This window comes from Aeromonas sp. 55A (assembly GCF_051919665.1).
GTDB lineage: Bacteria > Pseudomonadota > Gammaproteobacteria > Enterobacterales > Aeromonadaceae > Aeromonas > Aeromonas veronii.
The window spans coordinates 287,200-344,870 of record NZ_JBQBEH010000001.1; the positions used below are offsets into that span (position 1 = coordinate 287,200).

The 57,671-nt window shown below is 59.0% G+C and carries 48 protein-coding genes and 1 pseudogene (2 of these 49 only partly in view); 18 read left to right on the forward strand and 31 right to left on the reverse strand.

Features of this window, described 5'->3' with window-relative positions:
• Both ACTG2G_RS01325 and phnW read right to left on the reverse strand, forming a co-directional pair.
• Positions 1-360: the 5' portion of an aspartate aminotransferase family protein gene (locus tag ACTG2G_RS01325; RefSeq protein WP_439985075.1), read on the reverse strand. Its footprint begins 1,062 nt before the window's first position; only the first 360 of its 1,422 coding nucleotides appear in the window; its start codon is at positions 358-360; its stop codon lies off the left edge, out of view.
• Positions 357-1,499 (reverse strand): 2-aminoethylphosphonate--pyruvate transaminase, encoded by a 1,143-nt coding sequence (gene phnW, locus ACTG2G_RS01330; protein WP_439985077.1) that lies wholly within the window; start codon positions 1,497-1,499, stop codon positions 357-359. The genes ACTG2G_RS01325 and phnW overlap by 4 nt, the downstream gene beginning before the upstream one ends.
• A 253-nt stretch (positions 1,500-1,752) precedes the next feature.
• On the opposite strand from phnW, the gene phnR reads away from it, so the two are divergent.
• The 5 genes from phnR (at position 1,753) to ACTG2G_RS01355 (ending at position 8,125) form a co-directional block, all read left to right on the forward strand.
• The gene (phnR, locus tag ACTG2G_RS01335; RefSeq protein WP_439985079.1) at positions 1,753-2,460 is read left to right on the forward strand and encodes a phosphonate utilization transcriptional regulator PhnR; all 708 of its coding nucleotides are present in this window, start codon (positions 1,753-1,755) and stop codon (positions 2,458-2,460) included.
• 120 nt (positions 2,461-2,580) lie between these two features.
• The gene (locus ACTG2G_RS01340; protein ID WP_439985080.1) at positions 2,581-3,600 is read left to right on the forward strand and encodes a putative 2-aminoethylphosphonate ABC transporter substrate-binding protein; all 1,020 of its coding nucleotides are present in this window, start codon (positions 2,581-2,583) and stop codon (positions 3,598-3,600) included.
• Between the two features lie 272 nt (positions 3,601-3,872).
• Positions 3,873-4,967: a putative 2-aminoethylphosphonate ABC transporter ATP-binding protein gene (locus ACTG2G_RS01345; protein WP_439985081.1), complete on the forward strand. Its 1,095-nt coding sequence runs from the start codon at positions 3,873-3,875 to the stop codon at positions 4,965-4,967.
• A complete protein-coding gene (locus tag ACTG2G_RS01350) occupies positions 4,964-6,700 on the forward strand; it encodes a putative 2-aminoethylphosphonate ABC transporter permease subunit (RefSeq protein WP_421311770.1) in 1,737 nt (578 codons plus the stop codon). Before ACTG2G_RS01345 ends, ACTG2G_RS01350 begins: the two co-directional genes overlap by 4 nt.
• 18 nt (positions 6,701-6,718) lie before the next feature.
• Positions 6,719-8,125, forward strand: a complete 1,407-nt coding sequence (locus tag ACTG2G_RS01355) for an FAD-dependent oxidoreductase (protein ID WP_439985082.1) — start codon at positions 6,719-6,721, stop codon at positions 8,123-8,125.
• Positions 8,126-8,696: 571 nt separating this feature from the next.
• Here the strand turns inward: ACTG2G_RS01355 and ACTG2G_RS01360 are convergent.
• The 9 genes from ACTG2G_RS01360 to sdhC form a co-directional block, all read right to left on the reverse strand.
• The gene (locus ACTG2G_RS01360; protein ID WP_139444176.1) at positions 8,697-9,164 is read right to left on the reverse strand and encodes a GNAT family N-acetyltransferase; all 468 of its coding nucleotides are present in this window, start codon (positions 9,162-9,164) and stop codon (positions 8,697-8,699) included.
• Positions 9,165-9,289: 125 nt separating this feature from the next.
• Complete coding sequence (gene sucD, locus ACTG2G_RS01365; protein ID WP_005346088.1) at positions 9,290-10,162, reverse strand: succinate--CoA ligase subunit alpha; 873 nt, start codon at positions 10,160-10,162, stop codon at positions 9,290-9,292.
• Positions 10,162-11,328 (reverse strand): ADP-forming succinate--CoA ligase subunit beta, encoded by a 1,167-nt coding sequence (gene sucC / locus ACTG2G_RS01370; RefSeq protein WP_005346090.1) that lies wholly within the window; start codon positions 11,326-11,328, stop codon positions 10,162-10,164. The genes sucD and sucC overlap by 1 nt, the downstream gene beginning before the upstream one ends.
• 171 nt (positions 11,329-11,499) lie before the next feature.
• Positions 11,500-12,690 carry a 2-oxoglutarate dehydrogenase complex dihydrolipoyllysine-residue succinyltransferase gene (gene odhB / locus ACTG2G_RS01375; RefSeq protein WP_005333546.1) on the reverse strand — a complete coding sequence of 397 codons (1,191 nt, stop codon included), beginning with the start codon at positions 12,688-12,690 and terminating at the stop codon, positions 11,500-11,502.
• A 35-nt stretch (positions 12,691-12,725) separates the two neighbouring features.
• A complete protein-coding gene (sucA, locus tag ACTG2G_RS01380) occupies positions 12,726-15,533 on the reverse strand; it encodes a 2-oxoglutarate dehydrogenase E1 component (protein WP_005333548.1) in 2,808 nt (935 codons plus the stop codon).
• A 115-nt stretch (positions 15,534-15,648) separates the two neighbouring features.
• Positions 15,649-16,365, reverse strand: coding sequence for a succinate dehydrogenase iron-sulfur subunit (locus tag ACTG2G_RS01385; RefSeq protein ID WP_005333549.1), 717 nt, complete (start codon positions 16,363-16,365; stop codon positions 15,649-15,651).
• Positions 16,366-16,381: 16 nt separating this feature from the next.
• Positions 16,382-18,148, reverse strand: a complete 1,767-nt coding sequence (sdhA, locus tag ACTG2G_RS01390) for a succinate dehydrogenase flavoprotein subunit (RefSeq protein ID WP_439985083.1) — start codon at positions 18,146-18,148, stop codon at positions 16,382-16,384.
• Position 18,149: 1 nt separating this feature from the next.
• Positions 18,150-18,494: a succinate dehydrogenase, hydrophobic membrane anchor protein gene (gene sdhD / locus ACTG2G_RS01395; RefSeq protein ID WP_005333558.1), complete on the reverse strand. Its 345-nt coding sequence runs from the start codon at positions 18,492-18,494 to the stop codon at positions 18,150-18,152.
• Positions 18,488-18,865, reverse strand: coding sequence for a succinate dehydrogenase cytochrome b556 subunit (gene sdhC / locus ACTG2G_RS01400; protein ID WP_005333571.1), 378 nt, complete (start codon positions 18,863-18,865; stop codon positions 18,488-18,490). The genes sdhD and sdhC overlap by 7 nt, the downstream gene beginning before the upstream one ends.
• Positions 18,866-18,929: 64 nt before the next feature.
• On the opposite strand from sdhC, the gene ACTG2G_RS01405 reads away from it, so the two are divergent.
• The 3 genes from ACTG2G_RS01405 to ACTG2G_RS01415 all read left to right on the forward strand — a co-directional run bounded on the left by ACTG2G_RS01405 (position 18,930) and on the right by ACTG2G_RS01415 (position 20,998).
• Positions 18,930-19,130 (forward strand): hypothetical protein, encoded by a 201-nt coding sequence (locus ACTG2G_RS01405; protein ID WP_124929313.1) that lies wholly within the window; start codon positions 18,930-18,932, stop codon positions 19,128-19,130.
• Positions 19,131-19,298: 168 nt separating this feature from the next.
• Positions 19,299-20,585, forward strand: coding sequence for a citrate synthase (locus ACTG2G_RS01410; RefSeq protein ID WP_040066320.1), 1,287 nt, complete (start codon positions 19,299-19,301; stop codon positions 20,583-20,585).
• 92 nt (positions 20,586-20,677) lie between these two features.
• On the forward strand, positions 20,678-20,998 hold the full coding sequence (locus ACTG2G_RS01415) for a DUF4377 domain-containing protein (protein ID WP_005352532.1): 321 nt from the start codon (positions 20,678-20,680) through the stop codon (positions 20,996-20,998).
• Positions 20,999-21,076: 78 nt separating this feature from the next.
• Here the strand turns inward: ACTG2G_RS01415 and ACTG2G_RS01420 are convergent, their stop codons facing one another.
• Together ACTG2G_RS01420 and ACTG2G_RS01425 are read right to left on the reverse strand one after the other, a co-directional pair.
• A complete protein-coding gene (locus ACTG2G_RS01420) occupies positions 21,077-21,517 on the reverse strand; it encodes an acetyltransferase (protein WP_139407810.1) in 441 nt (146 codons plus the stop codon).
• Positions 21,518-21,574: 57 nt separating this feature from the next.
• Positions 21,575-22,420: a DUF5718 family protein gene (locus ACTG2G_RS01425; protein WP_439985084.1), complete on the reverse strand. Its 846-nt coding sequence runs from the start codon at positions 22,418-22,420 to the stop codon at positions 21,575-21,577.
• Positions 22,421-22,758: 338 nt separating this feature from the next.
• On the opposite strand from ACTG2G_RS01425, the gene ACTG2G_RS01430 reads away from it, so the two are divergent.
• Positions 22,759-23,151: an NUDIX hydrolase gene (locus tag ACTG2G_RS01430; protein ID WP_236767968.1), complete on the forward strand. Its 393-nt coding sequence runs from the start codon at positions 22,759-22,761 to the stop codon at positions 23,149-23,151.
• A 77-nt stretch (positions 23,152-23,228) separates the two neighbouring features.
• Here the strand turns inward: ACTG2G_RS01430 and pdxY are convergent.
• From pdxY to ACTG2G_RS01445, 3 genes and pseudogenes are all read right to left on the reverse strand, one after another.
• A pseudogene (gene pdxY / locus ACTG2G_RS01435) lies at positions 23,229-24,091 on the reverse strand (pyridoxal kinase PdxY).
• A gap of 173 nt (positions 24,092-24,264) precedes the next feature.
• On the reverse strand, positions 24,265-25,041 hold the full coding sequence (locus tag ACTG2G_RS01440) for a DUF429 domain-containing protein (RefSeq protein ID WP_439985085.1): 777 nt from the start codon (positions 25,039-25,041) through the stop codon (positions 24,265-24,267).
• Positions 25,042-25,124: 83 nt separating this feature from the next.
• Positions 25,125-25,688 (reverse strand): VC2662 family protein, encoded by a 564-nt coding sequence (locus tag ACTG2G_RS01445; protein WP_337072884.1) that lies wholly within the window; start codon positions 25,686-25,688, stop codon positions 25,125-25,127.
• Between the two features lie 260 nt (positions 25,689-25,948).
• Between ACTG2G_RS01445 and ybcJ the strand changes: the two genes are divergently transcribed.
• Entirely contained in the window at positions 25,949-26,182 is a 234-nt protein-coding gene (gene ybcJ / locus ACTG2G_RS01450) for a ribosome-associated protein YbcJ (protein ID WP_005361116.1), read from the forward strand.
• A gap of 33 nt (positions 26,183-26,215) precedes the next feature.
• Here the strand turns inward: ybcJ and ACTG2G_RS01455 are convergent, their stop codons facing one another.
• From ACTG2G_RS01455 to ACTG2G_RS01470, 4 genes are all read right to left on the reverse strand, one after another.
• Complete coding sequence (locus ACTG2G_RS01455; RefSeq protein ID WP_019446113.1) at positions 26,216-26,689, reverse strand: DUF4442 domain-containing protein; 474 nt, start codon at positions 26,687-26,689, stop codon at positions 26,216-26,218.
• 167 nt (positions 26,690-26,856) lie between these two features.
• Positions 26,857-28,608, reverse strand: a complete 1,752-nt coding sequence (locus ACTG2G_RS01460; protein WP_439985086.1) for an ABC transporter transmembrane domain-containing protein — start codon at positions 28,606-28,608, stop codon at positions 26,857-26,859.
• Positions 28,605-30,341, reverse strand: coding sequence for an ABC transporter transmembrane domain-containing protein (locus ACTG2G_RS01465; RefSeq protein ID WP_439985087.1), 1,737 nt, complete (start codon positions 30,339-30,341; stop codon positions 28,605-28,607). Before ACTG2G_RS01465 ends, ACTG2G_RS01460 begins: the two co-directional genes overlap by 4 nt.
• Before the next feature lie 166 nt (positions 30,342-30,507).
• Positions 30,508-33,312 (reverse strand): response regulator, encoded by a 2,805-nt coding sequence (locus ACTG2G_RS01470; protein ID WP_439985088.1) that lies wholly within the window; start codon positions 33,310-33,312, stop codon positions 30,508-30,510.
• A 187-nt stretch (positions 33,313-33,499) separates the two neighbouring features.
• Between ACTG2G_RS01470 and trxC the strand changes: the two genes are divergently transcribed.
• On the forward strand, positions 33,500-33,934 hold the full coding sequence (gene trxC, locus ACTG2G_RS01475; RefSeq protein ID WP_064337780.1) for a thioredoxin TrxC: 435 nt from the start codon (positions 33,500-33,502) through the stop codon (positions 33,932-33,934).
• 161 nt (positions 33,935-34,095) lie between these two features.
• Entirely contained in the window at positions 34,096-35,478 is a 1,383-nt protein-coding gene (locus tag ACTG2G_RS01480; RefSeq protein ID WP_005333606.1) for an SLC13 family permease, read from the forward strand.
• 63 nt (positions 35,479-35,541) lie between these two features.
• Here ACTG2G_RS01480 and ACTG2G_RS01485 read toward each other — a convergent pair whose 3' ends face one another.
• On the reverse strand, positions 35,542-38,016 hold the full coding sequence (locus ACTG2G_RS01485) for a glycogen/starch/alpha-glucan phosphorylase (protein ID WP_042055774.1): 2,475 nt from the start codon (positions 38,014-38,016) through the stop codon (positions 35,542-35,544).
• A gap of 375 nt (positions 38,017-38,391) precedes the next feature.
• Positions 38,392-38,589, reverse strand: a complete 198-nt coding sequence (locus tag ACTG2G_RS01490; protein WP_005333612.1) for a DUF4250 domain-containing protein — start codon at positions 38,587-38,589, stop codon at positions 38,392-38,394.
• Positions 38,590-38,819: 230 nt separating this feature from the next.
• Between ACTG2G_RS01490 and ACTG2G_RS01495 the strand changes: the two genes are divergently transcribed.
• Positions 38,820-39,272 carry a cell division inhibitor gene (locus ACTG2G_RS01495; RefSeq protein ID WP_439985089.1) on the forward strand — a complete coding sequence of 151 codons (453 nt, stop codon included), beginning with the start codon at positions 38,820-38,822 and terminating at the stop codon, positions 39,270-39,272.
• Positions 39,273-39,331: 59 nt separating this feature from the next.
• Here the strand turns inward: ACTG2G_RS01495 and istB are convergent, their stop codons facing one another.
• On the reverse strand, positions 39,332-40,087 hold the full coding sequence (gene istB, locus ACTG2G_RS01500) for an IS21-like element ISAs29 family helper ATPase IstB (protein ID WP_059296348.1): 756 nt from the start codon (positions 40,085-40,087) through the stop codon (positions 39,332-39,334).
• A gap of 14 nt (positions 40,088-40,101) precedes the next feature.
• On the reverse strand, positions 40,102-41,643 hold the full coding sequence (gene istA, locus ACTG2G_RS01505; RefSeq protein ID WP_059296349.1) for an IS21 family transposase: 1,542 nt from the start codon (positions 41,641-41,643) through the stop codon (positions 40,102-40,104).
• A gap of 692 nt (positions 41,644-42,335) precedes the next feature.
• Between istA and ACTG2G_RS01510 the strand changes: the two genes are divergently transcribed.
• A complete protein-coding gene (locus ACTG2G_RS01510; protein ID WP_421387632.1) occupies positions 42,336-42,770 on the forward strand; it encodes a YcgN family cysteine cluster protein in 435 nt (144 codons plus the stop codon).
• A gap of 127 nt (positions 42,771-42,897) precedes the next feature.
• Positions 42,898-43,317, forward strand: a complete 420-nt coding sequence (locus ACTG2G_RS01515; protein WP_439985090.1) for a hypothetical protein — start codon at positions 42,898-42,900, stop codon at positions 43,315-43,317.
• Positions 43,318-43,483: 166 nt separating this feature from the next.
• Here ACTG2G_RS01515 and pflB read toward each other — a convergent pair whose 3' ends face one another.
• The 4 genes from pflB to ACTG2G_RS01535 all read right to left on the reverse strand — a co-directional run bounded on the left by pflB (position 43,484) and on the right by ACTG2G_RS01535 (position 50,430).
• On the reverse strand, positions 43,484-45,766 hold the full coding sequence (gene pflB, locus ACTG2G_RS01520) for a formate C-acetyltransferase (RefSeq protein WP_005352571.1): 2,283 nt from the start codon (positions 45,764-45,766) through the stop codon (positions 43,484-43,486).
• A 46-nt stretch (positions 45,767-45,812) separates the two neighbouring features.
• Entirely contained in the window at positions 45,813-46,661 is an 849-nt protein-coding gene (gene focA / locus ACTG2G_RS01525; RefSeq protein WP_005333620.1) for a formate transporter FocA, read from the reverse strand.
• A 381-nt stretch (positions 46,662-47,042) separates the two neighbouring features.
• The gene (gene ycaO, locus ACTG2G_RS01530) at positions 47,043-48,803 is read right to left on the reverse strand and encodes a 30S ribosomal protein S12 methylthiotransferase accessory factor YcaO (RefSeq protein WP_005352574.1); all 1,761 of its coding nucleotides are present in this window, start codon (positions 48,801-48,803) and stop codon (positions 47,043-47,045) included.
• Positions 48,804-48,996: 193 nt separating this feature from the next.
• Positions 48,997-50,430: a glycoside hydrolase family 1 protein gene (locus ACTG2G_RS01535; protein ID WP_199427436.1), complete on the reverse strand. Its 1,434-nt coding sequence runs from the start codon at positions 50,428-50,430 to the stop codon at positions 48,997-48,999.
• A 167-nt stretch (positions 50,431-50,597) separates the two neighbouring features.
• On the opposite strand from ACTG2G_RS01535, the gene ACTG2G_RS01540 reads away from it, so the two are divergent.
• Positions 50,598-51,461, forward strand: coding sequence for a LysR family transcriptional regulator (locus ACTG2G_RS01540; protein WP_129503885.1), 864 nt, complete (start codon positions 50,598-50,600; stop codon positions 51,459-51,461).
• Positions 51,462-51,497: 36 nt separating this feature from the next.
• Here ACTG2G_RS01540 and ACTG2G_RS01545 read toward each other — a convergent pair whose 3' ends face one another.
• Together ACTG2G_RS01545 and metE are read right to left on the reverse strand one after the other, a co-directional pair.
• Positions 51,498-52,247 (reverse strand): substrate-binding periplasmic protein, encoded by a 750-nt coding sequence (locus ACTG2G_RS01545; protein WP_439985092.1) that lies wholly within the window; start codon positions 52,245-52,247, stop codon positions 51,498-51,500.
• A gap of 176 nt (positions 52,248-52,423) precedes the next feature.
• Positions 52,424-54,688 (reverse strand): 5-methyltetrahydropteroyltriglutamate--homocysteine S-methyltransferase, encoded by a 2,265-nt coding sequence (gene metE / locus ACTG2G_RS01550; RefSeq protein ID WP_439985093.1) that lies wholly within the window; start codon positions 54,686-54,688, stop codon positions 52,424-52,426.
• Between the two features lie 276 nt (positions 54,689-54,964).
• Here metE and ACTG2G_RS01555 point away from each other — a divergent pair, with 276 nt between their 5' ends.
• Positions 54,965-55,873, forward strand: a complete 909-nt coding sequence (locus ACTG2G_RS01555) for a LysR substrate-binding domain-containing protein (RefSeq protein ID WP_439985094.1) — start codon at positions 54,965-54,967, stop codon at positions 55,871-55,873.
• Between the two features lie 6 nt (positions 55,874-55,879).
• Here ACTG2G_RS01555 and ACTG2G_RS01560 read toward each other — a convergent pair whose 3' ends face one another.
• Positions 55,880-56,815: a LysR substrate-binding domain-containing protein gene (locus tag ACTG2G_RS01560; RefSeq protein ID WP_439985095.1), complete on the reverse strand. Its 936-nt coding sequence runs from the start codon at positions 56,813-56,815 to the stop codon at positions 55,880-55,882.
• Between the two features lie 192 nt (positions 56,816-57,007).
• Between ACTG2G_RS01560 and ACTG2G_RS01565 the strand changes: the two genes are divergently transcribed.
• A protein-coding gene (locus ACTG2G_RS01565) for an isochorismatase family protein (RefSeq protein ID WP_041210334.1) crosses the window boundary here: on the forward strand, positions 57,008-57,671 show its 5' portion. 74 nt of this gene lie beyond the right edge of the window; 664 of the gene's 738 nt are visible here — the first part of the coding sequence; the start codon lies at positions 57,008-57,010; the stop codon falls past the right edge of the window.

The following is a 57,671-nucleotide window of genomic DNA, read 5'->3' on the forward strand; positions in this document are numbered from 1 at the left end:
CGGCAGATCGGCGAGTTGCTGCTGCACCGCGGCCACCACCCTGGGGTGACCGTGGCCCAGCTGATGAACGCTGTTGCCGTGAAAATCGAGGTAACGCTTGCCCGATACGCTGGTCAGCCAGCTCCCCTGCGCGCGCTCAAGCAGATCGAGACAGGGGGTGGAGAGCGCCTGATGGAAAAAGTAGCGGCTATCCTCCGCCAATCCGGCCTGCACATCTTTGCTCTGGCCCGCCCACCAGCGCGCCCGCCCCTCGCCAAGGTTGATATCCCCTTCGCTGTCGGCGCGGCCGCTGCCGTGCAGCTTATGGTCATGCAAATCGCGGCCACGCAGATCACGACCCTGAGCCAGCATGCTGGTCATCGCGCGTCCCCTTGCCAGTAGCAGGCGCTGGCCATGGCGGCGAGCAGATCGCGCACCCGCCCCGGGGTCACATCACCGATATTGCCGATACGGAAGCAATCGGCTTGGGAGACCTTGCCCGGATAGATGACAAAGCCCTGCGCCTTGAGCCGCTGGTAGAAATCGGCGAAGCGATAGTCAGGGTGGGCCGGAGAGTAAAAGGCGGTGATGATGGGGGATTGCCACTGCTCTGGCAGCAGCGGCGCAAAGCCAAACGCAGCCATCCCCACCACCAGCGTGCGCTGATTTTCACTGTAACGCTGATGGCGGGCGGCGATGCCCCCCTCCTCGTCCAGCTCGCGCAGGGCCTGGGCAAAGGCGAGCACGGTATGGGTGGGCGAGGTAAAGCGCCACTTGCCTCCCTGCTGCTCCATGGTCTGCCACTGGGCATGCAGGTCGAGGGAGACCGAGCGGGCGCGACCGGCGCAGGCCGCCAGCGCGGCGCGGCGAGCGATGACGAAGCCAAAGCCCGGTACCCCCTGAATGCACTTGTTGGCAGAGCTGATAAGAAACTCGATGCCAAGGCGCCCCATGTCGATTGGGATACCACCAAAGCTGCTCATGGCATCGACAATCAGGCGGATGCCGCGGCGCTGGCAGAGCTCAGCCACCTCCTCAAGGGGGTTGAGCATACCGGTGGTGGTCTCGCAGTGCACCATAGCCAGATGGGTGATCTCGGGGTGGCGCGCCAGCATCGCCTCGATGGCGGCGGGTTCGGGGCGGGTGGTCTCGCCGCAGTCCAACTCATGGTGGCGCAGGCCAAGGCAGCGGGCCATCTCCCCCATGCGGGCACCGTAGGCGCCGTTGTTGATGATCAGCAGACACTCATCAACGCCGATCGCCGAGCCCAGCACGCTCTCCACCACATAGCTGCCACTCCCCTGCAGCAGCACAGCGCTGTAGTCACTTTCATATTCCGGACCGGTGGCGAGGCGCACCAGCTCGCGGCGGATGGGCTCCACCACGCCCTGGTTGTAGTCCGCATCCCAGGTACAGCTGTCTTGCAGCATGGCGGCGCGCACCGTGGCGGTGGTCGAGAGGGGGCCCGGGGTCAGCAGCAGGTAATCGACGGCGGCGGGGGCCGCAGGAATATGGGTCATGACTTCGCTCCTTTTGGTATATACCAGAATGAGCGCATTGTGGGTAACTGCCCCGCCAAGGTCAAAGGGGTGTGGCTACGTGCAACAAAAAATTCATTTTCAGCGCCGGGATCGCGATAATCTAGGAAGCCTGAACAGCAGGGGCGCTACTGGTATCTACCAACGCATGTTGATGTTGCCGTGTAACGACCGGGCAGATGACCTGCCCTGTGCCCAGCCCATTGCCCAACTCATTGCAAAACCAGGGATTTTCATGAGCAAACCGCAATATCTGCAGATCAAGGATGCCCTCGCCAACCAGATCCTGGCGGGGGGTCTGGCCCCCAACGACAAGCTCCCCTCCGAGCGGCTGCTGGGGGAACTCTATGGCACCACCCGGGTTACCATTCGCGAGGCACTGGTGCAGCTGGAGGCAAACGGCCTTATCTATCGGGAGGATCGCCGCGGCTGGTTCGTCACTCCGCCGCGCTTTCGCTTGAACCCCAGACGCACCTCCAACTTTCACCAGATAGTGCGGGAGCAAGGGGGCGAGCCGCGCACCGAGCTGCTGGAGAAAAGCCGCCAAGCAGTGCCGCCTGCGTTGATGGCGCAGTTGCAGCTCAAGCCGTTCGACAGCCTGTTTCTGCTCAAACGGCTGCGCTATGCCAACGAGCGCGCCATCTGCTACTGCGAGAACCACTGCCTGCCAGAGCGAGTGCCCGGCCTGCTGGAGCTGGATCTCAACGGCAGTCTGACCGAGATCTACCAGGCCCATTACGATCTTCACTACGCCCGCATGCAGGTGCGCTTCTTCCCCACCGCCCTGCCGGACGAGGTGGCCAAGGCGCTGGGAGCCACTGCCGGTCTGCCCGCCCTGCGCCTTGAGCGACTCAACTTCGATCAGCACGGCCGGGTGCTCGACTTCGATCTGGAGTACTGGCGTCACGACAGTCTGGAGATCGAGGTGGATACCCAGGATTAGTCACGAACAAATCAGGAACGGCAAAACGTCACGGGGCTGTCACGGTCACGTCATAAAGATCCCCTAGCCTCTCTCTCGACCAATCTGGTTTATACCAAACCAATTTAACTGGAGAAGAGGATGAAACAGGGAACCCATCTGCTGGCCACCGCCGTGCTGGCTGCCATGACAGCCCCGGCACTGGCCGCAACCGATCTCACCGTCTACACCGCCTTCGAACCGGAGCAGCTCAACGAGCTGAAAACCGCGTTCGAACGCCAGCATCCGGACATCAACATCAAGTGGGTGCGTGACTCCACCGGCGTGGTCACCGCCCGCTTGCTGGCAGAAAAAGCCCAGCCCAAAGCGGATGTGGTATGGGGACTGGCGGCGACCAGCCTGATGCAGCTCGATCAGCAGCAGATGCTCAATGCCTATGCACCGAAAGGGCTGGATAAGCTCGACAGCCGCTTTCGCGACAGTAAGGCCGAGCCGCACTGGATCGGTCTGGACGCCTTCTTCAGTGCCATCTGCTTCAACAAGGTAGAGGCAGAAAAACAGGGGATCCCGGCCCCCACCAGCTGGGCCGACCTCACCAAGCCCATCTACAAGGGCAAGGTGATCATGCCCAACCCCAGCTCCTCCGGCACCGGTTACCTGAGCGTTGCGGGCTGGCTGCAGACCATGGGCGAGCAGCAGGGCTGGCAATTCATGAACGGCCTGCACCAGAACATCGACCGTTACACCCACTCGGGCTCCGCCCCCTGCAAGCTGGCCGCCAGCGGCGAGACGGTGATCGGTATCTCCTTCGACTTCCCGGCCACCAGCCTCAAGGCCAAGGGTGCCCCCATCGAAGTGGTGTTCCCGAAAGAGGGGTCGGGCTGGGATATGGAAGCTGCCGCTATCATCAAGGACACCCCCAAGCTGGAAGCCGCCAAACAGCTGCTCGACTTTGCCGCCACCGAACAGGCCAACGCCCTCTACAACAAGTCGTTCGCCGTGGTCGCCATCCCCGATGTAGCCCAACCGAGAGCGGGCTATCCGGCGGATATCAAAGGCCAGATGATCGACAACGACTTTAGCTGGGCAGCCCGCGAGCGTAACGCTATCCTGGCCCAGTGGAGCGCCAGCTTCGACGGTAAGACCGAAGCCAAGCAGTAAGCGTGAAGGGCGGCGGTTTGTTCACGCCAGACACACCGCCGCCAATAAACTGCCAGTCGAAGGCCAACAGCTGTTGGCCTTCGCTTTTTGGTTTTAACTTCCCGAGTGTGTATTGCCTTCAATTAGCGATGCTTAGTCCATTCGCACAGTGCCCAGCCACTTGCTGGCGACCAGATGTCATTTGACTGTCATCAAGCTGTCATCCCCCGATCACCTGACCGTCACACTTCACCCGCAAACTGGTATATACCAAATCAGTAGCGAGTCGAACCATGACCCAGCCCTATCTGGACATTCAACATCTCAACAAGCAGTTCGGTGCTTTTCAGGCCCTTAAAGGGATCTCTCTGACCATTGAGCCGGGGGAGTTTATCTGCTTTCTCGGCCCCTCCGGCTGCGGCAAGACCACTCTGCTCAGAGCCATCGCCGGACTGGATCTGCCGGACAGCGGCGAGATCTGGCAAGGGGGGCGCAATATCTCCCGCCTACCGCCCCAGGAGCGCGATTTTGGCATCGTGTTTCAGTCCTATGCTCTCTTCCCCAACCTGACGGTGGCCCAGAACATCGCCTTCGGCCTTGAGAATCAGGGGCTGGCGCGGGATCTCATCAAGGAACGGGTCGATCACTGGCTGGGGCTGGTGGATCTCACTGCCCAGTCCCACAAATACCCGAGCCAGATCTCCGGCGGCCAGCAGCAGCGAGTGGCGCTGGCCCGGGCCTTGGCCCTCTCCCCCGGCCTGCTGCTGCTGGACGAACCGCTCAGCGCGCTGGATGCGCTGGTGCGCACCCATCTTCGCAGCGAGATCCGCGCCCTGCAGCAGCGCCTTGGCATCACCACCATCATGGTGACCCACGATCAGGAAGAGGCGCTGACCATGGCCGATCGCATCGTGGTGATGGAGGGCGGCCGCATCGTACAGGTGGGCACCCCGCAGGAGATCTACCACCAGCCTGCCAGCCGTTTCGTGGCAAGCTTTGTCGGCACCATGAACTTCCTCGACACCCTGGTGCTGAGCCCCAATCAGGTGCGCCTCAACGAACAACCGTTGCAACTCGCCAATCAGGCCGCGGCCGGCAGCAAATTGCAGGTGGCGATCCGCCCCGAGGCTATCACGCTAAGCGCGCCGAGCGAGCCGTATCTTGGTCAACATGGCGTTGAAGCAACCATCGATCAGGTGGAGTTTCTCGGCGCCGCCCAGCGTCTTATCTGCACCGCCGACACCTATCTGGGCCCGCAGCAGATCCTGGTGGAGCGCCCGACCCACGAGCTGCCCCGCCACGAACAGGGTGGCTGGCGCAGCGGCATGCGCTGCTCGCTGCACTGGCCCGCCGGAGCGATGCAGCTGTTTGAAGGAGATCGCCCATGACTGCCCCCTTTGCGACCTCTTCCCTGCTGCCACCAGCGACAACCCGGCAAGACGCCCGCTGGCAGCGGCTTTGTCGCGGCTGGAGCCGGGATCAGCTGCTGCAACTGATCCTGCTGGTGCTCGGCATTGCCCTGCTCACCGGCGGTCTGCTGCTGCCGTTGCTCACCATGCTGCAAAAGAGCCTGCAAGATGAGAACGGCATCTGGGTGGGCCTTGCCAACTTCAGCGCCTACTTTGACTCCCCTCATCTGGGGCGCACCATCGGCAACACCCTCTGGCTCGGGGTGCTGATCACCGCGCTGGTGGTGACCATCGCCTTTGGCTACGCCTACGCCCTCACCCGCACCTGTATGCCGGGCAAGAGCCTGTTTCGCCTCATCGGTTTGATCCCGCTGTTGATGCCCTCCCTGTTGCCCGCCATCAGTCTGGTCTACTGGTTTGGCAATCAGGGGATCGCCAAGGGGCTGCTCGGCGGCGAGAGCATCTACGGCCCCATAGGCATCGTCATCGGTCTGGGCTTCTGGTGCTTCCCCCACGCCCTGATGATCCTTATCACGGCGCTCGGTCAGAGCGATGCCCGCCTCTATGAAGCCTCCCGGGTGCTCGGCAGCAGCGGCTGGCGCACCTTTGTCACCGTCACCCTGCCTACCGCCCGTTATGGCCTGCTCAGCGCCGCCATCGCGGTCTTCACCCTCACCATCTGCGACTTCGGGGTAGCCAAGGTGATTGGTGGCCAGTACAGCGTGCTGGCTACCGATATCTACCGGCAGGTGATCGGGATGCAGAACTTCTCCCTCGGCGCCGTTGCCAGCGTCACTCTGCTGCTGCCGGCACTGTTGAGCTTTGCGCTGGAGCACAGAGTGCGCAGCAAGATGCAGGAGCAGAGCAGCACCAAGGCGGTGCCCTATCAACCCAAACCCCATCGGCTGCGGGATCTGCTGGCGCTCGGCTGGTGTACCCTCTGGGCCCTGCTGTTTCTGGCGCTGGTGGGGATGGCCGTTTACGGTTCGCTGGTGCAGTTCTGGCCCTACAACCTCGGGCTGACGCTGGATCACTACGCCTTTGACAGCAACAGCGTCTATGGCTGGCAGCCCTTTACCAACACCTTGCAGCTGGGCCTCTATACCGCGCTTATCGGTACCGTGCTGGTGATGGTGCTAGCCTGGGCACAGGAGAAGGGGCGCCACTTCGCGCCGCTGCGCCAACTGCTGCATCTGCTCGCCATGCTGTCGCTGGCAGTACCCGGCATGGTGCTGGGGCTGGGTTACATCTTCTTTTTCAACGGCAATCCGCTCTTTGGCAGCCTCTATGGCACTCTGCCGCTGATGGTGCTCTCCTGCGTCATCCACTACTACACCGTGGGCCATATGACGGCGCTGACCAGCCTCAAGCAGTTGCCCAAGGAGCTGGAGCTGGTGGCCATCTCATTGCGCATTCCGCTCTGGAAGGCGTTTTGGCGAGTCACCCTGCCCGCCTCCCTGCCAGCGCTCTTGGAAATCTTTATCTATCTGTTCGTCAACGCCATGACCACCACCTCGGCGGTGATCTTCCTCTATTCGAGCGACAGCGTGCTCGCCTCCATCGCCGTGCTCAATATGGAGGATTCCGGCGATACCGCCGCAGCCGCCGCCATGGCCACCCTGATCCTGCTGGCCGCCGCCACCGTCAAGCTGCTCCAGCTCTTTTTAAGTCGCGCCCTGCTGGATCGCACCCAGCGCTGGCGCCACCAATAACCTTATCGAGGAGTCATCATGTCCACTCTCCCCTTCTGGCTGGCCGAAGCGCTCGCCGCCGAACAGCCCACACCGCCCACGCCCCTAGTCGGCCACCACGAGGCCGATGTCTGCATCGTCGGTGGCGGCTTTACCGGGCTGTGGAGCGCCATCGCCCTTAAACAGGCCGAGCCCCACCTGCACGTCATAGTGCTGGAAAAAGATCGCTGCGGCAGCGGCGCCTCCGGGCGCAACGGCGGCTGCCTGCTCACCTGGTCGGCGAAGTATTTGACGTTAAGGCGCCTCTTTGGCGAGCAGCAGGCCGCCTGGCTGGTGCAAAGATCCGAGCAGGCGGTGCACGAGATCGCCCGCTTCTGCGAGCAGCACAACATAGAGGCAGAGTTGCGGGTCGAGGGCACCTGCTACACCGCCACCAGCGAGGCCCAGCGCGGCCTGATGGAGCCGGTATTGCAGGAACTCAAACGCGCAGACCTTAACCAGTGGCAAGTGATTGAAGAGGATAAACTGGCGAGCCAGAGCGGTTCCCACGTTCATCTGGAGGGGCTCTACAGCCCCCACGCCGGTTCGGTGCAACCGGCGCTCTTGGTGCGCGGCCTGCTGCGGGTAGCGCGGGAACTGGGGGTCGAGGTCTATGAGCACTCCCCCATGCAGCGCCTTGAGGCGGGCCAGCCTGCGCGGGTGCAAACGCCACAGGGCGAGGTGCGTGCCCGCAAGGTGGTGCTGGCCCTCAACAGCGCTATGGTGCAGCACTTTCGCGAGTTTAGCCGCAGCATAGTGCTGGTCTCCTCCGATATGGTGATCACCGACCCCGCGCCGGATGCACTGGCTGCCCAGCAGCTTGAGCACGGCCGCTCCGTGGTGGATGGCCGCACCTTTGTCCACTACTACCGCTCCACCCCGCAAGGGCGGCTGATGCTGGGCAAGGGGGGCAACACCTTCGCCTTTGCCAACCGCCATCTGGCCGAGTTCAATGCGCCGAGCCGTTATCTTGCCCCCCTCACCCGCACCATGCACCGCTTCTTTCCGGCGCTTAAAGAGGTGCCCATCGCCGCCAGCTGGTGCGGCGCCTCCGACCGCTCGGTGGATGGCCTCCCCTTCTTCGGCCACTGGCGAGGGCAGCCCAATATTGTCTATGGCCTCGGCTACTCCGGCAACGGGGTGGCGCAGAGCTGGATGGGCGGTCAAGTACTGGCGGCCCTAGTAAGAGACGAGGTGCGGGAGGAGGACAAACCGTGGCGTGAATGCTCGCTGGTAAGCGGCCCGCGCGGCTACTTTCCGCCAGAGCCATTCCGCTGGCTGGGCGCCATGGCGGTGCGCAACGCCATCCGGCGCAAGGAGCGGGCGGAAGATGAAAACCGCCCGGTGGCCTGGTATGACAAACAGCTGGCCAAACTTGCCGATGCAGCGGGCAAGGCGGATAAATAGCCCGGCGATAGAGGGCAACCATTTCTCATACTGTTTCGCCCCACACCCTATTTCTTGAAAATGCCGACCCGAGGGTCGGCATTTTTACAGGTGAAATCTGAGGGAGCATTATCGCCAAGCGTGATCCGCTGATGGGCCCCAGCGGCGGCAGGGTTGAGATAGCGTGATTTGTAGGTTGGCGCAGAGCGTAGCGAAGCCCAACAGGCGAGCATGATTACGTCAACCAGAGCGGGATAAACGAGGATGTGGCAGAGCAGTAAACAGATTGACAAGCATATTTCACGGTACAAACGTTGGGCTTCACTTCGTTCAGCACCAACCTACCTTTTTAGCCCAACATACGAGATGGTTGACATGATCGAACGTGATGATGTTAATTTACGGGATTTTATTTGCTTGGAAACAGGGAAACTTCCGTGGTGAATCACAATATCGACTCGAACAATACGCTATCAAGCGCAGGCTTCTTGTAGCCTAATAACCATTCAATACGAATAACCAATCACGGCAAACTCTCTCAATCAGGTAGGCCAAATGTCACCCATCCAGCGACCTACCTTTTCAACCATGTTTATACAACCGCGTGCCATACCATGATGGTCGTTTCCCAGTGACCGTGGGTTGATTTATGTATTGCGTTGAAGCCTTGCTGACGATAGAAGTCAACGTTATGTGTTTCGCACTGTAAGTAGAGTGTCGCAACACCACGGGAAACGGCCATATCCTTGGCGACATTAATCATTTTTTTGGCGATGCCTTTTCTGCGGTGCGGCGCTGGAACATAGATACCACCAACCCAGAATTCATATTCAGGGTAGTTTTTATTTTCCTGGATTTTCAGTTCCAATGTTCCAACCAGTTCGCTATCGTCATGCGCGACCAGGCTAAAAGGGATATTTCTATTCAAGGCTTTGACTTCAACCCTTTTACGTACCATCTCTTTCGTAACGCCGGGCACCTGAGAGGCCCACTCATCGAAATACCAGCCAACTATCGTCGATACATCATGCGGATGATCCGCAAGCAATGAAATTTCCATATATCCTCTGTGACAAGATACAAAATATTATTAGATTCTCGATAATGAATTATGATGTCAAATCATTAGAAATAAAAATGCCGCCCCAAAGGGCGGCATTTTGCTATCTGAGATAACAGGCTAACTTACCAGCCGGTCACTTCGCGCAGGGCCTTGCCGATATCGGCCAAGGAGCGGACGGTTTTCACGCCAGCATCTTCCAGCGCGGCAAACTTCTCGGCGGCAGTACCCTTGCCACCGGAGATGATGGCGCCAGCGTGGCCCATCCGCTTGCCGGGAGGGGCAGTAACACCGGCGATATAGGAGACCACCGGCTTGGTGACGTGGGCCTTGATATAGGCAGCCGCGTCCTCCTCGGCGTTGCCGCCGATCTCGCCGATCATCACGATCGCTTCGGTCTGCGGGTCGTTCTGGAACATTTCCAGAATGTCGATAAAGTTGGAACCCGGGATGGGGTCGCCACCGATACCGACGCAGGTGGACTGGCCAAAGCCCTCGTCAGTGGTCTGCTTGACCGCTTCGTAGGTCAGGGTGCCGGAGCGGGAGACGATGCCCACCTTGCCCGGTTTGTGAATGTGGCCCGGCATGATACCGATCTTGCACTCACCCGGAGTAATAACGCCCGGGCAGTTGGGGCCGATCATCCGCACGCCGGTCTCTTGCAGCTTCACTTTGACGTCCAGCATATCCAGCGTCGGGATGCCTTCGGTGATGGTGACAATCAGCTTGATGCCCGCATCGATCGCTTCCAGGATCGCGTCCTTGCAGAACGGTGCCGGAACATAGATGACGGTGGCGGTGGCGCCGGTCGCTTCGACTGCGTCACGGACGGTGTTGAACACCGGCAGGCCCAGATGGGTGGTGCCGCCCTTGCCCGGGGAGACGCCGCCGACCAGCTGGGTGCCGTAAGAGAGCGCCTGCTCGGAGTGGAAAGTACCCTGACCGCCGGTGAAACCCTGGCAGATGACTCGGGTGTCCTTGTTGATCAGTACGCTCATCAGTTGGCCTCCGCTGCTTTGACGACTTGCTGCGCGGCATCGGTCAGACTCTTGGCCGCAATGATGTTGAGGCCGCTCTCGGCCAGCTTGATACCACCCAGCTCGGCGTTGTTGCCTTCCAGACGGACCACGACGGGCACCTTGACCCCCACTTCCTTGACCGCACCTATGATGCCTTCCGCGATCATGTCGCAGCGCACGATGCCGCCAAAGATGTTGACCAGCACCGCTTTGACGTTGCTGTCGGAGAGGATGATCTTGAACGCCTCGGTTACGCGCTCCTTGGTGGCGCCGCCGCCGACGTCAAGGAAGTTGGCCGGCTTGCCGCCGTGCAGGTTGACGATATCCATGGTGCCCATGGCCAGACCCGCGCCGTTGACCATGCAGCCGATGTTGCCATCGAGGGCCACATAGTTGAGCTCCCACTGGGCAGCGTGCGCTTCGCGGGGGTCATCCTGCGACGGGTCGTGCATCTCGCGCAGCTTGGGCTGGCGATAGAGGGCGTTGGCGTCGATGTTGATCTTGCCATCCAGGCAGTGCAGGTTGCCCTGCGCGGTGATCACCAGCGGGTTGATCTCCAGCAGCGCGAAGTCGCAGTCGAGGAACATCTGGCCCAGACCCATGAAGATCTTGGTGAACTGTTTGATCTGATCGCCGACCAGACCCAGTTTGAAGGCCAGCTCGCGGGCCTGATAGGGCTGCGGGCCAACCAGCGGATCCAGGGTGGCCTTGTGGATCAGATGAGGGGTTTCGTGGGCGATCTTCTCGATGTCCACACCACCTTCGGTCGAGGCCATGAAGACCACGCGACGGGAGCCACGGTCAACCACGGCGCCCAGGTAGAGCTCTTTGGCGATGTCGGTGCAGGATTCAACCAGGATCTTGGTGACCGGCTGGCCGTTGGCGTCAGTCTGGTAGGTCACCAGATTCTTGCCCAGCCAGTTCTGGGCGAAGGCACGGATCTCATCCTTGCTCTTGGCCACTTTCACGCCGCCCGCTTTACCGCGGCCACCGGCGTGTACCTGGCATTTCACCACCCAGGTATTGCCGCCAATCTTGTCGGCTGCTTCGGCCGCTTCCTGCGGGGTAGCACAGGCATAACCTTCGGAGACCGGCAGGCCATACTCGGCAAACAGCTGTTTTGCCTGATATTCATGCAGATTCATAGATGCTCTATCCGTGTTGTAGGTATTTCCGTCCGGGGCTCGTGTTTCTCAATCCCCTGTGAGTGGGGGCCTGGGCGGCCCCTCGTTATCTTTCAATCGCTCGGGTATTACTCAAACGTCCAGCAGCACGTTCGGCTCGGGGCGCAAACCCCTTGCCCGGGTGCCACAGGCTTAGACGTCCAGCAACAGACGGGTCGGGTCTTCCAAGAGCTCCTTGACGGAGACCAGGAAGCCTACCGATTCGCGCCCGTCGATGAGACGGTGATCGTAGGAGAGCGCCAGATACATCATCGGCAGGATCTCGACCTTGCCGTCAACGGCCATCGGGCGATCCTGGATCTTGTGCATGCCCAGAATGGCGCTCTGGGGCGGGTTGATGATCGGGGTGGACATCAGGGAGCCGAACACGCCACCGTTGGTGATGGTGAAGTTGCCGCCAGTCAGTTCATCCACGGTCAGCTTGCCGTCACGGCCCTTGCCCGCCAGATCCTTGATGGCCTTCTCGATGTCCGCCAGGCTCATGTTGTCGCAGTCGCGCAGCACCGGCGTCACCAGACCACGGGGGGTCGAGACGGCGATGCTGACGTCGAAGTAGTTGTGGTAAACCACGTCATCACCATCGAGCGCCGCGTTCACTTCCGGATAGCGCTTGAGGGACTCCACCACCGCCTTCACGTAGAAGGACATAAAGCCGAGCTTGATGCCGTGCTTCTTCTCGAAGATCTCGCCGTACTGCTTGCGCAGATCCATGATGGGCTTCATGTTGACCTCGTTGAAGGTGGTCAGCATGGCGGTGGTATTTTTCGCTTCCAGCAGACGCTCGGCGATGCGCTTACGCAGACGGGTCATCGGTACCCGCTTGTCGGTGCGACCACCCAGCGGGGCAACCTTGGCTGCCGGGGCTGCAGTTGCGACCGGTGCGGCTGCCGCAGGCTGGCTCTTGGCCTTGATGAAGGCTTCCACATCATCCTTGGTGATACGACCGCCCTTGCCGGTACCGGTCAGCTTGGTCACGTCGATGTCGTGCTCGCCAATCAGGCGGCGCACCGAGGGGCTCAAGCCATCGGCACCATCATCGGCAACCGCTTCGGCGGGTTTCTCTTTGGTCTCTTCACCGGCCACCGGGGCGGCGGTGAGGATGGCAATCAGTTGACGGGACAACACTGTCGCCCCTTCCCCTTGCAGAATATCCCCCAGCACACCGGCTTGCGGTGCCGGCACTTCCAGCACCACCTTGTCGGTCTCGATGTCGACCAACACTTCGTCACGGGCGACCAGATCGCCAGGTTTTTTGTGCCAGGTGGCGATAGTGGCATCGGCCACTGATTCCGGCAGATCCGGTACCTTGATTTCGATAGTCATCCAATCAGTTCCTTTTTACTTCTATGCCAGAGGCTTTACAGGGTAAGGGCATCTTCCACCAAGGCTTTTTGCTGCTTGGCGTGGACAGACATGTAACCGACGGCCGGTGAGGCTGACGCGGGGCGACCGGCATAACGCAGGGTGGCTCCGGCTGGCAGCACGCCATCGTAGTGGTGACGGGTGCAGTACCAGGCGCCCTGGTTCTGCGGCTCTTCCTGACACCAGACAAAGTCGGTGACATGGCTGTAATCGGCCAGAATGGCGCGCACTTCCTCTTCCGGGAAGGGGTAGAGCTGCTCAATTCGCACCAGAGCCACATCTTGCTGCTCGGCCTTGCGACGGGCATCGAGCAGGTCGTAGTAGACCTTGCCGGAGCAGAAGACCACCCGCTTGACCGCTTTCGGATCCAGCGCATCGATCTCGCCGATGGCGTTCTGGAAGGTACCTTCCGCCAGCTCTTCAAGCTTGCTCACCGCCAACGGGTGGCGCAACAGGGATTTGGGGGTCATCACGATGAGCGGACGGCGCATCGGACGTACCACCTGACGACGCAGCATATGGAACACCTGCGCCGGGGTAGAGGGCACGCACACCTGCATGTTGTGCTGGGCGCACATCTGCAGATAACGCTCCAGACGGGCGGAGGAGTGCTCCGGCCCCTGCCCCTCGTAACCGTGCGGCAGCAACATGGTCAGGCCGCACATCCGGCCCCACTTCTGCTCACCGGAGGAGAGGAACTGATCCACCACCACCTGGGCACAGTTGGCGAAATCGCCGAACTGGGCTTCCCAGATGGTGAGGCCAGCCGGCTCGGCGCTGGCGTAGCCATATTCAAAGGCCAGAACCGCGTTCTCGGTCAGCACAGAGTCATACACCTCGAACGGGCCTTGCTCGTCGTGCAGGTTGCACAGCGGGGTATAGGTGCTGGCATCGGTCTGGCTGTGGAGTACGGCGTGGCGGTGGAAGAAGGTGCCACGACCGGAGTCTTCACCGGTAAAGCGGATGCGGGACCCCTTGTCCACCAGGGTGGCGTAGGCCAGGGTCTCGGCAAAGCCCCAATCCACCAGCTTCTCGCCAGCGGCCATCAGACGGCGGTCTTCGTAAATCTTCTCGACCTGACGCTGCAGCACGTGGGTCGCCGGATACTGGCTCACCCGTTCGCCGAGGCTCTTGAGGTGATCCATCGGCACGGCACTCTCATAGGCCATGTTCCAGTCGTGGCCCAGATACGGCGTCCAGTCGACGGAGTGCAGCTCCATCGGCCGCCACTCCTTGCTCACCCGCTCGCCGCGATCCAGCGCTTCGCGATACTCGTTGACCAGTTCGGTCGCCCGCTCCTGAGCGAGGCTCCCCTCGGCCACCAGCTGATCGGCGTAGATCTTGCGCGGGGTAGGGTGCTGCTTGATCTTCTGGTACATCAATGGCTGGGTGGCGCTCGGCTCGTCAGCTTCGTTGTGACCGTGACGACGGTAGCAGACCAGCTCGATCACCACGTCGCGTTTGAAGGTGTTGCGGTAATCCAGTGCAATCTGGGTCACCAGCACCACAGCCTCCGGATCATCCCCGTTGACGTGCAGCACCGGCGCCTGCACCGCCTTGGCGATGTCGGTGCAATATTCGGTGGAGCGCAGGTCACGGATATAGGAGGTGGTGAAACCAACCTGGTTGTTGATGACGATGCGCACCGTCCCGCCGACACCATAGGCACGGGTCTGGGACATGTTGAAGGTCTCGGCCACCACGCCCTGACCGGCCATGGCCGAGTCACCGTGAATGGTAATGGGCAACACGCTGGAACCATCCTTGTCACCGCGACGATCCATGCGGGCACGGACCGAGCCGATGACCACAGGGTTGACGATCTCGAGGTGAGAGGGGTTGAACGCCAACGCCAGGTGGACGTTGCCACCCGGGGTGGCGAAGTCGGAGGAGAAGCCCATGTGGTACTTCACATCACCGGTACCCCAGGATTCGCCATGCTTGCCGGCAAACTCGTCGAACAGGTCCTGCGCCCGTTTACCGAGCACGTTGATCAGCACGTTGAGACGACCGCGGTGGGCCATACCGATAACGGCCTCTTTGCAGCCCTGCTCACCGGCGCGACGGATCAGCTCCTTGAGCATGGGGATCATGGCGTCGCCACCTTCCAACGAGAAGCGCTTGGCACCCGGGAACTTGGCACCCAGATATTTCTCCAGCCCTTCGGCGGCGGTCAGGCTCTCGAGGAAACGGGTCTTCTCTTCGAGGGTGTAACTCCCCTTCCCTTCAATGGATTCGAGACGCTGTTGCAGCCAGCGCTTCTCTTCCGTGGAGGTGAGGTGCATGTAGTCGGCGCCGATAGAGCCGCAATAGGTCTTCTTCAGCGAGGCGTAGAGGTCGGAGAGCACCATGGTCTCGCGACCGATGGCGTAGGAGCCCACATTGAAGGTGGCCTCCATATCTGCGCCCTGCAGGTTGTGGAACGCAGGATCCAGTTCGGCAACGGTTTCACGCTGCCACAGGCCCAGCGGGTCCAGATTGGCATTCTGGTGACCACGGAAACGGAAGGCGTTGATCAGCTGCAATACCCGCACCTGCTTGGCATCCACTTGCGGATCGGAGACGGGGGCACTGTAGCGAGAGGGATCCTTGGCCAGACGACGGAAATAATCGCGGACCTGGGAGTGGGGTTGTTCAACCGCATGGCCATTGACCTGGGGCAGCTCGCTAAACAGGCTGCGCCACTCGTCGGACACGGAGTCAGGATTTTCCAGGAAGGATTCGTACAAATCCTCGATATAGCTTGCATTCGCACCAGCCAGGTGAGATGACTCCAACCAGGCCTTCATCACGCCGTTATGCATTTCTATCCCTTGTACTTCTTGTTACTGCTGCGCAGCTTGTAGGGGTCAAATAGCCATCCTGCCACGGGTGGGATGGCTATCCAGAGGTCGGGCCAGCACCTGGCCGGCCCTGATACTAAACAGCCCGATTGAGCAACATCGACTTGATCTGGCCAATCGCCTTGGTCGGGTTCAAGCCTTTCGGACAGACGTTCACGCAGTTCATGATGCCATGGCAGCGGAACACGCTGAATGCGTCGTCCAGATTCCCCAGTCGTTCGGTGGTCGCGGTGTCGCGGCTGTCAGCCAGCCAGCGGTAGGCGGCGAGCAGCCCGGCCGGACCGATGAACTTGTCGGGATTCCACCAGAAGGAGGGGCACGAAGTGGAGCAGCAGGCACAGAGAATGCACTCGTACAGGCCGTCAAGCTTGGCGCGCTCTTCGGGGGATTGCAGGTGCTCACGCACCGGCGGCAACTTGTCATCATTGATGAGGAAGGGTTTGACCTTCTCCCACTGGGTGTAGAACTGGGTCATGTCGATCACCAGATCACGGATCACCGGCAGGCCGGGCAAGGGGCGGATAACGACGTTATTGCCCTTCTTCAGCAGGTCGGAGAGCGGGGTGATACAGGCAAGACCGTTCTTGCCATTCATGTTGAGACCGTCTGATCCACAGACCCCTTCGCGGCAAGAGCGGCGGAAGGCGAGCGTGGGATCCAGCTCTTTCAACTGGATCAGTGCGTCGAGCACCATCATGTCGGAACCTTCAGGAATATCAAGACGATATTCCTTCATATGGGGGACGTTATCAACATCCGGATTGTATCTGTAGACAGAGAATGTGACGTTCATAGGGCTGGCTCCGCAATCAGTAAGTCCGGACCTTGGGCGGGAACGCCTCACGGGTCTTGGGTGACATGTTGACAGCGCGACGGGTCATGGACTCAGTGTCCGGATGATAGAGGCTGTGGCACAGCCAGTTCTCATCGTCGCGATCCGGGAAGTCGAAGCGGCAGTGAGCACCGCGACTCTCGGTACGGAAGTTGGCGGCAACCGCCGTGGCAAAGGCCGTCTCCATCAGGTTGTCCAGCTCCAGGCACTCGATGCGCTGGGTGTTGAACTCTTTGGAGGTGTCATCCAGACGGGCTGACTTGAGGCGTTCGCGGATAACCTTGAGCTCGGCCAACCCTTCTGCCATCGCCGCACCTTCGCGGAATACGGAGAAGTTGTTCTGCATGCAGCGCTGTAGGTCTTTGCGGATCTGCACCGGGTCTTCCCCGTCACGGCAATTTTCCCAGCGGTTGAAGCGGGCCAGTGCGGCATCCAGATCCGACTCGGAAGCATCGCGGCCGTGCGCCATCTCGCCCAGAGTGTTGACCAGATGCATGCCAGCAGCGCGGCCGAAGACCACCAGATCCAGCAGGGAGTTGCCACCCAGACGGTTGGCGCCGTGCACGGAGACGCAGGCAATCTCGCCCACCGCAAACAGACCGACCACCGGTACATCGTTGCCGTTCTTGTCCTGGGTCAGGCACTGGCCATTCACGTTGGTCGGCACGCCGCCCATCATGTAGTGGCAGGTCGGGATGATCGGGATCGGCTCTTTGACCGGATCCACGTGGGCGAAGGTGCGAGAGAGCTCGCAGATGCCCGGCAGACGGGATTCCAGCACCTCTTTGCCGAGGTGATCCAGCTTCAGCTTGATGTGCGGGCCCCAGGGACCGTCGCAGCCACGGCCTTCACGGATCTCGATCATGATGGAGCGAGCCACCACGTCGCGACCGGCCAAGTCCTTGGCGTTCGGGGCGTAACGCTCCATGAAGCGCTCGCCATCTTTATTGAGCAGATAGCCACCTTCACCACGGCAGCCTTCGGTTACCAGCACTCCAGCCCCGGCGATGCCGGTCGGGTGGAACTGCCACATCTCCATGTCCTGCACGCCGACGCCGGCACGCAGCGCCATGCCGACACCGTCACCTGTGTTGATGTGGGCATTGGTGGTGGACTGGTAGATACGACCGGCACCGCCAGTCGCCAGCACGGTAGCCTTGGCCTTGAAGTAGACCACTTCACCGCTCTCCATATCGATGGCGGTACAACCCACCACATGGCCATCCTGGTTTTTCACCAGATCCAGCGCATACCACTCGGAGAAGACGGTGGTCTTGTTCTTGACGTTCTGCTGATAGAGGGTGTGCAGCAAGGCGTGACCGGTACGGTCGGCCGCAGCGGCAGTACGGGCAGCCTGCTCGCCACCGAAATTCTTGGACTGACCACCAAACGGACGCTGGTAGACAGACCCGTTATCGAAACGGGAGAAGGGCAGCCCCATGTTCTCCAGCTCATAGATAGCCTCGGGACCGGTTTTGCACATGTACTCGATGGCTTCCTGATCACCGATGTAATCGGAACCTTTTACCGTGTCATACATATGCCACTGCCAGTTGTCATCGTGGGCATTGCCCAGCGCAACCGTGATCCCGCCCTGGGCGGAGACAGTGTGAGAACGGGTTGGAAAAACCTTGGACAACAGAGCGCAGCTCTTGCCGGACTGGGCAATCTGCAGCGCGGCGCGCATACCGGCACCACCGGCACCAATCACCACCGCATCAAATTCACGAGTTGGAATAGTCACCTTACACACCCCACAGCACGACGAAACCCGTCATCAGATAGACAAACAGCACCACGACCAGGGCAAATTGCAGCGCCCCGCGCAGCCCTACCGGCTTGATATAGTCAGTCAGCACCTGCCACAGACCAATCCAGGCGTGGATCAGTACGCAGAGCAGGGTCAACAGGGTGAATACCTTGGTGAATGTTTTGGCGAAGAAGCCTGCCCACACCTCGTAGGTAATGTCGTTGAACGCGACAAAGCCCACCAGATAGAGGACATAACAGGTCATGATGAGGGCGGTGGCACGGATCAGGATGTAATCGTGAACGCCGCTGCGCCCGAAGGTTGCAGAATTGGTTACCATACAAGCACTCCCGCCAATACAGCCAGGATCGCGGTGATCACGAAGGCCACGCGGGCGCTCTGATTGCCGGATTCCAGCTCTTCCCAATAGCCCATATCCATGACCAGATGACGCAAGCCGCCCACAATGTGGTATGCCAGCGCAGTCAGGATCCCCCACAGCACGAGTTTGACCAGGAAGTTGTCCATGATGGCAACCACGGTTTCAAACCCTTCAGGAGAGGCGAGTGAAGTACCAAGCATCCACAGCAAGATGCCCAGTGCAACAAAGGTAATGACCCCTGAAACACGGTGCAGGATGGATGCAATGGCAGTGACAGGAAAGCTGATCGTCTGTAGGTCGAGGTTGACCGGTCTCTGTTTGTTTTTCACGCTTGCCCACTCAGCTCCATTGAGCACGTTAGTTATTGTTTTAACTCACACTTGAGGGCACGGAATGGTGATTGTTGGTTTTTTGTTACCAAAACACTCTGAAAAAGCCAAAACGCGAGTTTTCGGTTTCACATCAGGCTTTGCCAAAGCGTTTCAAACACCCGCAGCCATGACCCACGTGGCGCAGTATATCGGCGGCCTTAACCGAAGACAATCAATTAGCTACAAAGAAAACACAAAACCGCAAACTCGATCGCATATTTAATTTAACATTTCATTAATGGGGTTCCAGCAAAATTGACATTGATAAGGAACTCTGTTTCAAATAAGGCGCTCCAGCCACTTCGGTATGGGTAACAACCTTTGCCAGCGTCATAAAAGTCGTAATAGAGTAGGACTGGAACCAAATTATAAAGAGCAAAGGAGACGTGCTATGGCTGATAAGATAGCCACCCTACACCTGCCCGGAAAAGATCCGGTCGACCTGCCGATCCTCTCCGGCACCATCGGCCCGGATGTCATCGATGTCAGAAAATTGGGATCACAGGGGTATTTCACCTTTGACCCCGGTTTTATGGCCACCGGTTCTTGCAAATCTGCCATTACCTACATTGACGGGGATCAGGGTGTCTTGCTGCACCGTGGTTACCCCATCGCCCAGTTGGCCACCCAGGCCACCTATCTGGAAGTCTGCTATATCCTGCTGTACGGCGAAGCGCCGACCAAGGCCCAATATGCCGAATTCGAACGCCTGGTCACCCGCCACACCATGGTGCACGAGCAGATCGCCTTCTTCTTCCGCGGCTTCCGTCGTGACTCCCACCCCATGGCCATCATGTGCGGTGTAGTCAGCGCCCTCTCCGCCTTCTATCACGATGCCCTCGACATCAACAACGAGCAGCATCGCGAGATCTGTGCCTTCCGTCTGCTCTCCAAGATGCCGACTCTGGCAGCCATGTGTTACAAGTACTCCATCGGCCAGCCGTTCATGCAGCCGCGTAACGCCCTCTCCTATGCCGGTAACTTCCTGCACATGATGTTTGGCGTGCCGACCGAAGAGTACAAGGTCAACCCCATCGTTGAACGCGCCATGGATCGTATCTTTACCCTCCATGCGGATCACGAGCAGAACGCCTCCACTTCCACCGTTCGTCTGGCTGGATCCTCCGGTGCCAACCCGTTCGCCTGTATCGCCGCGGGGATCGCCTCCCTGTGGGGACCGGCCCACGGTGGTGCCAACGAAGCCTGCCTGCGCATGCTGGAAGAGATCGGCTCGGTGGATCGCATCCCCGAGTACATCGCCAAGGCCAAGGACAAGAATGATCCGTTCCGTCTGATGGGCTTTGGTCACCGTGTCTACAAGAACCACGACCCTCGTGCCACAGTGATGCGCGAAACCTGCCACGAAGTACTGACCGAGCTGCAGATCAAGGATCCACTGCTGGACGTGGCCATGGAGCTGGAGCGTATTGCGCTCTCCGACCCCTACTTCGTCGAGAAGAAACTCTACCCGAACGTGGACTTCTACTCCGGCATCATCATGAAGGCGATCGGCATCCCGATGAGCATGTTCACCGTGATCTTCGCCATCTCCCGCACCATCGGCTGGATTGCCCACTGGAACGAGTTCCACTCAGACCCGGACAGCAAGATTGGTCGCCCACGCCAGCTCTACGTGGGTCACCCGCTGCGCGAGTTCACTCCGCTAGAGCAGCGCTAACCACTGCGCTGATATGGTTTGTTACAAAGGCGGTCATTGACCGCCTTTTTGTTTGCCGCTCTAATGCCTCCTTTCGCGTTAAGGAGTCCATTATGAAACCACTGTTTATCAGCGCAGCCTTGCTGCTGACCGCCTGCCAGAGCGCCCCCGCCCCGTCACAGGGGGAGACCCTCTATATCAACAGCCAGTTGGTCGATTGCGTCGGAGTTGGCCCAATGCAGTGCATGCAGGTTCGCAGTGACGAGCAGCAGCCCTGGACGCTGTTCTACCAGAATATTGAAGGTTTCCAGTTCGAGCCGGGCTATCGCTATCAGCTCACAGTCAGCAAGGAGCAGCTCACCGATGTGCCGGCCGATGCCCCCTCCGTGCGCTATCAGCTGATCAAGGTGGTGAACAAGGTCGCCAGCAAGTAACAAACACGATCAAAAAAACGGGGGATGGCTGATGCCATCCCCCGTTGGTTTATGGGTACTGCGCCTCATCAGGCACGATCAGGTCGGCGCCAACGCCATATGCAGCAACGGATAGGGCTTGCCCTGACCATCCAGTGGCGAGCGACCCGTCACGGTGAATCCCATCTTCAGATAGAAGCCCACCGCCTGTTCGTTCTGCTCGTTAACGTCAACCAGCGTCGCGCCGCCCTGCGTGATGGCATGGGCCACCAGCAAACGCCCCACGCCACTACCGCGCGCCTCGGGAGCCACAAACAGCATCTCCAGCTTGCCCTCGTACACTCCGCTAAAACCCGTAATCTGCCCATCTTTTGTGCGGGCACTGTGCAGTGTCACCGCATCGAAGTAGTGCTCCAGAATAAGCGGTTTAAGCGCGAGGATCTCGGCCTCGGGCAGGAAGTGGTGGGTCGCCCGCACAGAGGCCTCCCACAGATCGATCAGGGCCGGATAATCGGCCCGGGATACCGGAACAATCGTCATGAAATGACTCGATATGATAACCAGCGGGAAGAGACATCTTCCCACTGGCAACGGTGATTAGCGCGCCTGCACCGCCTGCAGCAGCACCGACATATCAGCGCCAAAGTTGCGGCTGCGGATCGCTTCGCGAATATCCGCTTCGCTATAACGGCTGCCCGGGTAGACCACTACGCAGGAGGTGTCGCCCGGTTTGAGGAAGTGGGTCTCGCCAAACGGGGTATAGCGGGTGGCACCGATACTGATGAGCGCATGGGGAGGATGTCCCGCCTGCGCCAGCAGTCCCTGAATGTGCTCCGCCGGCCCTTCATCCTGCTGATGATTGAACTTGTCGATGGCCCAGTCGAGCAGCTTGCCGTGGAAGTAGCTGTAGTCGATGGCTGCGCTGTCTACCCCGTAGGCGTGCAGCTCGCCATCGCGCTCCAGATAGCAAGCGATGCGATAGTCATCGAGCTCGCAACCGGCGGCAAAACCGGAAAGCGGCAGCAGCTTGGCCGCCAACCCCTTGCTCTCTTCGCCCCAGTTCTTTTTCTCGCTGATCTTCTTGGCGTTGGGACGACGGATGGAGCAGTCGTTATAGGCGCCAAAGGCGCGGGGATGGATCGCCACCACCTGCTTGCCGGCATACTCCAGCTCGCACCAGAGGGCCACTTCCGGCTCGATCTGCACCTTCGAGTCACCGCTGACCGCCGCTTCCGGCAGGAAGATCGCCTTGTCGCTCAACGGGAATACCCCGAGCTGACCCGGATGGCCCGGCACAAAGAAGGGAAAGAGCGCCTTGGGCGCCGTGGTATCGCGCACGACTACCGCTACGAAATCCGACGCTTCACCCGCCTGCTCCAGATGACCGGCGAAATTGCCCGCGACCCCGAGTCCGATAAATTTGCTCTCTGCTGCTATCTGCATCTTGCTCACCTGCATCTTGCCCACGCAAGGTAGCAGGCCCGTCGCCCACTACCGCTAAAGTGGCAAGATTAAACCACAAGGGCCCCGCCTTCGCCCAGTCCGGTCCTGTCGTGATGTGCGCCAGTCCGCTTTTTTAGAGACGAGAAAGCTGTGGCGAACCAGCCATTGCGCACTCATTCAGCTACGCAGTCACCGCGCTGGAAACAGTGCGTTTCCGGCCTATCCCCTCTTTCTACTTGGGACTCAACTTCATCTTTGTTAGGCTGCCGGCATGCAAAACAACGGTGCGCTTGAGTGCGCCACTGCTCATCACGGCAACCCCATTGGAGAGAAAACAGATGATCGACAAACTCGCTTGGCTCACCTTTAAAGATCAGCAACTGCTCTGCGCCCGCTCCCACGGCAAGGGCATCTATTACATCCCGGGCGGCAAGCGGGAACCGGGCGAGAGCGACGAGGCGGCGCTGATCCGCGAGATTGAGGAGGAGCTGGCTGTCACCCTGCAACCCGACACCCTGCGCTTTGCCTGCGAATTCAACGCCCAGGCCGATGGCAAACCGGCAGGTGTCGAGGTGAGACTGCGCTGCTACACCGGCGAAGCGAGCGGCACCCCGATCGCCTCGGCCGAAATTGCCGAGCTGCGCTGGCTCGACAGCTCTCACCTCGATGAGCTCTCCCCCGTCTCCCGCCTGCTGTTTGTCTGGCTGGTTGAGCAGAGGCTGATCCGCTGACCCCATAGCCGGGAGCGATACAAACAAAAAAGAGGTGAACCAATGGCTCACCTCTTTTGCTTCAGACATGGCAGCAATCAGGGTAGTATCACCGCTCGCACCTCCACCTTCGGCGAATCAAACGCATCTTGCGCGGCGATGAGTTGCAGCTCGTAAGCCTGCTGGCGCCAGGTCTCCTGCAGCACCGCATCCACCGAGGCGTTGGTGCGCTCGAACGCGCTGACCGCATCGTGACCGGCCAGCAAATTGGCCAGCATCAGGGCGCTGATAAGATCGCCAACCCCCACCGGCTGGCGGGCAAAGTCATAGAGCGGACGGGCAATCAGGTAATCCCCTTGCGGGGTCGCCAGCAGCATCTCGAAGCGGCTGGAGTCCTGCGCCGCACGACCGAGATGCTTGACCAGCACCAGCTTGACGCCGCGGGCCAGCAGCTGATGGGCAGCCGCGCGGGTCTGATCCAGATCAGCCAGATGGGTATCACAGAGGGTCTCCAGCTCCAGCAGGTTGGGGGCCATCATGTCGGCCACCGGCAACGCCTGCTCGGTCAGGAAACGGGTAACGCCGGGAGCGACGATACACCCTTCTCCGGATGACCCATCACAGGGTCGCAGAAGTAGATGGCATCGGGGTTGGCCGCCTTGACGGCGTTGACCACGGTCAGGATCTCGTCCCCCTGCTCGGCGGAGCCAAGGTAGCCGCTCAGCACGGCGTCACACTGGCTCAACACCTCGATATTGCCCAATCCTTTCACCAGCGTACTGATATGGCCTGCCGGCATCGCCATCCCCTGCCACCCCTGGGCATATTGGGTGTGGTTGGAAAACTGCACCGTGTTGATGGGCCATACATCCATACCAAGGCGGCGCATGGGGAAGACGGCCGCGCTGTTGCCGGCACAACCAAAGACCACGTGGGACTGAATAGAGAGAACGGATTTCATCGGGAATACCACAGCAAAGGATCAGCAAGGTGGGCAATATATCGGATGAAGATAACGATGCGCCACCTTGGCGCGGGATGAACAGGCAATTTCCTGACTAAAGACAGGTTTTTTGCGCCATTTGGCCCGCCTCCACAGGGTGAGCGGCGCCATGATGTGCCGCGTCCCCGTCGTCACATGCCGTTGTGCTCTACAGCATGACGGGCAAAGTGATAGACCCATCCCTCATCACAAGGCATGTCACTGGGTGGCGAAATCAGCTCAGGCAATACCGTCACCTTGCCACCAGCGGCATATTGCAGCGCCATCAGGGCGCAGAGCACCGCATCGTAGCGATCGGTGCCGACCAGCACGTCCGCAGGCAGTAAGGCCGCCAGCTCGGGCCGTGCCGGGGAGGCCTTGCCGCCCACTTTGGCCAATGCCGGATAGACCTCCAGCACGGCGCGACTGGCCTTCGGGGCAACGGTCGGCACCAGTTGCAGATCCGAGAGTCGCGGCAGCATGGAGAGCGCCAGGGTGGCATTGTTGCCAAGCCGGTCGAAGGTGGCCGACAGCGGCTTCTTGCCGTACTGCTGATACAGCCAGCGCTCGCAGTCGCGATAGGCGTAGGGGTTGTCTATCTCACGCTCGGGAGCTGCGCAGCTATGTGGCTGGCCATTTAGCAGATCCCGCAAGGCACGGGGAAAAGCGAGTGGCGCATCGATACCGAGCGCCAGTTGCGGGCAGGCTTCTACCTGCATCAGGGTCAGCTCGTTTTGCAGGGCGGGACGCAGCAGAGCGGCCAGATCCGGCGCCACCCGCGAGCTTAGACGAAACAGAGGCGACACCCCGAGCCAGTGCAGGCGGTTGGAGTCGGCCTGCCAGCCCACCACGGCCACCGCCTGGGCACTGCCCTGCCAGCCACGCACATCCCAGCCGATCCCGATTGCACTCATCTGCCCTGCCGTCATCAATTACCTCTGTTCGCCTGTCACAAGTTGCAAGAGGCACAGGGTAATCAGCAGAGGCCCTTAACGCAAAGCGAACCGCCCACTCAGAACGATTTCTGGAAGTTCACCAGCGGCAGAATGGGGAACACACCGTTGGCGGCATAGTTGGCCAGCCCGATCTGCAAGCCGTCGAGGTGCTTGGTCGCATTGATAAAGCCAATCTGGAAGGTGGTACGCTCGGCATAGTTGACGAAGCCAACGTTGGCCAGCGCATTGCCCTTGGCGATATTGACCGCCCCCCAGTTAAGCCCCTGCACATTGTTGGTCAGGTTGACCAGCCCCAGATTGACGCCGGTATCCTGCCCTTCGTGCCAGTTGATGGCGTTGATGGCAACTCCGCCAAACTGGTGGCGCACCCTACCGGCACCGAGAAAGATCCCGAGCTGCAGGCCGCTGAACTGATCCACATCGGAGAGGGCGAAGATCGGCAGATCAATACCCTTCACCTGACCGGTCCGACCGTAGAGCAGCGAGGCGCGCGCCCCTTCCACCTGATGGGACGCGGGCAAATTGACCCCGGGCAGCGAGACCTGCACCGGAGTACTGGCCTGCGCGGCACCGCACAGGGTCAGGGCGCTGCATGCCAGCAGCAGGCGGGAGAGTGTCATGGGAAGTTCCTTGGGCCATTGAGAGTGACCCGATCCTAACAGTAAGGGGCTAGTGTGGGCACACCAGCAGGGACGAGGTGCGTCACGATACGTCACGGGTGGCCCTCTCACCTCTCCATCAGGTCTTGCGAAAGCGCCACCTCAAGGACAATCGGCCACTTTTTCGCAGCGAGTGGCCCCTCTTCCTTTCTTTGCCTGAGCGAACTGCCTAAAATAGTCGCCCTGCTGTATCCGGCATTCATCCATCTAGAGGATTTCCCATGGAGACGTTTCTGCTCGAAGGTCACCCCTTCGTTGCCTTGTGTGACCTTATCAAACATCAGGGGTGGGCCGATTGTGGCGGCGCCGCCAAAGCCCTCGTTGCCGAAGGGCTGGTCGAGGTGGACGGTCAGGTCGAGACCCGCAAGCGCTGCAAGATCGTGGCCGAACAGGTGGTCAACTTCAACGGCATGAAGGTCGTGGTGAAAGAGGGCGTCAGCCCGGAGATTGGCTAAACCCGTTTCGGGGAGCCACTCTCCGGCAACCCGCTAGCTGGCCTTGATCGACAGGGTCAGCACAAAACGCGCCATCGCCTCATCCCCGTTCAATGACGGACAGGTGGCTACCACCTGGATGGGGCGATTGATGCGCTGACCGCTTGCCAGCGATTCGTCGATCATGGCGTCAATCTCCTCCCCCGCTGCGCAGTCGAACTGCACATCCCCCTCCGGTCGTTTCAAAAACTCCCCCTGCACATCCTTGAAGGCGAAGTGCACCTTCTTGCGCCGCTGCCGCCCCTTCTCCATCACCAGTAGACCACCTACCAGATCGGCGCCGGTCGCCAGCGCGCCAAAATACATGCTGCCCAGGTGGTTGCGGGTACGCCAGCCAAGGGGAATGCGAATGCGCAGCGCCTTGGCGTTCATCTCTTCGATGATCGGGGCACAAAACCCGATGACGGGAATGTAGCGCCAAGCAAACAGCCGAAGCGCCAGATTGGCTTTGAAGCGTTGCAAATCCATATGCGAACTGATCCGATGAGTTAATGTAAACAACATGTTGCCTGCATCTGCGCCATTCGACAAGTACAGGGATCACGCTTACGACCTTTTGCCCAACCCAAAAAAACAGAGGAAACCGCACCGGTTCCCTCTTTTCGTTCATGTCGCTGTTACAGCAAATGTGCCGATCAGGCGCGCTTCTCTTCGAGCCAGGCCCCCTGACTCTGCATCTCGAACAGCTGGGCATAGTGACCGCCGAGGGCCATCAGCTCGCTGTGGCTACCCCGCTCGCTCACCTGACCGCGGGAGAGCAGCAGGATCTCGTCCGCATCGACGATGGTCGAGAGGCGGTGGGCGATGGCGATGGTGGTGCGGCCACGACGGGCGGCAGAGATCGCCTGCGACAACGCCAGCTCGGTCTGGGAGTCCACGCTCGCCGTCGCTTCATCCAGAATGAGGATGCGCGGATCCCCCACCAGCGCACGGGCAAAGGAGAGCAGTTGCCGCTGACCGGCAGAGAGGTTCTTGCCCCCCTCCTCCATCAGGGTATTGATCCCCTGTGGCAGGCTGCGCACAAACTCGGCCAGCTGCACCTCGCTCAGCGCCTGCCAGAGCCGCTCCTCATCTATTCCGGCGCGGCCGAGACGCAGGTTCTCCGCCAACGTGCCGACGAAGATAAAGGGATCTTGCTGCACCAGCCCGATGCTGCGGCGCACCGCCGCTAATGACAAGGTATCCAATCCGTGATCATCGAAGCGGATCTGCCCCTGATCCAGCGGATAGAAGCCCATCAGCAAGCTGATGATGGTGGACTTGCCGCTGCCGGTATGGCCCACCAGCGCCAGCATCTGGCCCGGTTTTGCGGCAAAGCTCACCTCTCGCAGCACCTGCTGCTCACCATCGTAGGAAAAGCTCACCCGCTCGAAACTGACCCGCCCTTCCAGCGGGATCATCTCGCCATCGGTGCTCTCGCGGGTTTCATCGAGCAGGGCAAAGACCCGCTCCCCCGCCACCATCGCCTGCTGCAACTGGTTAAGCTGGTTGGTCATCTCGATGAGCGGCTCTATCATCCGCCCCAGATAGCTGATAAAGGCGTAGAGCACCCCCACCTGAATGGCAGCGGCGTGGCTCACCCCCTCGTGGGCGAACAGCGCCAACAGACCGATCAGCACCATCATGTAGAAGAGATCGATGAGCGGGCGCAGCAAAATGCCGTTGATCTTGAGGCTCTTGATCCGTGCTGACCAGTGCTGCTGATTCACCTCGGCAAAGGCATTGGCGAAATGGCGCTCCTGCACCATCGCCTGAATGACCGGCATCCCCTGCAGCGACTCGTTGAGGCGGCTGTTGATGTCGGAGAGCAGGCTGCGGGTCGCTCGCACCACCGGCACACTCAGTTTCTGGTAGAGCCACATCACCCCGCCCACCGCGGGCAACAGCAGGGAGCAAACCAGCATCAGCCGCAGATCCAGCAGCGCCATCGAGATAAGAATGCCGCATAACAACACCATTTTTTGCACCAACATCCCGATCACCTGCACATAGAGGTTCATGATCGCCTCGGTGTCGTTGGTGATGCGGGAAATCAGCGAGCCGGAGCGATGCTGGTCAAAGTAGCGGGCCGGCAAACGGATGGCGGTAGCAAATACCTGCTCGCGCAGGGTTTGCACCACCGCCTGAGCAATGCGATTGAAGCGCAGGGATTGCAAATAAAAACCCGCCGCCGACAGCACTTGCAAACCCAGATAGCCCGCCGCAATCAGGGCTATGGTGGGCAGCACGATATTGCGAGGCGCCAGATAGTCATCGATAAAGAGCTTGATCAGCAGCGGCCCGGCCACTTCGGCGCCGGTGGCCAGCAGCAGGCAAATCCCCGCCTGAATAAGCCAGCGCGGATAGCGGGCGCAGTAGGCGAGCAGTCGTTTAATGGTCGGATTCACAGGCACTCCTCCACCGCTTCTTCGAGACGCTGGTAACGCACCATATCTGCGTACCAGCCATTGTGCGCCATCAGGGCACCGTGATGACCCCGCTCGCTGACAGCCCCCTGCTCCAGCACCAGGATCTCGTCGGCCTGCTCCACCGCCGTCATGCGATGACTGACCAGGATCAGGGTGCGACGATGGGCCTTAAGTGCGTGCAGAATTTGCTGCTCGGTGTGGGCATCCACCGCCGAGAGCGCATCATCGAGCACCAGAATGGGCGCCTCCAGCAGCAGAGCGCGGGCAATGGCCAGCCGCTGTTTCTGGCCGCCGGAGAGGGTCACCCCCTTCTCCCCCACCTCGGTCTCATAGCCCTTGGGGAAACGCACGATATCATCGTGGACACAGGCAATGCGCGCCACCCGTTCGACCTCCTCGCGGCTCGCATCGGGTTTGCCCAGGGCAATATTGGCGGCGATGGTGGTGGAAAACAGGAATGGCTCCTGCGGCACATAGGCAAACTGGCTGCGCAGTGTGGCGAGCGGCAGCTGGTCAATCGGAACGCCACCCATGACAATCGAACCGTGAGTCGGATTGGCAAGGCGCATCAACAGCTTGAGAAGGGAGCTCTTGCCTGCCCCGGTGCGCCCCACCACCCCGAGCATCCCCCCTTGCTTGAGGGTCACGTCGATATCCGCAAGCAGGGTGCGCTGCTCGAGTTGATAGCTCACCCCTTTGATCTGCAAAGGAAAGGCAGAGGTAAACGCGGCCGGCTGGGCGGGCTCTTCGATATCGCTGCGCTCCCCCAGCAGGCTTTCGATACGGGAGTAGGCGGCGCTGCCCCGCTCGATGATGTTGAACAGCCAGGCGATGGCAAACATCGGCCAGATCAGCTGGCCGAGGTACATGGTGAAGCTGGTAAGCTCACCCAGAGTCAACTCATCGCGCAGCACCAGCACACTGCCCCCCGCCACCGCGAGGAAGTAGGAGCAACCGATACAGAGGTAGATGACCGGATCGAACTTGGCATCGATGCGGGCCACCGCCATATTGCGCTCCCCCGCCTGCCGAGTCAGCTCGGCAAAGCCCTCATCTTCCAGCGATTCAACCGCATAGGATTTCAACACCCGCACGCCGGAAAGGGCCTCCTGGGTCTTGTTGTTGAGCCTGGAGAAGGCCCCTTGCGCCGCCTTGAACTGGGTGTAGATCTGGGTGCCGAAGCGGTTCATGAAATAGGCCATCACCGGCAGCGGCAGCAAGGAGACCAGCGTCAACTGCCAGGAGTACTGGCTGCACATGATGGAGAGCACCAATACCCCGACCATGATGGAGTCCACCAGGGTTAGCACCCCTTCGCCAGCGGTCATCTCCACAGCCTGAATGTCATTGGTGGCATGGGCCATCAAATCGCCAGTACGGTGGCGCTGATAAAAATCGGGGCTCATCCGGGTGAAATGACTGAACAGGCGATTGCGCAACACATAGGCCAGACGGTAAGAGGCACCAAACAGCATCACCCGCCAGACGTAGCGCAGCAGATAAATCAGCACACCCAGACCAAACAGCCCCGCCAGATAGCGCATCAGGGTACCATTGTCGAGACCGCCCTTGGTGATGCCATCAACCACCCAGCCCACCACTTTGGGTGGAATAACGGTCAACAGGGCCACCATCAGCAGCAGGGAGATGGCAGCCAGATAACGGGGCCACTGCTCCTTGAAAAACCAGCTCAATCGTAGAAATACGCTCACACCACCAACCTTTAGCGCTCTCTGCCCGTGACCGCTCCAAGGAGCGGCCATCAGAGAAGCCACGCAGAAATAGAACAATGAAAACAATCGCCTCCGGCTGGAGGCGATTTGAACGAAAGCTCATCATATCCCGAACCGGGATGGTTGAGAATAATTACTATTTAATTCACTGTGACATGCGATCATCCCCTGATGAATAGGGATTATACGAATTTTCATGCTGCTCACCGGTCAACAGGAAGTGTGACACCTCTTCCCGGGTCTGGCTGAAGACCTGTTGCAACTGTTCGAGATCCGTCTCGCTCAGCACCTCGTTTTGCCGCAGGCGCCACTCCAGCTCGCCAGCCACCAATTGCAGACGGGCCGCCGAGATATTGGCCGACACCCCCTTGAGGGTGTGCAGCAACTTGCTGGCCACCTCGGGCTGCTGACGGCGCAGGGCGGAGCGGATCTCCCACAGATCGTCCTTGTGCTCCGACATAAACAGCTTGAACAGGATCTGCAATGCCTCCTTGTCCTGCTCCAGCCGCTTGAGGGCATCCTGCAGATCGAGGATCCCCATCATATCCGGCGGTTTCACCTCCATGATCCCCGCCTGCTCCACCCCTTGCGGCTTCACCCACTGCAGCAGGTTGTTGTAAAGATCCAGCTTGCTCACCGGCTTGGTGACATAACCATTCATCCCCACCCCCAGACAACGCTCCTTGTCACCGGGCATGGCACTGGCGGTGAGGGCAATGATGGGCACATCGTGTTTGTCGACCATCTTGCGGATCTGGCGGGTAGCATCGAGTCCGTCCAGCACCGGCATCTGCAAATCCATCAGGATCACGTCAAAAGGCTGCTCGGCGACCCGCTCCACCGCCTCCCGACCATTGCTGACCACACACACTACCGCATCGACGCGCCGCAGATATTCGATGATGAGCTGCTGATTGACCCGGTTGTCTTCCGCCAACAGCACTCGGGAACCCTGCAACAGGGATTTGAAATGTTGCTGATCCCCCTGTGCCTCGGCCTTGCGCAGGTTGAGCTCGTAGGAGCTGCCGTTGAGCAGTTCGTCCACCTTGGCCAGCAGGGCATTTTCGGTCATCGGTTTGGGCAGAAAATGGGTCAGCCCCATGCTGTCCATCCTGGCGTGCAGCCCCTCTCTGGCCCAGGCACTGATCATCAGGATGGGGATCCGCCGCCACTGGCTGTGCTGATACATCTCCAGCGCCAGATCGAGCCCATCCTCCTGACCCATGCGCCAGTCGAGGATCGCCAACCGCAGATTCGGTCCCTCTTCACGGAGCAGCTGACGGGCACGGGAAAGGGAGTTAACCGGCAGCACCCGCACTCCCGCGCGAGTCAGAATGTCCCGGGCCAGATCCAGCACCAGTTCGTTGTCATCCATCACCATCACCAGCGGCTGGTTTTCGAAGAAGACTTTCCGTCCAGCCACGCCGTAGACCGCCTGCGCCATCGGAATATCGAACTTGAACAGAGAGCCGACGCCAGGCTTGCTCTCTACGGTGATCCGCCCCCCCATCAGCTCCACCAGCCGCTGGGAGATGTTGAGCCCAAGACCCGAGCCGCCATATTTTCGGGTATTGCCCGCCTCCAGCTGGGTAAACGCCTGAAACAGTTGGGTCTGCTTCTCTTCGGCAATGCCGATGCCGGTATCGCGCACACTGAAGCGGATCCGCATTGGGTGAGGATTGGCCAGCTCGATGCAGACTTCGACTTCACCCCGTTCGGTAAACTTGATGGCGTTGTTCACCAGATTGACCAGCACTTGTCCCAATCGCAAGGGATCCCCACGCAAGAAGACCGGCACTTCCGGTGATTTGCGAATAACCACTTCCACATGCTTGCGCTCCGCCAGATCGGCAAACATGCCCGCCAGCGAATCGAGCTGCTCGCTGAGATCGAAGTCGATCTCCTCCAGTGTCAGCTTGCCAGACTCCACCTTGGTCAAATCAAGGATGTCGTTGATCAGCAGCAGCAGGGTATCGGATGAGGATTTGATCTTGCCCAGATAGTCCCGCTGTTGCTGATCCAGTTCAGTCTGCAGTGCCAGCGAGCTAAAACCTATGATGGCATTCATGGGGGTGCGGATCTCGTGGCTCATGTTGGCCAGAAAATCGCTTTTCGCCTGGGCCAGCAAGCCGGTCTGGCGCGACAACTCGCTCAGCTTCTGGTTGCGGCGCCACAGGGTGAAGGCCACCAGCGCAAAGCAGATCAAAGCCCCGCACAGCACCATCAGATAGAAGCGGTTCATCAAAGAGGAGGCGCGCTCCAGCTTGTCGAGTTTCCAGCGCACCAGACTCTCGATCACATGCATGTCGATGAGCTGGTAACGCAAGGTGTGATAAGCAATCACCTGCTGGCTCATCTCCTTGCTCAGGCGGATCAGGGTGGCGATCTCCGGCAAGTTGCCATAACGGGATTGCAACTGCTGTTGCAGCTGGTCAAGCGTAGTCTGTTCACGTTTGTCCCAACTGCGCTGCAGATAGTTGCTCAGTTGCGCCAACTCCTCCAGGTCGCGATGGAGAGCACTGTCTGACGGGCTTATCCCCCGCACCTTTTTAATCTGGGCCTGCAGGGGCGCATTGAGGTACTCGATAGCCATCTCAATGGCATGAAGCCTGGCCAGCGCCATCAGATAGTTGTCCATGTCATCAAGCAGAGCCTGGGAAAGGTCGTCTTGCACCAGCTCGGGATCGCTTCTGACTTCCCGTACAAAACCGTCAAGGGTGATGGATAACTGGTTCAGGCGCTGCTGGACATTGCTGTCATTGGCCTGCTCCCGCCCAAGCAGATAGAGGGTATCGGCGTTGATCCTGTTCAGCACCACCTCGGCCGCTTCGTTCAGGTTGTGGGCCTGCTGCTGCTGACTGAGCGACTGCCAGCAGTAGCCCGAAAAGGCAAGCAGCAGGGCAACAATCAGCCCTGGCACAGCACGGTTTTTCCGTGATCCTTTATTCATCCCGTCTCGACTCTCATCTGGTGGTCGCTGAATTATCCGGTCAGGCAATGAACCCAGGGGGAATTATCCACTCCCGCTGGGCACTGTGTTACCGTTATTGCTCTGATATTTCGCTATTGTTTCGCGATTGCTTCATTCTGGCTTTTCATCATATCCCCGGCCAGAGCTGATTTAGAAGGAACCAATTATGTCATTTATCACTACTTATTGTAGCCACTGCTTTACCAGGAACCGCCTGCCCGTTACCCATATCGATACATCTGCCAAATGCGGGCGCTGCAAAGCCCTCCTGTTCAGCCAGACCCCTTGCCTCGGGAATGCGGATAACTTCGATACCCTGATCAACTCAGACATCCCGGTCGTGGTCGATTTCTGGGCCAGCTGGTGCGGCCCCTGCCAGCAGTTTGCTCCGGTATTTCATGAGGTTGCCCATGAACTCGAACCACGGATGCGCTTTGTCAAAGTCGATACCGAGCAGCAGAGCACCATTGCCGCCCGTTACGCCATTCGCAGCATCCCCACCCTGATGGTCTTCAAACAGGGTAAACTGGTGAACCAGATAAATGGATCCTTGCCCAAGAGCATGTTCAAGCAATGGCTGGAACAGTTCATGGATGTTTGATTTATATTTCGCACATGTTTTATTTATGTGTTCATTTCCTCATTTTTATCAATGAGTATGTGAGTAGAGGCTGATTTTCAACATGTGAGTCTGTTTCAAACAAGTGAATGGATGTAATCTCGGCAACACAAAAACAACCATAAATTAACCGAGAGAACATTATGCACACATCAGCTGTACCCTCTGCTCCATCTCGCTGGCTGGACATCAAATCAGGGATCGTCATCCTGGATGTTTTGCTACTTTGTGCCATGCTCGCCTGGCTCCCGTTTGACCCCATGGTCAACAAGGGGCTGGGCATTCTGGTCTTTATCGCCATCCTCTGGCTGACCGAAGCACTGCACGTCACCATCACCGCGCTGCTGGTACCCCTGCTGGCTACCGTGCTCGGGGTGTTTGACATGAGCAAATCCCTCACCGATTTTGCCAACCCGATCCTGTTCCTCTTTTTTGGCGGTTTCGCCCTCGCGGCAGCCCTCTCCAAACAGGGACTGGATACCCTGATGGCAGGCAAGGTGATGCACCTGGCCAATGGTCATCTGGGTTGGGGCGTCATCCTGCTCTTTACCATCACAGCCGCCATGTCGATGTGGATCAGCAACACCGCTACCACCGCCATGATGCTGCCACTGGCGATCGGTATGCTGGCACGCCTCGATAGCAAAAAAGAGCGCGCCACCTTCGTCTTCGTATTGCTGGGGATCGCCTACAGCGCCAGTATCGGCGGCATCGGCACCCTGGTGGGTAGCCCACCCAACGCCATCGCAGCCGCCCAGATGGGGATTGGCTTCACTGACTGGATGAAATTCGGTGTTCCAGTTGTGCTGATCCTGATGCCCTGCGGCATTGCCCTGCTCTATCTGGTGACCCGCCCGCGTCTCAGCCACCGCGTCGAGATCCAGGATGTCACCATCAACTGGACCCGCGAGCGTAAAGTGACGCTGGCAATCTTCCTGACCACCGTTGTGCTCTGGATCGGATCACAACCCATCTCCAACGCCTTTGGCGGTATTCCGCAACTCGACACCCTGATTGCCATGGGCGCCATCGTGGCCATCGTGGTCAGCCGTGTCGCCAGCTGGGATGACGTCAACCAGAACACCGACTGGGGCGTGCTGATGCTGTTTGGCGGCGGTCTGACCCTGAGCGCCATTCTCAAGGCCACTGGTACCAGCGCATTCTTGGCCAGCCATCTGTCGGCCGTACTCTCCAACGCCAACATTTTTGTCGTGTTGCTTATGCTGGCCGCCTTCGTGGTGTTCCTGACCGAGCTGGTCTCCAACACCGCCACCGCCGCACTGTTGGTTCCCCTGTTTGCCGGTGTCGCCGAGGCGCTGGGTGTATCACCTGTGGTGATGTCGGTGTTGATCGCTATCGGTGCCTCCTGTGCCTTTATGCTGCCAGTCGCCACGCCGCCCAATGCCATCGTCTTTGCCAGTGGCCACATCCGCCAAAGGGAGATGATGAAAGCCGGTATGGCTCTGAACGTTGTCTTTACCGTGTTGCTCGCCCTGCTGGCCTACTTTGTTGGCGATATCCTTTGATCCAGCTTCCCCCAATAAACAAAAACCCCCGCATTGCGGGGGTTTTCTCATTTATGAATCCGATTAGCTGATGTTGCAGGCCTTCAGATCCCAGATCCGATCCACATAGTCCTGAATGGAGCGGTCGGAGTTGAACTTGCCCATGGTGGCCGAGTTGATGATGGCCTTCTTCGCCCACAGTGCCGGATCCCGATACCAGGTATCGATCAGCTTGTGTGCATCCGAGTAGGACTGGAAGTCCGCCAGGGTCAGGTAAGGGTCTCCCCCTTCCAGCAAGGAGCGCTTGATGGAAGCCAGCTCACCCGGACGACCAGGCGTGAAGTAGTCGGTATCAAACCAGTCCAGCACGGCTTTGAGCTCGGAGTTGGCATAGTAGAAGTCGTACGGGTTGTAACCGCGCGCCTTCAGCGACTTCACTTCGTCCACGTTCAGACCGAAGATGGCACAGTTTTCGGCACCCGCCTCTTCAGCGATCTCGATGTTGGCTCCATCCAGCGTCCCGATGGTGATTGCACCGTTGAGTGCCATCTTCATGTTGCCGGTACCGGATGCTTCATAACCTGCAGTAGAGATCTGCTCGGAGACATCTGCCGCCGGAATCAGCTTCTCGGCCAGACTCACGCGGTAGTTCGGCATGAACACCACTTTCAGCTTGCCCTGGATACGAGCATCGTTATTGACCCGATCCGCCAGCTTGTTGATGGCATAGATGATGTCTTTGGCCAGCTTGTAACCGGGCGCAGCTTTGGAGCCGAAGATAAACACGCGTGGGTGCATGTCATAGTCCGGGTTGGCCAGCAGGCGACGATAGAGCGCCATGATGTGAATGAGGTTCAGCTGCTGGCGCTTGTACTCGTGCAGACGCTTGATCTGAACGTCAAAGATCGCCTCGGCACTGACATCGATACCTGTTTCGTCCTTGATGACCTTGACCAGCTTCTCTTTGTTGTGACGCTTGATGGTCATGAACTGCTGCTGGAACGCCTTGTCGTCGGCAAACTTCACCACGCCACGCAGTTTGTCCAGTTGCAGCGGCCACTCCTTGCCTACTACTTCGTTGTAGAGACCAGCCAGTTCCGGGTTGCACGCCAGCAGCCAGCGACGCGGTGTCACCCCGTTGGTCACGTTGCACATTTTTTCCGGCCACAGCTCGGCATACTCGGGGAAGAGATCTTCCTTCACCAGCTTGGAGTGGATCTCGGCCACACCATTCACTTTGGACGAACCGATCACGCACAGGTTGCCCATGCGAACCTTGCGTACATCACCCTCTTCGATGATGGAGAGCTTGGCCTTGATGGCATCGTTGCCCGGCCACTTGGGCTCCACCAACTCGTTCAGGAAGCGGGCGTTGATCTCGTAAATCACCTCCAGATGGCGAGGCAGTACTTTCTCGAACAGGCTGACCGACCACTTCTCCAGCGCTTCCGGCAGCAGAGTGTGGTTGGTATAAGAGAAAACCTGATAGCAGATAGCCCAAGCGGCATCCCAGTTCAGATCTTCCTCGTCAACCAGCACCCGCATCAGTTCCGGGATGGCGACAGTCGGGTGAGTATCGTTGAGCTGAATGGCAATTTGCGCGGCAAAGTTGCTGAAGTCACTGCCATGGACCCGCTTGTAGCGGCGCATGATGTCCTTGATGGAGCAAGCACAGAAGAAGTACTGCTGGATCAGACGCAGCTCTTTACCTGCATCGGTCTCATCGTTCGGATACAGCACCTTGGAGATGGTCTCGGCCTGGGCTTTCTCAGCCTGGGAGTCGATGTAACCACCGGCGTTGAACACGTCCCAGTCGAAAAACTCGGAGGCGCGGGATTCCCACAGACGCAGGATGTTGACGGTATGACCGCCAAAACCGACCACCGGAATATCCCAAGGCACCCCTTTAATCTTGCGACCGGCGTGCCACACCTTCTTCAGGCCGCCATTGTCACCAAACACGGTCTCGACGTAGCCATAGAGCGGCACTTCTTGCACCGACTCGGGACGGCAGATCTCCCAGGGGTTGCCATATTCACGCCAGGAGTCCGGACGCTCGATCTGGCGGCCATCCTGGATTTCCTGACGGAACAGACCGTGTTCGTAGTGGATACCGTAACCAACCGCCGGATAGTTCAGAGTGGCCAGCGAGTCGATAAAGCAGGCAGCCAAACGACCCAGGCCGCCGTTGCCAAGTGCCATGTCCGGCTCTTGTTCGCACAGGTCGGTCAGTTCCAGACCGAGTTCGCCCAGCGCCTCTTCGCAAGTCTTGTAGAGGGAGAGGTTGTGCAGGTTGTTGGAAGTCAATCGTCCCATCAGGAATTCAGCAGAGAGATAGTGAATCGCACGAGTATCTTTCTTGAAATGAGTCTGCTGAGTGCGGGTCAGGCGCTCGTACACCTGTTCATTGACGGCCGCAGCTGTGGCTTTCCACCACGCTTCGGGAGAGGCTTTCTGTTCGCTTGTTCCCAAGGTAGAACGCAGGTGACGCACGATACTCGCCTTGAGCTGATCTTTATCCAGTTGGAGATCCTGGTCTGTCTTCTTCTTGGTAGCCATAAACCATATTCCTTCGTTACAAATAAAATTGTTATCCCGCTTGCGGGACCGGCGCTGTTGTTATCTCAAAATATGTACCGGCGTGAGAATACTAACTAAAGCGGCAGAATTAAAAGTTAACGCAAGTCACACTTTAACCGATAAAAACAGCCTGAAAAGCTTGAAAACCCTTTCCTTTAATTGATCGCACAAAAACAAACATTCCCTTTATTATCATAAGCTTAATGAAACAATAAAAATATTCTGGCATGAATAGGTTTTCAGAGATTGCCAAGCCTTGAAAATCCCTGAAAATAGGCAGCAAGACGGCACATTGAAACCGGTTTCAATGTGCCTGAAAAATTACCGTATAAATATGAAGCAATCATTGCACCCTTAAAGATGTGCCTTGAACTGATTACTCAATGGATCGTAATGGTACCCAATCTGATCCAGACGTCCTGCCAACTGCTCTTCACTCATATCGTAATAGGCCAGCAGCTCCTCCAACCCGTCACACTCAAGCCTTAGCTTCTCATTGATGATGCCCAGCAAGATGTTGGCATCAAGACGTTGCAAGGTACTGATATCCATGGCGGCACCTCCTGTAAATGACCTGTATAACCATGGGCGGTTACGCAAGGTTTGTCCATAGTACGAAAAACACCCAACCAGCTTTATATTAAATAGTGTTTAAAAACATAACCTTACTAACGACACATGCCAACACCATCACATTTTTCAGCAAAAACACCTTGTCACTGCCACAGGATAGAACTACTGTATGCGCATACAGCTTGGATATTCATACAGGAACCCCGTATATGAACCAGCCCCTGCACTCACTGCCCTTTGCGATGAATCGTGTCATGAGCAAGCCCTGGCCAACCAGAACCGCCTGCAAAGCGGAGTTGGCTCATTATGGTGTGACTATTCAGTCTGATGATCAGTTTCTGAGCGAGCTGACAAAGCTTGGGGAGGCTCATACCGGCTGGATCTTGTTGATCGCCCCGCCGGGACGCCCCACAGTCAGCCGTCTGGAAGAGCGAGGTATCGATCCCAAGAGAGTGCTGGTGGTACATAGCCCCAAAATCAAGAACTGGCAGCAAACCCTGGAGCGCAGTCTGGGCAATGGTCACTGCGCCGCCGTATTTACCTGGCTACCCGAGCAGATCGAGCTGGATCACGTCAAGCTGCAGCGACTGGGACAGCAATCTGGCGTACTCACCCGCTTCTTTGGCGCGAAACGGACTAACTGCGTATTCCGGCGAAGTTGAACAGCCATTCCGGCCAACGTGAACACCCTGATCCTTAACGCGCTCACGTCATCCCGTTTCTAACTCGACTGTTCAGATTGGGTCAACTCACTTCTCCTCTTTCTCATCGATTCTCCCTTCAGTGACAGCCGGTGAGCGTTGTGCATCAGCCGGTCCAGGATCGCATCTGCCAGGGTGTTGTCACCCAAGCTCGCGTACCACTCTTCAGTTGGCAGCTGACTGACTACTACCGTCGAGTATTTCCCGTACCGATCATCCATGATCTCCAGCAGGGCGTTGCGCTGCTCGGCATTCACCGCTTCCAGTCCCCAGTCATCGAGGACCAGTAGCTCTATCCTGGCCAGTTGACCCAGCAGTCTGGCGTAACTGCCATCTACCTTGGCCTGGCTCAGCTCAAGTAGCAGACGCGGCAGCCGGTAGTAACGAGTGCTATGCCCTTGCTGACAGGCTTGGTAGCCCAGCGCACAAGCCAGGTAGGTTTTTCCACAGCCACAGGGGCCGGTAATGAGCAGGTTCTGGCCTCGGCGCAGCCACTCTCCTTGGGCCAGGTTTGCAACCTGTGACCGCTCCAGGTTGCGTGCAGACTGGTAGTCCACCTCTTGCACCGTGGCTTGGAGTTTGAGCCGCGCCTGCTTGACTAGCCGAGCTTGTTTACGTTGCTCCCGGCTCAGTTGTTCGTGTTCGACCAGCAGGCTTAGACGCTCGATGAAGGGCAGCCCTTCGTAGGTACTGGCCTGTTCCAGTTGTTGTTGCACTGCATCCGCCATGCCGGTCAGTTTCAGGTTTCTCAGGCGGGTCAGGGTTTGTTGGGTCATGGGGCGTATCCTCTTTAGTGGAAGCTCTGGGGGCCACGGATGTTCTCGTGCTCTTGCGGTAACTCTGGGTAGCTCAGCGGGCTTTCGGGCAGTTGGTCGCGGCCACTGGTCAGCACCGACTTGAGCTGTTTGAGTCGCACCAGTCCTTCCCGATTAGCCAACTGACAGCAGGCCTCGACCCGTGATGGCGGATACTCCCGGCTAAGACTCAGTAGCCCCAGGCAGAGTCGGTATGCCTGCTCGACATGGGCTTTCTCTTCCAGCCGTTCGCTCACCCAGCACAAGGTGCCCGGTCCGATATCAGCAGCCCACTGCTTGAGACGGCCTGGCGTCCAGCGTTGCTGCTTGCTGTGGCGTTCCGGCATGTGCTCCGGGATCGTGCTCATCCCCGGGATGGTTTTACGCGGATGGCTCGCGACCAGCTGTTGCTGGTGATAGACCTGAAGCAAAGTGTCGCCAGCATGGAGCTCCAGTTGCTGGCCCACATACTGGTGTGGCACCGAGTAGTGGTGCTGCTCATAGCTGACGTGATAGTCGATGTTGACCTTGACCGTTTTGATGGCGACATAGCGATAGGGATGCACCGGCAGTGGTCCCAGCGCCGGGCGGTCCAACTGCTCAAACGCCTCGCGCCGGTTACCGGGCAGTTGCTTGAACGGGCGCTCGTTGAGTTCGTCCAGCAAGGCCCGGATGCACTGGTTGAGCTCGGCCAGCGAGAAAAAGGTCTGGTGGCGCAAGCGGGCGAGGATCCAGCGCTCGACGATCTGCACACCCACCTCAGCCTTGGCTTTATCCTTGGGCTTGTAAGGGCGAGCTGGCATCACTGCCACCTGATAGTGCTCGGCCAACTGCTGGTAGCTGGGGTTGAGCTCGGGATCGTATCGGCAAGCCTTGCTGACACCGCTTTTGAGGTTGTCGGGGATCAGCAGTGCAGGTGTACCGCCGAAAAACTCAAAGGCACGGACATGGCTTTGCAACCAGTCCGGCAGTGACTGTGACCAGGTAGCCTCGGCAAAGGTGTAGTTGGACGCACCAAGCACGGCGACAAAGATCTGGGCCTGACGGACCTCCCCCGTGGAGGGCGAGGCGATGGGCACCGTGGGCCCGCAGTAGTCGATAAAGAGCTTTTCCCCCGCCTTGTGGATCTGGCGCATGGAGCGCTTTTGCAACTGACACCAGGATTTGTAACGGTCGCAGAACTGGGAGTAGCTGTAACAGCTGTTGGGATAGCGCTGGGTGTACTCCTCCCAGAGCAGTTGTTTGGAGACCCCCTTACGCTTGAGCTCCTGATGGACAGAGGGCCAATCCGGTACAACATGGCGGGCCGAGATGGTGGTATCGGCCTGCGGATAGAACAGGGCCGCCAGTTGGCCATCATCAAGCTGGCTAGGTAAGGGCCAGGTCAGGCCGAGCGTCTGGGCACTTTTGAGGAGTTTCTGGATGGAGCCAACGCTGACCTTGGTGCAGCAACTTATCTGGCGAACAGAGAGGTCAGCTTCCAGCCGCAGTCGCAGCACTTCACGAATTTTACGCATTGCAATCCTCTTGGCAGACATAGGCTCTTCCCTGGCAAAAGGGAGAGCGTATCAAAGGTTGTTAAATCAATGCGTTAAGGATGATTCCGGTGAATGTGAACAGTGATTCCGGGATGTTGAACACTGTTTCCGGAAAGGAGGAGCAAAGTGTTCAGGTTGAGCCGGAATGAGCGTTCACATTGGTCCGGAAATGGTGTTCACGTTGAACCGGAATCGGTGTTCATGATCGGCCGGAATATGCACTAACCTCGGCACACCTCTGCTGGCCTATTCAGAGCAAGATATCTATCTCAATCATTAAGACAAAAAACGAACGCCTACGCAGGCTCTCCCGCGGGTCGCAGTGACAGAAGGGCGCAAACAATATGTGACCAGCGGCTTTATTTGAAAGACAAGCTTGCAACAGCCTGACGGTAGGCATCGGAGATCATTTGACCCTGCTTGCTGCAAGCAGACAAGCATCAAAAGATGTAACGGATAAAGAAGCAGAAAATAAAACCTGAACTGGACAATCATGCTGCCCAAGTATTCAAACCTGCGGGACTTCCTGCCCACCAGCGAACCCGTTTGAGCAATATGATGAGGCTGAAAGTCATTGCATTCATTTGAGCTGATCACGACAATTTGCCCACCGGAGTCACCCTCTCCTTGAAATACCGGGTAACAAGGGGTATAACCACGCGTTTTATCAGGTGTAATAAGTGAGCGGTATGATGCAAGCCCCCTTTTGGCAGACCAAGAGTCTGCCGCAGATGACTGAATCCGAATGGGAATCCCTCTGCGATGGTTGCGGAAAATGCTGCCTCAACAAGCTGATCGATGAAGATACCGACGAACTGGTTTTCACCAATGTCGCCTGCAATTTGCTTAACACCAAGACCTGTCAGTGCTCTGATTACGCCAATCGTTTCAAAAAAGAGCCTGACTGTCTGCAGATCACCCATGACAAGATCGCCGAATATGACTGGCTCCCCTCAACTTGCGCATATCGCCTGCTGTCTGAAGGTGACGCTCTTCCAGAGTGGCATCCTCTGCTGACCGGCAGTCGTTCCGCGATGCATCAGGCTGGTCAATCCGTCCGTGGCAAGGTCATTCACGAGGATCAGGCGGGTGAATGGATCGATCACATCATCACCTGGGCCAGCTAACGCGCTCAACCCGCTATTTTCCAGAGACAAGGGCTGCACAATGTGCAGCCCTTGTTGTTTCTGCAAGCAGGGTTTGTAGCTTCACACATATCTGGCTGGCTAAACCAGACACCCTCCCAGCTGCGCATTGAGAGAGGCAGAGACAGAGGCAGAGACAGAGGCAGAGGCAGAGGCAGAGGCAGAGGCAGAGGCAGAGGCAGAGGCAGAGGCAGAGGCAGAGGCAGAGGCAGAGGCAGAGGCAGAGGCAGAGGCAGAGGCAGAGGCAGAGGCAGAGGCAGAGGCAGAGGCAGAGGCAGAGGCAGAGGCAGAGGCAGAGGCAGAGGCAGAGGCAGAGGCAGAGGCAGAGGCAGAGGCAGAGGCAGAGAATGATTCCATAGTCACAGGCTTATGGGTATTGCTTGATACCCGCGATGGCGCCTCTGTTCACCCCTTAAACCTGATCAGCTGTTCCACGAGCCATAGCAACACTGATGAAATGGCAGGCAAAGCAACCGCCTATCCCCTTAGAGCGCTAATAAAGCATAATCGCATTACAGACGGGGCCTAGGTCAATCCTGGTGAGCCCCTCCCCTTAATCCTCTTCGAATACCCAGTAACAACTGTTGTGGTTGCGATGGAACTGGAGGCGATTCACAGGGGATGATTACTCCCCCTGAATCGCACGCATAAAAAAACCGGCGCCTTGGCGCCGGTTTTTGCTCACTATGTCTCGATTACAGAGAAGCAGTGAAGGTACGGGTGATGACGTCTTGCTGTTGCTCTTTGGTCAAAGAGTTGAAGCGAACGGCATAACCGGATACGCGGATGGTCAACTGCGGATATTTCTCCGGGTTTTCCATGGCGTCCAGCAGCATTTCACGGTTCATCACGTTAACGTTCAGGTGCTGACCACCCTCTACGTTGGATTCGTGGTGGAAGTAACCGTCCATCAGGCCAGCCAGGTTGGCTTTCTGGGCTTCCATATCTTTACCCAGTGCGTTCGGAACGATGGAGAAGGTATAGGAGATACCATCTTTAGCGTAAGCGAACGGCAGCTTGGCTACGGAAGTCAGGGAAGCAACAGCACCTTTCTGGTCACGACCGTGCATCGGGTTTGCACCCGGGCCGAACGGAGCACCGGCACGACGGCCATCCGGGGTGTTACCGGTCTTCTTGCCATATACCACGTTGGAGGTGATGGTCAGAACAGACTGGGTAGCAACAGCACCACGGTAGGTGTTCAGCTTCTGAATCTTCTTCATGAAGCGCTCAACCAGGTCACAGGCGATATCATCGACGCGAGCGTCGTTGTTACCGAACTGCGGGTATTCGCCTTCGATTTCGAAGTCGATGGCAACGCCATCTTCGTCACGAATCGGCTTGACCTTGGCGTACTTGATGGCAGACAGGGAGTCAGCGGCTACAGACAGACCAGCGATACCACACGCCATGGTGCGATATACGTCACGGTCGTGCAGCGCCATCAGAGAGGCTTCGTAGCTGTACTTGTCGTGCATGTAGTGGATGATGTTCAGCGCAGCAACGTATTGCTTGGCCAGCCAATCCATGAAGTGGTCCAGACGATCCATTACGTCGTTGTAGTCGAGGTACTCGGACTTGACCATCTCGGTTTTCGGACCGACCTGGATCTTGAGTTTCTCGTCCATACCACCGTTGATTGCATACAGCATGGTCTTGGCCAGGTTGGCACGAGCACCGAAGAACTGCATCTGCTTACCAACGATCATCGGGGATACACAGCAAGCGATGGCGTAGTCATCGTTGTTGAAATCCGGACGCATCAGATCGTCGTTCTCGTACTGAACGGAAGAGGTCTCGATGGATACCTTGGCACAGTACTTCTTGAAACCGACCGGCAGCTTCTCGGACCACAGGATGGTCAGGTTCGGCTCAGGGGACGGGCCCATGGTGTACAGGGTGTTCAGCATACGGAAGCTGTTCTTGGTGACCAGAGTACGGCCATCAACGCCCATACCAGCCAAGGTCTCGGTCGCCCACATCGGGTCGCCGGAGAACAGTGAATCGTATTCCGGAGTACGCAGGAAGCGAACCATACGCAGCTTCATGACCATGTGGTCCATCAGCTCCTGGGCTTCTTGCTCGGTGATCAGGCCTTTCTGCAGGTCACGCTCGATGTAGATATCCAGGAAGCTGGAGGTACGACCGAAGGACATGGCTGCACCGTTCTGGGACTTGACTGCCGCCAGGTAGGCGAAGTAGGTCCACTGTACGGCTTCTTTAGCGTTCTTGGCCGGTACGGAGATATCGCAACCGTACTTGGCAGCCATCACCTTCATCTGTGCCAGGGCACGGTGCTGCTCGGAGATCTCTTCGCGCAGACGGATGGTGGCTTCCAGGTTGACGCCGTTTTCCAGGTCAGCTTGCAGGGACTTGAACTGGGCCAGTTTGTCGGCCATCAGGAAGTCAACACCGTACAGAGCAACACGACGGTAGTCACCGATGATACGGCCACGGCCGTAGGCATCCGGCAGACCAGTGATAACACCAGACTTGCGGCAGTTCAGGATGTCTTTGGTGTAAACGTCAAACACGCCCTGGTTGTGAGTCTTGCGGTATTCAGTGAAGATCTTCTCGACCATCGGGTCCAGTTGACGACCGTACACTTCGCAAGAAGTTTTAACCATCTTGATACCGCCGTTGGCGATGATGGCGCGCTTCAGCGGCTTGTCAGTCTGCAGACCAACGATCTGCTCCAGGCTCTGATCGATATAACCGGCATCGTGTGCGGTAATGGTGGAGGGCAGGTCAGTATCAAAATCAACCGGCGCATGAGTGCGGTTTTCGATTTTGATCCCTTCCATGACCTTGTCCCACAGCTTGGTGGTCGCTTCGGTCGCGCCAGCCAGGAAGGACTCGTCACCTTCATACGGGGTGTAGTTCTTCTGGATGAAGTCACGGGTGTTGACAGAGGTCTGCCATTCACCGGCCGCGAAGCCTTCCCATGCTTTTTGGAACTGTTCGTTAAGTTCTGCCATTTTTCATTACCTCACACGGTATTGATGTAGTATCCCGCAATCATCCTTAATGATGACGACGGAAGATAAACCAGTAAGTCAGACCAACCATCACGCCACCACCGATGATATTGCCGATGGTCACGGGGATGAGGTTGTGTAGGACGAAGTTGGATACGGTCAGGTCAGCAAAGGTTGCCGGATCCTGGCCGATGGCCTGCCAAAATTCCGGACTAGCCACGCTGTGGATAGCGATACCAACCGGAATCATAAACATGTTTGCGATGCTGTGCTCGAAACCTGAGGCAACGAACATGGCAACCGGCAGCAGCATAACCACTACCTTGTCAGTCGCGCTGCGGGCACCAAAAGCCATCCAGGCAGCAAGACATACCATCAGGTTACAGAGGATACCCAGCGCCACCGCTTCGAAGAAGGTGTGGTGAATTTTGTGTTGGGCCACTTTGAGGGCGTTAAGGCCCCACTGACCATCTGCTGCCGTGTACTCTGCAGAAACGATGATCAGCGCCACCATCAGCAGACCGCCAATCAGGTTACCGAAGTAGACCAGCCCCCAGTTCTTGAGCAGCTGAGCCCAGCTGATGCGATTGGCAGCCTTGGCCACCAGCGTCAGGGTGGTGGAGGTGAACAGCTCGGCACCGAGCAGCACACACAGAATAAGTCCGAGAGAGAAGCAGAGACCGCCCACCAGCTTGGCCATACCCCAAGGCATGGAGCCGGTTCCGGTAGTCACTGTGATGTAGAAGATAAATGCGATGGCGATGAAAGCGCCTGCGGTGATGGCCAGTGGAATGACCTTGTATGCCGGCTTGGTAGCCTTGGCATAGGTGATGTCTTCAGCCAGTGCAGCGATGGCTTCGGGCTTGAGACAATCGAATGGAGATTCAGCTTTCAATTATTTTCTACCTGAATGTTTTGCCTGTTGAAATCATAACAAAGGGCCTAATAGCCAAAATTGACATTGATCAAGTTTATCAGAGTGCGAATGTAATTTTACTACAAATATTTTAGTGCGATGGCTACGCCACTTTACACCAGGTATCAGCTGAAACAGAAATATCACATTTTTAATGCAATGATTTTAAAGAATTTATTCCAGAGCATGGAAATGTAGCATTGGCAAGATATCTTTGCAGTTCGACAGCACATCCCCTGCCCTGCCATCAACCCCCTTAGGGGTATTTTTTGTTTTTTATTTCATCTTTGAATAACAATCCCGTGCTTTGCCGCACGATAAACAGAAGGGGCCACACGGCCCCTTCCTTTACAGCAACAATCACGCCCAGTGATGGGCTCGCTTGGCCTTCTGCAGCTTCTCGTAGGCCGCCAGCAGCTTCTGGTGCAGCGGGAACTGGGAGAGCGACAGGTCGGCCGCCTCCAGACCGTGGAAGCGTGCTTCGCCAGTGGCGTTGGCCCATGCCTGTGCCAGCGTCTCTTCGCCATACATGCGAGTGAAGACGGCGCGATACTGCTCCGGATCCCGCTCCTCGTCGAGGAACAACTCGACGCAGGCACGCAGGGCGCGGTAGTAGCTGGCACGCTCGGCAGTGAACACCGACTGGTTGAACTCCATGGTCCAGTCGATGAGATCCAGTGCGGTCTCCAGCTCACCCGCGGCCAGCGCCAGCATGGCTTTCAACTCGCCAACGCGCAGGGTGTGCAGCGCGGTCCCCTTGGCAGCGGCGATGCCCAGCAGCTCGCGTACACGGGTACGCTCGTCGTGCCCCTCTTCATCCAGTTGATCAAACAACGCCATGTACTGCTCGGCATCCCAATCCAGTGATGGCAGCGCCAGGATCACTTCGCGCAGGTTGGCGCCCATGTTGTTGTTGGCCAGCAGCAGATCTTCGGCCGGATAGATGTCGGACATGCCGGGCACCAGAATGCGGCAGGCGTAGACACCCAGATGCTCGTAGTCGGCGATATAGACCGGCTGCTCCAGCTCATGGAAGATGCCGATCAGGTGATCGAACTCCTCCTGCGAGGTGCCACGAAAATCCCAGTCGGCAAACTCGAAGTCCGCATCCTGCTTGAACAGGTCCCAGCTGATAAGGCCCGAGGAGTCGATGAAGTGGGTCTCGAGGTTGTGGTGATCCGCTACCTGCTCGTTGTCGAATGACGGTGGCACGAATACGTCGAGATCCTTGAGACCACGGCCCTGCAGCAGCTCGGTGACGGTCCGCTCGAAGGCCACTTCGAAGCGCGGGTGGGCGCCGAAGGAGGCAAAGCAGGTACCGTTGCTCGGGTTGAGCAGCACCACACAGATGACCGGATAGCGGCCACCCAGGGAAGCATCGAAGCTGTAAATGGGGAAGCCTTCCGCTTCGAGGGCGGCGATGGAGGCGGCAATCCCCGGATAACGGGCAATCACCTCGTCCGGGATCAGCGGCAAGCTGATGGCCTCGGCGATGATCTTGTTCTTCACGTGGCGCTCGAACACTTCGGAGAGCGCCTGGGTGCGCGCTTCGGTCTTGGTGTTGCCAGCGCTCATGCCGTTGGAGACATAGAGGTTGCCGATGATGTTCATCGGGATGTAGACGGTCTCGTGATCGGACTGACGTTCGAACGGCAGCGCGACGATACCGCGCTCTTCGTTGTTTGACTGCAGATCCACCAGCATGTCGGCGGTCACTTCACCGTCCGGGTTGTAGAACTTGCGGGTGAAGCTGTCGAGCAGACCGGCCGGGAACTGGTCACCCTCGATGGGGAACCACTTCTCGTTCGGGTAGTGAACGAAATCGCCGTTGGCGACCTGCTCGCCCAGATAGAAGTCGGCGAAGAAGTAGTTGGTGGAGAGACGCTCGAAATATTCGCCAAGGGCAGACGCGAGGGCCGCCTTCTTGCTGGCACCCTTGCCGTTGGTGAAGCAGAGGGCGCACTCTTTGTCGCGAATATGCACCGACCAGACGTTCGGCACGGGGTTGAGCCAGGAGGCCTCTTCAATATCAAAGCCCAAGGCTTGCAGCTTGGTCTGGAAGCGTTCGATGGAGTCTTCCAGCGCCGCGTCCTTGCCGGGAATAAAAGTGTGGTCAGTCATCACGATATCCTGATTTTTATTGGCTCATGTTCGGCCGCAGATAATAGCAGGGGTCGGCGGCTTTGGCAGGACAAAAATCAGCAAACAGGGATGAGTCGCACGGTGAGAAACCGGCTTGCCCCCTCTCCCCCGCCACAAACAACGCGGGCCCGGGGATTGCCCGGGCCCGCTGGTTACGCGACGCGACACATCGTCAGAGCTGCTTGCCCTGGCTCGCAATCACCTGGCTGTACCAGTGGAAACTCGCTTTCTTGATCCGACGAAGGGAGCCCCCCTGCTCGTCACGATCCACATAGACGAAGCCGTAGCGTTTCTGGTAGCCGTTGAGCCAGCTCAGGATGTCGGTGAACGACCAGGCGCAGTAGCCGAGCAATTCCACCCCATCCTGCATCGCCTCCTGGCACGCCTTGACGTGGCTGCGCAGGTAATCGATGCGGTACTCATCGTTCACCTTGTCGCCCGCCTCCAGCTTGTCGAACTCGCCAAGGCCGTTCTCGGTGATCATCAGCGGCAGACCATAGCGAGAAGAGAGGCGACGCAGGGCGATACGCATCCCGGTCGGATCGATGGCCCAGTCCCAGTTGCTGGTTTCAAGGTGCGGATTGGGCGCCGTCTTGTAGAGGCCCGGGATGCCGCTGGACGGTGTAGTGCCCTTCTTGCCGGTGGTGTTGATCCGCTGCAGGGTCTGACCGCCCAAGGGGTTATCTGTGTAGGTCAGGGTGTAGTAGTAGTTGACGCCGATATAGTCGGGCGTCCCCTCGCGCAGCAACTCCATATCGCCCGGCAGGATCTCCGGCGCCTCGCCGTTTTCTCGCAAGTAAGCGAGCGCCGCCTGCGGATAGCGGCCAAAGCAGTAGGCATCCAGCCACCAGAGGTTGTTGAACTCCTCGGCGTTCTCATAGGCCAGCATATCTTTCGGATCGCACGACGCCGGATAGGCAGGGGAGTAGGCAAAGCTCGGGCCGATGAGGCCATTTGGCACATGCTGGCGAAACGCCTTGATCACTCGGGCATTGGCCAGAAACGCGATGTGGTTGGCGGCAAAAAAGCGCTTGCGATCCTGCACGGCAGGCGGATGGGTGCCGAGCTGATAGGCGTTGGTCAGGTTGTAGTTCTGCTCGTTAAGCGACACCCAGTACTTCACCTTGCCGGCAAAACGCTGATAGAGGGTCACGCAGTAGCGCTCGAAATCCTCGATAATGCGTCGGTCTTCCCAACCGCCGTACTCATCCTGCAGCGCCTGCGGCAGATCCCAGTGATAAAGGGTCAGCACCGGTTCGATCTTGTGTGCCAAGAGGGTGTCGATCAGCTTCTCGTAGAAGGCCAGCCCCGCCTCGTTCACCTCCCCCCGACCGGTGGGATAGATGCGCGGCCAGCTCACCGAGAAGCGGTAAGCCTTGAGCCCCATCTCGGCCATCAGCGCCACGTCCTCTTCCATGCGGTGGTAGTGATCCACCGCCACATCGCCGTTGCTTCCCTCAAAGGTCTTGCCCGGCAGCTTGGTGAAGAGATCCCACACCGAGGGCCCCTTGCCATCGGCATTCCAGCCCCCCTCCACCTGATAGGCAGCGGAGGCGGCGCCCCACAGAAAATCGCTCGGGAAGTCGTTGAACTTGTGGTGATGCATCTGGTGTTGCTCCTTCTGCGCTGATGGTGTCAGCCATCTCTGATAACTCGGCGCCCCCGTGCCGGGGTACCCGAAATGAATTGGCATAAGCATCCATCACTTCTAAAATTCCGTCCAATGACAAATTTGACCACTCAACATTCCCAACAGGAATGAAAGGAGCCCTGATGGAGCTACGGGATCTGAAAGCCTTCGTCACTCTGGGGGAGGTGCTGCACTTCGGCCAGGCGGCGGTACGCCAGCACGTTACCCAGTCGGCCCTGAGCAAACAGATAAGGCGGCTGGAGGAGGAGCTGGGCGGCGAGCTGTTCGAGCGCAACGCCAGTACCACTCGCCTCACCGGACTGGGCAGGGCGCTGTATGAGGATGCCCGCGCTGTGGTCATCCAGAGCGAGCAGCTCTCGCGCACCGCCCGCGACGTGCTAGCGGGCAATGTCGGCACCCTGCGCATCGGCTTTGGCGTGGCCACCAAGATCCTGGTGCCCGCCGCCATCGCCCGCTTTCGCGCCGAGCGGCCGCAGGTGACCATCGAGCTCAACGATCTCTCTACCCACCACCAGCTGCTGGCGCTCAGTGAAGGCAAGCTGGATCTCGGTTTTTGCCGCCTGCCCGCCCCCAAGGGGTGGCACGCCCTGCCAGTGGTCGAAGCCCACTTTGTCGCCGTACTGCCCGCCAGCTACCGCGATGTGAGGGCATTGGCGGATCTGGTGGACAAGCCGCTGGCGATCCTGCGTCGGGACAAGGCCCCGTCCTTTTACGATCACCTGATGAACTATCTGGCCCAGAGCGGGCTGCGTTTTCGCGATATCCAGTATGTCAACGACTTTGCAGCGGGCGTAGCCACCGCCGCAGCCGAGATCGCCTGGACTCTGGTTCCCTCCTCCACCACCATAGAGCACCCGGATGTGCTCACCCTCCCCTTGAGAGACGGGGAAGCCTGCTGGACCATTGGCCTTATCCGTCCGCCCCACAGCAAGGGGCCCTTGATCGATGCCTTCTGGGCAACCATCGCCGATATGACGCCAAGATAGACACGCCGTTGGCAAACAGCAGATGGCGGCCGCGCATCAACGATAGCGTTCGACGATACGCGCCAACTCGCCGCTTTGTCGCAGCTGTTGCAGGGCACGGTTGAACTCGGTTATCCGGGTATTGAAGCGGGAGTGCTTGCCGATGCAGAGATTGAACGGGGTAGAGGCAAGCTGCAGCGGCACCTCGACCACCTGCCCGGACAATCCCAGCTGGTTGAGTTTGAAACGAGCCACCAGTGGGTCGGTCACCATCAGATCCCCCCGCCCCGCCGCCAGCATTTTGAAGACATTATCGACATTGATGGTGTGATGAACGGTGAAGCCCGCCAGGTTCTCCTTGCCCCAGCCGTTACCGAAATAGTCGAGAAAGGTAAGCGATTTGAAGTCGCTCAAGCGGCTGGCACGCTGAAACTCCGCCATGCGGGGATGGGCACGCTGGGTAAAAATGGTTAGCACTGTGGTGGTAACCGGCTCTTCCACAATCAGGGTATAGCTGCGCCGCTCCTGAGTGGCGATGGTCACGAAGCCATCGGCCTGCGCCATCCGCACCAGTTTTTGCGCCCGTTGCCACGGATAACCTTCATGGCGAACCCGCAGCCCCATCTGCGCGGCCACCCGATCCATCACGTCGATCATCAGCCCGCGCATCCTGCCCTGTTCGTCACGCCACGAATATGGGGCAAAGTCGTCAAAGTAGACCATCTTCAACTCGGCCGCTGGCGCCGCCCATGCACTCTGCCACATCAGCAATCCCCACAGGATTGCGCTCCCCAGACTGACTCTCATGGCCGCGACTCCATCCACTTCTGCCAACTCTGAGCCTAGTGCAAAGCGGGCTGCGGCAAGGTTCAGGATCCAGTGGAAAAAGTGGCCAACGAAAAAAGAGAGAGGAAGCAGTGGCTTCCCCTCTCTTGTTCGTTTGTCAGCACGCCACCTTACCGATGGCTGTCACGGCTTGCCGGTTACGCCAGCTCGGCCCGCAGCGCCTTGGTGGCATCAACCATCACCTTGAGGGCGGCTTCTGTCTCTTCCCAGCCGCGGGTCTTGAGGCCGCAATCCGGGTTGACCCAGAGCCGCTCGGCCGGGATCTGTTTGGCGGCCTTGCGCAGCAACCCCTCAATCCAGCTCTGGCTCGGCACGTTCGGCGAGTGGATGTCGTAGACGCCCGGGCCAATCTCGTTGGGGTAGTTGAAGCGTTCGAACGCTTCGAGCAGCTGCATCTGGCTGCGGCTGGTCTCGATGGTGATCACGTCCGCATCCAGCGCCGCCACCGCCTCGATGATGAGGTTGAAGTCGCTGTAGCACATGTGAGTGTGGATCTGGGTGCTGTCCGCCACCGGGCTTGCGCTAAGACGGAAGGCCCGCACCGCCCAGTCGAGATAGGCCTGATGATCCTGCTTGCGCAGGGGCAAGCCTTCGCGGATCGCCGGTTCGTCGATCTGGATGATCTTGATGCCGGCGGCTTCCAGATCTGCCACCTCGTCGCGAATAGCCAGCCCTATTTGCAGGGCGGACTGCTCGCGGCTCACGTCTTCGCGCGGGAAAGACCAGCAGAGGATGGTCACAGGGCCAGTCAGCATCCCCTTCACCGGCTTTTCGGTCAGGCTCTGGGCAAACTTTGTCCACGCCAGGGTCATGGGGGTCGGGCGGTCGATATCACGGGTGATCACCGGCGGCTTGACGCAGCGGGAGCCATAGCTCTGTACCCAGCCGAAGCGGGTGATAGCAAAGCCATCCAGCAGCTCACCGAAATACTCAACCATGTCGTTGCGCTCGGCCTCACCATGAACCAGCACGTCCAGCCCGATCGCCTCCTGACGCGCGATGGCATCGCGGATCTCGGCCTTAATGCCCGCCTCGTAGGCGCTGTCATCGATGCGACCAGCGCGCCAATCCTGCCGCAACACCCGGATCTGCGAGGTCTGCGGGAAGGAGCCGATGGTGGTGGTGGGCAGCAGCGGCAGCTTGAGATCCGAGCGCTGCAGCTCGGCCCTGACCGGATAGGGGCTGTGGCGATCAAAATCGCTGTTGGTGAGGCTGGCGAGCCGTGACTGCACCGCTTTTTTGTGCACCCTGCTGTCGGACTCCCGATCGACGATGGGCTGGCTGTAGGCGGTGATTTTGTCGAGCTCGCCCCCATCCAGATACTCTCTGAGCAGTCCCAGCTCGAAACATTTTTGCAAGGCGAATGCGAACCAGCTGCGGGTCTGGGGATCCAGCTCCTGCTCCAGGGTCAAATCCACCGGGCTATGCAGCAATGAGCAGGATGAGGCCACCCAGAGCCGCTCACCGAGTTTGGCTTTCAGTGCCTTCAGAGTCGGCGCCAGCTTGGCCAGATTGGCACGCCAGACGTTGCGGCCGTTGATCACCCCGGCAGAGATGACCCACTGGGCGGGCAGATGCGGCACCAGGGTCTCCAGCTGTTCGGGGGCGGCCACCAGATCCAGATGCAGGCCATCTACCTTGAGGCTGGTGATGATGTCGCGCTGATGGGCCACCGAACCGAAATAGGTGGTGAGCAACAGCTTGCAGGGGCCGCTCAGGCGCTCGTAGGCGTTGAGATAGGCCAGCCGCCACTCGTCCGGCAAGTCCAGCGTCAGCGCCGGTTCGTCGATCTGCACCCACTCCACTCCTTGGACGGCCAACTTGGCCAGGATCTCCTGATAGACGATGAGCAGGCGATCGAGCAGCTCGAGACGGGAGAAGCCGCTCTCTTTCTCCTTGCCAAGCCACAGGTAGGATACGGGCCCCAGCAGCACCGCCTTGACCGGCAGCCCCAGCGCCTTGGCCTCTTCGACCTCGTCAAACAGCTGGCTCCAGCCCAACTTGAAGCGCTGATCACGGCTGAATTCCGGCACCAGATAGTGATAGTTGGTGTTGAACCATTTGGTCATCTCGGCGGCGGCCGCCGCCGGGCCGGTCGGCGCACGGCCACGGGCCACCCGGAACAGGGTGTCGAGATCGGTCTCGCCATGACGGTGACGGGCAGGCACCGCATCCACCAGCAGGCTGGTACCGAGCACCTGATCGTACCAGGCAAAGTCGCCCACCGGCAGCAGATTGACCCCGGCGCCGTGCTGGGCCTGCCAGTGGCGCTCACGCAGCGTCTTGCCCACGGCAACGAGTTCGGCCTGAGTGGTCTCGCCACGCCAGTAGGATTCGAGGGCAAATTTCAGCTCGCGCTTGGCGCCGATACGGGGGAAGCCCAGGGTGTGTGCTCGTGTCATAGGTTCATTTCCTTATGCTCATTCATCTGATGGGAAATTGGATGGTTTAGCCATCCAGATGTTTACACATCCAAAATGACAAGATAAGGTGACGCTGGCTATTGAATCCTCTTCAAGTGGCTCTCAAATAATCCTCAACTGACCGCCAGTCAGGTTCACCGCGAGGATGCAGAGGCCGATGTTTACAGGTGCAAGAGGTGCCGGAGTCAAGAAGCGCAGCAGGCCACCGCCGGCCGCAACCTCAGCGCCATACGCAATCTCACAAGGAGCCATCTTATGGCAGTGCCAAGCAATGCAGGGATAGAGATCAAACACTTGAAAACATTGACCGCGCTGGCCGAGCAGGGCTCGCTGGCCGGTGCGGCGCTGACCCTCAACCTCACCCAGTCCGCCCTCTCCCACCAGCTCAAAGAGCTGGAGACCCGCCTCAATCTGGAGCTCTACCTGCGCAAAAGCCGCCCGCTGGTGCTGACCGCGGCAGGCGGCCAGCTGCTCGCCCTCGCCCGTCAGGTACTGCCCGCTCTGGCCCAGACCGAGAAACAGTTGCAAGCCCTGCAGAGCGGCGATGCGGGCAGGCTGCATCTGGCGCTCGATTGCCACAGCTGCATCCAGTGGCTGCTGCCGCTGTTGCCCGATTTTCGCCGCCAGTGGCCTGGGGTGGATCTGGAGGTGGAGTCGGTGCCGGGCTTTGATGCCATCAATGCCCTGCTAGGCGGCCAGCTCGACCTGCTGCTCACCTCGGACGTGCAGGCCCGCGGCGATCTCCACTTCGAGCCGCTGTTTGCTTTTGATCTGACTCTGGTGATGGCACCGGCTCATCCCCTCTGCCACCGGAGCCACATCGAGCCGGGCGATCTGGGGCCGGAGGTGCTGCTGGTCTATCCGGTGGAGCGCAGCCGCATGGATATCTTCAGCCGCTTTTTGCAACCCGCCGGGGTGGAGCCCGCCCGCTGCAAGCCGGTGGACAACACCTCGGTGATGCTGCAGATGGCCGCCGCCGGCCTCGGCGTCGCCGCCTTGCCACGCTGGGCCAGCGAGGAGTTTGTCAGACAGGGGATGCTCTGCGCCCGCTCCCTCGGCAGCGGTATCCGTCGCCATATGTACGGCGCGGTGCGGGCCGCCGATCGGGATCAAGCCTGCCTGCAGAGCCTGTTCGAGCGCATTCGCCGCAAGATGGAGGGATAGCCCTCCTCAGCGTGGCTGACCGACCTCTGCCAGCAGTGCAGGCAACTGCGCCTTGATAAAGTCGATGAGGGCCCTGACCGCCGGTGACAGACCACGCCGCGCGGGATAGAGCATCACCAGCTTGCCATCTTTGGGACGCCACTCGGGCAACAGTTGTTGCAGCCGCCCATCCGCCAGCTCATTCACGCAGGCGTAAAGTGGCAAGCCCACCATCCCGAGCCCCGCCAGCGCCGCCTGTTTGAGGGTTTGCACATTGTCGCTGCGCAGCAGCACATTGACCGCCACCTCCTCACTCTCCCCGCTATCGTGCCGCAGCCGCAACAGATCGGCCTGACGCTCCAGCGAGCTGAAGAGCAGGGCATCCTCTCCCTCCAGCTGGCGTGGATGCGCCAGCGCATTGTGGCGCGAGAGCCACGCCGGGGTCGCCAGCACGCCCCACTGCACCATACAGAGCGGCACCTGCACCAGACTGGAGGGGGGCTGCTCGAAGGCCACCCCGCGGATCACCACATCCAACCCCTCCTCCAGCAGATCCACCTGCCGATTGTTGGCTTGCACGGCGAGCCTCACCTTGGGGTATTGGGCCATAAAAGCGGGCAGCAAGCGGGCAAGCAGCGCATCGGCAATGGTAATGGGCACGCTGATGCGCACCAGACCGCTCGGCTCCTGCTGCCGTTGCCGCACAGCCGCCTCTCCGGCCTGCGCTTCGGCCAGCATCGCCTGACAGTGGCGATAGAGCACCTCACCGGCATCGGTCAGGCTGAGCTGGCGTGAGGTACGTTGCAGCAGCCGGGTATCCAGCCGCTCCTCCAGCAGCCGGATCCGGCGCGAGATCCGCGACTTGGGCACGCCAAGCGCCCGCGCGGCGGCAGTGAATCCCTGTCGCTGCACCACATGGGTGAAGAGATAGAGATCATTCAAATCAAGTTCCAGTGGTGTCATCGGGCAGCCTTGGTCAGGGTGAGGTGCATTCACATCGTTCCATCAATGGAACGATAAGAACCTATTTCACCAGATTGTCGCCATTTTTGCAGCCATCATAATGGCCCTGTCCCCATCAGACGGTTGCTGCGCGGGCAATCCGCCCCACCAGCAAGGGCCGTTTGACTGTTCCGATATCACAAGGAGTTCACCATGAAACTGCGACAAATCTGCTCTGCCACCCTGCTCGGTCTGGCGACCCTGACCGCCACGCTGGCCACAACAGCGACACCGGCCATGGCCGCCGAGGCTGCCAGCCATCCGACCGTATCACCCAACCGCTATCTGGAGATGCTCTCCCGAGACAATGCGGTACTACTGCTGGTCGACCATCAAGTCGGCTTGTTGAGCGGCGTGCGCGACACCACGGTGGGCGAGCTCAAGCACAACGTGGTGGCGCTGGCCAACGCCGCCCGCGCCCTCGGCGTGCCGGTGATCGTAACCGCTACCATGCCCGATGGCATGTGGGGCCCCACCATGCCTGAACTGACCAGTGCCCTGCCGGATGTGAAGGTGATCAACCGCACCGTCATCAACGCTTGGGACGATCCCGCCGTGCGCGCCGCCATTGAGAAGACCGGCCGCAAACAACTGATCATCGCCGGGGTATCCCTCGAGATCTGCGCCAGCTTCCCGGCCCTCTCTGCCAAGGCTGCCGGCTATGATGCCCGGGTGGTGCTCGATGCCTCCGGCACCTTCAACGAAGCCAAGCGCACCACTGGGCTGCAACGCTTGCTGGGGGCCGGTATCCCGGTCACCGACTACGCCTCCGCCGCGGTCGAGATGCTGCGCAGCAACGTCGACCCCAAGGCGCACG

Coding starts and splice junctions, on each gene's coding strand:
- ACTG2G_RS01415 (WP_005352532.1), top strand. CDS start 20,678: ATGAAACCACTGTTTATCAGCGCAGCCTTGCTGCTGACCGCCTGCCAG.
- ACTG2G_RS01545 (WP_439985092.1), bottom strand. CDS start 52,247: ATGAGAGTCAGTCTGGGGAGCGCAATCCTGTGGGGATTGCTGATGTGG.
- ACTG2G_RS01540 (WP_129503885.1), top strand. CDS start 50,598: ATGGAGCTACGGGATCTGAAAGCCTTCGTCACTCTGGGGGAGGTGCTG.
- sdhD (WP_005333558.1), bottom strand. CDS start 18,494: ATGGTAACCAATTCTGCAACCTTCGGGCGCAGCGGCGTTCACGATTAC.
- ACTG2G_RS01385 (WP_005333549.1), bottom strand. CDS start 16,365: ATGAACGTCACATTCTCTGTCTACAGATACAATCCGGATGTTGATAAC.
- trxC (WP_064337780.1), top strand. CDS start 33,500: ATGTCATTTATCACTACTTATTGTAGCCACTGCTTTACCAGGAACCGC.
- metE (WP_439985093.1), bottom strand. CDS start 54,688: ATGACACGAGCACACACCCTGGGCTTCCCCCGTATCGGCGCCAAGCGC.
- ACTG2G_RS01535 (WP_199427436.1), bottom strand. CDS start 50,430: ATGCATCACCACAAGTTCAACGACTTCCCGAGCGATTTTCTGTGGGGC.
- phnR (WP_439985079.1), top strand. CDS start 1,753: ATGAGCAAACCGCAATATCTGCAGATCAAGGATGCCCTCGCCAACCAG.
- ACTG2G_RS01355 (WP_439985082.1), top strand. CDS start 6,719: ATGTCCACTCTCCCCTTCTGGCTGGCCGAAGCGCTCGCCGCCGAACAG.
- pflB (WP_005352571.1), bottom strand. CDS start 45,766: ATGGCAGAACTTAACGAACAGTTCCAAAAAGCATGGGAAGGCTTCGCG.
- ACTG2G_RS01405 (WP_124929313.1), top strand. CDS start 18,930: ATGGTGATTGTTGGTTTTTTGTTACCAAAACACTCTGAAAAAGCCAAA.
- ACTG2G_RS01560 (WP_439985095.1), bottom strand. CDS start 56,815: ATGACACCACTGGAACTTGATTTGAATGATCTCTATCTCTTCACCCAT.
- ACTG2G_RS01345 (WP_439985081.1), top strand. CDS start 3,873: ATGACCCAGCCCTATCTGGACATTCAACATCTCAACAAGCAGTTCGGT.
- ACTG2G_RS01470 (WP_439985088.1), bottom strand. CDS start 33,312: ATGAATAAAGGATCACGGAAAAACCGTGCTGTGCCAGGGCTGATTGTT.
- istB (WP_059296348.1), bottom strand. CDS start 40,087: ATGACCCAACAAACCCTGACCCGCCTGAGAAACCTGAAACTGACCGGC.
- ACTG2G_RS01555 (WP_439985094.1), top strand. CDS start 54,965: ATGGCAGTGCCAAGCAATGCAGGGATAGAGATCAAACACTTGAAAACA.
- ACTG2G_RS01410 (WP_040066320.1), top strand. CDS start 19,299: ATGGCTGATAAGATAGCCACCCTACACCTGCCCGGAAAAGATCCGGTC.
- ACTG2G_RS01440 (WP_439985085.1), bottom strand. CDS start 25,041: ATGACGGCAGGGCAGATGAGTGCAATCGGGATCGGCTGGGATGTGCGT.
- sucD (WP_005346088.1), bottom strand. CDS start 10,162: ATGAGCGTACTGATCAACAAGGACACCCGAGTCATCTGCCAGGGTTTC.
- odhB (WP_005333546.1), bottom strand. CDS start 12,690: ATGACTATCGAAATCAAGGTACCGGATCTGCCGGAATCAGTGGCCGAT.
- ACTG2G_RS01510 (WP_421387632.1), top strand. CDS start 42,336: ATGCAAGCCCCCTTTTGGCAGACCAAGAGTCTGCCGCAGATGACTGAA.
- ACTG2G_RS01360 (WP_139444176.1), bottom strand. CDS start 9,164: ATGGAAATTTCATTGCTTGCGGATCATCCGCATGATGTATCGACGATA.
- sucC (WP_005346090.1), bottom strand. CDS start 11,328: ATGAATCTGCATGAATATCAGGCAAAACAGCTGTTTGCCGAGTATGGC.
- istA (WP_059296349.1), bottom strand. CDS start 41,643: ATGTCTGCCAAGAGGATTGCAATGCGTAAAATTCGTGAAGTGCTGCGA.
- phnW (WP_439985077.1), bottom strand. CDS start 1,499: ATGACCCATATTCCTGCGGCCCCCGCCGCCGTCGATTACCTGCTGCTG.
- ACTG2G_RS01490 (WP_005333612.1), bottom strand. CDS start 38,589: ATGGATATCAGTACCTTGCAACGTCTTGATGCCAACATCTTGCTGGGC.
- ACTG2G_RS01495 (WP_439985089.1), top strand. CDS start 38,820: ATGAACCAGCCCCTGCACTCACTGCCCTTTGCGATGAATCGTGTCATG.
- ACTG2G_RS01480 (WP_005333606.1), top strand. CDS start 34,096: ATGCACACATCAGCTGTACCCTCTGCTCCATCTCGCTGGCTGGACATC.
- ACTG2G_RS01425 (WP_439985084.1), bottom strand. CDS start 22,420: ATGCAGATAGCAGCAGAGAGCAAATTTATCGGACTCGGGGTCGCGGGC.
- ACTG2G_RS01420 (WP_139407810.1), bottom strand. CDS start 21,517: ATGACGATTGTTCCGGTATCCCGGGCCGATTATCCGGCCCTGATCGAT.
- ACTG2G_RS01445 (WP_337072884.1), bottom strand. CDS start 25,688: ATGACACTCTCCCGCCTGCTGCTGGCATGCAGCGCCCTGACCCTGTGC.
- sucA (WP_005333548.1), bottom strand. CDS start 15,533: ATGCATAACGGCGTGATGAAGGCCTGGTTGGAGTCATCTCACCTGGCT.
- ACTG2G_RS01430 (WP_236767968.1), top strand. CDS start 22,759: ATGATCGACAAACTCGCTTGGCTCACCTTTAAAGATCAGCAACTGCTC.
- ybcJ (WP_005361116.1), top strand. CDS start 25,949: ATGGAGACGTTTCTGCTCGAAGGTCACCCCTTCGTTGCCTTGTGTGAC.
- ACTG2G_RS01340 (WP_439985080.1), top strand. CDS start 2,581: ATGAAACAGGGAACCCATCTGCTGGCCACCGCCGTGCTGGCTGCCATG.
- ycaO (WP_005352574.1), bottom strand. CDS start 48,803: ATGACTGACCACACTTTTATTCCCGGCAAGGACGCGGCGCTGGAAGAC.
- ACTG2G_RS01485 (WP_042055774.1), bottom strand. CDS start 38,016: ATGGCTACCAAGAAGAAGACAGACCAGGATCTCCAACTGGATAAAGAT.
- ACTG2G_RS01350 (WP_421311770.1), top strand. CDS start 4,964: ATGACTGCCCCCTTTGCGACCTCTTCCCTGCTGCCACCAGCGACAACC.
- ACTG2G_RS01455 (WP_019446113.1), bottom strand. CDS start 26,689: ATGGATTTGCAACGCTTCAAAGCCAATCTGGCGCTTCGGCTGTTTGCT.